At 47.0% G+C, this 48,866-nt stretch carries 39 protein-coding genes and 1 pseudogene; 29 read left to right on the top strand and 11 right to left on the bottom strand.

The annotated features are described in order from the left end of the window. The 4 genes from CRG49_RS02365 to CRG49_RS02350 all read right to left on the bottom strand — a co-directional run. Window positions 1-1,805, bottom strand: a 1,805-nt coding sequence (locus CRG49_RS02365) for a CRISPR-associated endonuclease Cas3'' (RefSeq protein ID WP_198515136.1), incomplete at its 3' end; no start/stop codon positions are given. Between the two features lie 169 nt (window positions 1,806-1,974). After that, window positions 1,975-3,492: a sodium/proline symporter PutP gene (putP, locus tag CRG49_RS02360; protein ID WP_095502236.1), complete on the bottom strand. Its 1,518-nt coding sequence runs from the start codon at window positions 3,490-3,492 to the stop codon at window positions 1,975-1,977. Between the two features lie 472 nt (window positions 3,493-3,964). Continuing rightward, entirely contained in the window at window positions 3,965-5,377 is a 1,413-nt protein-coding gene (dacB, locus tag CRG49_RS02355) for a D-alanyl-D-alanine carboxypeptidase/D-alanyl-D-alanine-endopeptidase (RefSeq protein ID WP_095502237.1), read from the bottom strand. A 339-nt stretch (window positions 5,378-5,716) separates the two neighbouring features. Beyond that, a complete protein-coding gene (locus CRG49_RS02350; protein WP_198511394.1) occupies window positions 5,717-6,592 on the bottom strand; it encodes an MBL fold metallo-hydrolase in 876 nt (291 codons plus the stop codon). Between the two features lie 93 nt (window positions 6,593-6,685). Between CRG49_RS02350 and CRG49_RS02345 the strand changes: the two genes are divergently transcribed. Further along, complete coding sequence (locus tag CRG49_RS02345) at window positions 6,686-8,419, top strand: SulP family inorganic anion transporter (RefSeq protein WP_095502238.1); 1,734 nt, start codon at window positions 6,686-6,688, stop codon at window positions 8,417-8,419. Window positions 8,420-8,687: 268 nt separating this feature from the next. Here CRG49_RS02345 and CRG49_RS02340 read toward each other — a convergent pair whose 3' ends face one another. Then, window positions 8,688-10,856, bottom strand: coding sequence for a primosomal protein N' (locus tag CRG49_RS02340; protein WP_095502390.1), 2,169 nt, complete (start codon window positions 10,854-10,856; stop codon window positions 8,688-8,690). A gap of 153 nt (window positions 10,857-11,009) precedes the next feature. On the opposite strand from CRG49_RS02340, the gene CRG49_RS02335 reads away from it, so the two are divergent. Further along, window positions 11,010-11,816 (top strand): DsbC family protein, encoded by an 807-nt coding sequence (locus CRG49_RS02335; RefSeq protein ID WP_095502389.1) that lies wholly within the window; start codon window positions 11,010-11,012, stop codon window positions 11,814-11,816. Window positions 11,817-11,892: 76 nt separating this feature from the next. Here the strand turns inward: CRG49_RS02335 and tsaD are convergent, their stop codons facing one another. Next, on the bottom strand, window positions 11,893-12,960 hold the full coding sequence (gene tsaD, locus CRG49_RS02330; RefSeq protein ID WP_095502388.1) for a tRNA (adenosine(37)-N6)-threonylcarbamoyltransferase complex transferase subunit TsaD: 1,068 nt from the start codon (window positions 12,958-12,960) through the stop codon (window positions 11,893-11,895). 277 nt (window positions 12,961-13,237) lie between these two features. Here tsaD and CRG49_RS02325 point away from each other — a divergent pair, with 277 nt between their 5' ends. After that, window positions 13,238-13,609: a hypothetical protein gene (locus CRG49_RS02325; protein WP_095502387.1), complete on the top strand. Its 372-nt coding sequence runs from the start codon at window positions 13,238-13,240 to the stop codon at window positions 13,607-13,609. Between the two features lie 75 nt (window positions 13,610-13,684). Here CRG49_RS02325 and ccsB read toward each other — a convergent pair whose 3' ends face one another. From ccsB to CRG49_RS02310, 3 genes are all read right to left on the bottom strand, one after another. Continuing rightward, the gene (gene ccsB, locus CRG49_RS02320; protein WP_095502386.1) at window positions 13,685-14,872 is read right to left on the bottom strand and encodes a c-type cytochrome biogenesis protein CcsB; all 1,188 of its coding nucleotides are present in this window, start codon (window positions 14,870-14,872) and stop codon (window positions 13,685-13,687) included. Further along, on the bottom strand, window positions 14,856-16,820 hold the full coding sequence (locus CRG49_RS02315) for a cytochrome c biogenesis protein ResB (RefSeq protein ID WP_229437012.1): 1,965 nt from the start codon (window positions 16,818-16,820) through the stop codon (window positions 14,856-14,858). Before CRG49_RS02315 ends, ccsB begins: the two co-directional genes overlap by 17 nt. A 233-nt stretch (window positions 16,821-17,053) precedes the next feature. Then, on the bottom strand, window positions 17,054-17,677 hold the full coding sequence (locus CRG49_RS02310) for a cytochrome c (RefSeq protein ID WP_095502384.1): 624 nt from the start codon (window positions 17,675-17,677) through the stop codon (window positions 17,054-17,056). A gap of 138 nt (window positions 17,678-17,815) precedes the next feature. Here CRG49_RS02310 and yihA point away from each other — a divergent pair, with 138 nt between their 5' ends. After that, window positions 17,816-18,448 carry a ribosome biogenesis GTP-binding protein YihA/YsxC gene (yihA, locus tag CRG49_RS02305; RefSeq protein WP_095502383.1) on the top strand — a complete coding sequence of 211 codons (633 nt, stop codon included), beginning with the start codon at window positions 17,816-17,818 and terminating at the stop codon, window positions 18,446-18,448. A 105-nt stretch (window positions 18,449-18,553) separates the two neighbouring features. Here the strand turns inward: yihA and CRG49_RS02300 are convergent, their stop codons facing one another. Further along, window positions 18,554-20,947 (bottom strand): penicillin-binding protein 1A, encoded by a 2,394-nt coding sequence (locus CRG49_RS02300; protein WP_095502382.1) that lies wholly within the window; start codon window positions 20,945-20,947, stop codon window positions 18,554-18,556. A 150-nt stretch (window positions 20,948-21,097) separates the two neighbouring features. Between CRG49_RS02300 and pilM the strand changes: the two genes are divergently transcribed. From pilM to CRG49_RS02195, 21 genes and pseudogenes are all read left to right on the top strand, one after another. Beyond that, on the top strand, window positions 21,098-22,204 hold the full coding sequence (pilM, locus tag CRG49_RS02295) for a type IV pilus assembly protein PilM (RefSeq protein WP_195714682.1): 1,107 nt from the start codon (window positions 21,098-21,100) through the stop codon (window positions 22,202-22,204). A gap of 1 nt (window position 22,205) precedes the next feature. Then, entirely contained in the window at window positions 22,206-22,817 is a 612-nt protein-coding gene (locus tag CRG49_RS02290) for a PilN domain-containing protein (RefSeq protein WP_095502380.1), read from the top strand. Further along, on the top strand, window positions 22,818-23,492 hold the full coding sequence (locus CRG49_RS02285; RefSeq protein WP_095502379.1) for a type 4a pilus biogenesis protein PilO: 675 nt from the start codon (window positions 22,818-22,820) through the stop codon (window positions 23,490-23,492). It abuts the gene before it with no gap. A 21-nt stretch (window positions 23,493-23,513) separates the two neighbouring features. Beyond that, window positions 23,514-24,107: a pilus assembly protein PilP gene (locus tag CRG49_RS02280; protein WP_095502378.1), complete on the top strand. Its 594-nt coding sequence runs from the start codon at window positions 23,514-23,516 to the stop codon at window positions 24,105-24,107. Window positions 24,108-24,124: 17 nt separating this feature from the next. Then, window positions 24,125-26,310 (top strand): annotated as a pseudogene (gene pilQ, locus CRG49_RS02275) (type IV pilus secretin PilQ). A 122-nt stretch (window positions 26,311-26,432) separates the two neighbouring features. Further along, window positions 26,433-26,948: a shikimate kinase gene (locus CRG49_RS02270; protein ID WP_095502376.1), complete on the top strand. Its 516-nt coding sequence runs from the start codon at window positions 26,433-26,435 to the stop codon at window positions 26,946-26,948. A gap of 202 nt (window positions 26,949-27,150) precedes the next feature. Then, a complete protein-coding gene (aroB, locus tag CRG49_RS02265) occupies window positions 27,151-28,230 on the top strand; it encodes a 3-dehydroquinate synthase (RefSeq protein ID WP_095502375.1) in 1,080 nt (359 codons plus the stop codon). A 174-nt stretch (window positions 28,231-28,404) separates the two neighbouring features. Continuing rightward, on the top strand, window positions 28,405-29,247 hold the full coding sequence (locus tag CRG49_RS02260) for a class II glutamine amidotransferase (RefSeq protein ID WP_095502374.1): 843 nt from the start codon (window positions 28,405-28,407) through the stop codon (window positions 29,245-29,247). A gap of 122 nt (window positions 29,248-29,369) precedes the next feature. After that, window positions 29,370-29,834, top strand: coding sequence for a transcriptional regulator NrdR (nrdR, locus tag CRG49_RS02255; RefSeq protein ID WP_095502373.1), 465 nt, complete (start codon window positions 29,370-29,372; stop codon window positions 29,832-29,834). A 46-nt stretch (window positions 29,835-29,880) separates the two neighbouring features. Next, complete coding sequence (locus CRG49_RS02250; protein WP_095502372.1) at window positions 29,881-30,480, top strand: cytochrome C; 600 nt, start codon at window positions 29,881-29,883, stop codon at window positions 30,478-30,480. 12 nt (window positions 30,481-30,492) lie between these two features. After that, the gene (gene ribD / locus CRG49_RS02245) at window positions 30,493-31,602 is read left to right on the top strand and encodes a bifunctional diaminohydroxyphosphoribosylaminopyrimidine deaminase/5-amino-6-(5-phosphoribosylamino)uracil reductase RibD (RefSeq protein WP_095502371.1); all 1,110 of its coding nucleotides are present in this window, start codon (window positions 30,493-30,495) and stop codon (window positions 31,600-31,602) included. Between the two features lie 515 nt (window positions 31,603-32,117). After that, complete coding sequence (locus CRG49_RS02240; RefSeq protein WP_095502370.1) at window positions 32,118-33,425, top strand: nucleotide sugar dehydrogenase; 1,308 nt, start codon at window positions 32,118-32,120, stop codon at window positions 33,423-33,425. Window positions 33,426-33,593: 168 nt separating this feature from the next. Next, window positions 33,594-35,015: a lipopolysaccharide biosynthesis protein gene (locus CRG49_RS02235; RefSeq protein WP_095502369.1), complete on the top strand. Its 1,422-nt coding sequence runs from the start codon at window positions 33,594-33,596 to the stop codon at window positions 35,013-35,015. Window positions 35,016-35,081: 66 nt separating this feature from the next. Next, entirely contained in the window at window positions 35,082-36,347 is a 1,266-nt protein-coding gene (locus CRG49_RS02230) for an O-antigen ligase (protein WP_095502368.1), read from the top strand. A 30-nt stretch (window positions 36,348-36,377) separates the two neighbouring features. Further along, a complete protein-coding gene (locus tag CRG49_RS02225) occupies window positions 36,378-37,451 on the top strand; it encodes a glycosyltransferase family 4 protein (RefSeq protein ID WP_095502367.1) in 1,074 nt (357 codons plus the stop codon). A gap of 13 nt (window positions 37,452-37,464) precedes the next feature. Continuing rightward, window positions 37,465-38,637, top strand: coding sequence for a glycosyltransferase (locus CRG49_RS02220; RefSeq protein WP_095502366.1), 1,173 nt, complete (start codon window positions 37,465-37,467; stop codon window positions 38,635-38,637). Then, entirely contained in the window at window positions 38,630-39,247 is a 618-nt protein-coding gene (locus CRG49_RS02215) for a sugar transferase (RefSeq protein WP_095502365.1), read from the top strand. Before CRG49_RS02220 ends, CRG49_RS02215 begins: the two co-directional genes overlap by 8 nt. After that, window positions 39,234-40,208, top strand: a complete 975-nt coding sequence (locus CRG49_RS02210) for an ATP-grasp domain-containing protein (protein ID WP_095502364.1) — start codon at window positions 39,234-39,236, stop codon at window positions 40,206-40,208. The genes CRG49_RS02215 and CRG49_RS02210 overlap by 14 nt, the downstream gene beginning before the upstream one ends. Then, window positions 40,195-40,872, top strand: a complete 678-nt coding sequence (locus CRG49_RS02205) for an HAD family hydrolase (protein ID WP_095502363.1) — start codon at window positions 40,195-40,197, stop codon at window positions 40,870-40,872. Before CRG49_RS02210 ends, CRG49_RS02205 begins: the two co-directional genes overlap by 14 nt. Before the next feature lie 52 nt (window positions 40,873-40,924). Beyond that, window positions 40,925-42,100, top strand: coding sequence for a DegT/DnrJ/EryC1/StrS aminotransferase family protein (locus CRG49_RS02200; protein WP_095502362.1), 1,176 nt, complete (start codon window positions 40,925-40,927; stop codon window positions 42,098-42,100). A gap of 54 nt (window positions 42,101-42,154) precedes the next feature. Next, the gene (locus CRG49_RS02195; protein ID WP_097784574.1) at window positions 42,155-44,047 is read left to right on the top strand and encodes a nucleoside-diphosphate sugar epimerase/dehydratase; all 1,893 of its coding nucleotides are present in this window, start codon (window positions 42,155-42,157) and stop codon (window positions 44,045-44,047) included. A gap of 154 nt (window positions 44,048-44,201) precedes the next feature. Here CRG49_RS02195 and queA read toward each other — a convergent pair whose 3' ends face one another. Further along, window positions 44,202-45,239, bottom strand: coding sequence for a tRNA preQ1(34) S-adenosylmethionine ribosyltransferase-isomerase QueA (gene queA / locus CRG49_RS02190; protein WP_095503252.1), 1,038 nt, complete (start codon window positions 45,237-45,239; stop codon window positions 44,202-44,204). A gap of 354 nt (window positions 45,240-45,593) precedes the next feature. Here queA and accB point away from each other — a divergent pair, with 354 nt between their 5' ends. The 4 genes from accB to CRG49_RS13820 all read left to right on the top strand — a co-directional run. Further along, window positions 45,594-46,046, top strand: a complete 453-nt coding sequence (accB, locus tag CRG49_RS02185; RefSeq protein ID WP_095503251.1) for an acetyl-CoA carboxylase biotin carboxyl carrier protein — start codon at window positions 45,594-45,596, stop codon at window positions 46,044-46,046. 123 nt (window positions 46,047-46,169) lie between these two features. Next, the gene (gene accC, locus CRG49_RS02180; protein WP_095503250.1) at window positions 46,170-47,534 is read left to right on the top strand and encodes an acetyl-CoA carboxylase biotin carboxylase subunit; all 1,365 of its coding nucleotides are present in this window, start codon (window positions 46,170-46,172) and stop codon (window positions 47,532-47,534) included. Window positions 47,535-47,697: 163 nt separating this feature from the next. Next, window positions 47,698-48,585, top strand: coding sequence for a 50S ribosomal protein L11 methyltransferase (prmA, locus tag CRG49_RS02175; RefSeq protein ID WP_095503249.1), 888 nt, complete (start codon window positions 47,698-47,700; stop codon window positions 48,583-48,585). Between the two features lie 110 nt (window positions 48,586-48,695). After that, a partial coding sequence (locus CRG49_RS13820) for a helix-turn-helix domain-containing protein (protein WP_157807888.1) occupies window positions 48,696-48,866 on the top strand: 171 nt, incomplete at its 3' end.

Genomic DNA, 48,866 nt, shown 5'->3' with positions numbered 1-48,866 from the left:
CCGCCGACCGAGAAAGACATTGGACTATGAGACACCGGGTGATCTGTTTTCAGCAGCCCTTGCCAATGGCATTTGAGCGTTGCACTTGAAATGCGAATGTAAGGGCCTTTGATTTCATCAAAGATGGCTTTGCGGTGTACCGAACATTGATTGGTGCTGAGGTGAAATAAGGCTTCCGGCGGTACATCCTGCCGCTGGCAATATTGATACAGCTCCTGCGCCCATTTTTTGGTATTGACGATAAACAGGCAGCTTGAGGCCGTCTGAAACTGTTCCAGCAAGAATGCGCCGGCTTCACCCACCGGCCAGCCGCCCGCCTTTGGCTTATAGTGAATTTCCACGCGCGATAAATCATCAAATAATTGATTCAGCGTTTTGTTCCGTCCCATAATTTCCGCATTTTCCGCCAGCTTTAACGCCCCCAAATCGGATTTGTGCAATTTATCCAGCAACGGCTGGGTTGCCGTGCACAATACCGCACTAGATTTGCCGAATTGCGTCAGCCAGTTCAGCACATTGCAAAACAGATGTACGCACTTCACCGGCAAGGTTTGGATTTCGTCAAAAATCAGTACACTTTTTGTCATTGCATGCACATGCCGCACACCACGCGTACCGCCGCCGAACCAGGCATCTAGAAACTGCACCATGGTGGTGAAAACAATCGGCTTGTCCCAGTTTTCCGAAAGCAGTTTGTCTTGCCAGTTTTGCTGTTCGGGCTCAAGGTTGGAATGGTGTTCCAGCACCCATTTTTGACATTCGGAACATACACGGCATGAATCGCCGTTATCTTTTGGATTTAAACAATATACTTTACGTACTGCTTCGGCATTTTGGTCAATGATAGAAGTATAAGGAATAATATAAATAATACGGTCAAGCTTGTGCTGTTTGGCGTGATGCAAAGCATATCTCAAACTAGCTAATGTTTTACCGCCGCCGGTCGGCACGGTTAAAGTGTAAATGCCTTGAGGATCATTTGCACGCTTCAGGCAGGTAGCAGAAATCTCACTGCGGACTTCATCAATCGGATAACGGATTTCAAAATTTGCCAAATGCATTTCCAATTTATCAATGGCTTGCTGCCAATCAGGGGATTGATCCAGACGGCGTAAATCTTTCTGCTCCTCCCGTTCAAAATCGGCACTGTTGATGCGGTCGGCATCAATCAGACAACTGAACAGGAAACGGGTTAAACAGCCGATATAGAATTCTTTGATTTTGTCGTTACTGTCAGGATTCTTAAAAATGGCGGCAAGCGGCTTTAATAGCGATTTCACTAAATTTTCGCCCGCCAACTCTTCCGCCCGTATTTTCACCGCCTTATCAGCACGTTGTTCACATTCGCTTAAATGGGTCAGCTCGTCTTCTTTATCAAAGCGTTTTTGCCACACCGCTTCGCCGTTCATACTTAAACAGTCGATCAAGCCTTCGCCGTGATGCGAAGCAATACACAAGCCCAATATTTGCCCGACCAACTCGCCGATGCCGTTTTGTGCCCCGAACTTTTTCAAACGGCGGTAAACCCACTGTGCCCCAGCGGTAGAATGGTCGATTTTCTGACCGTTCGGGAGAACATAGTCATTATCCGCATCGGGATCTTGGCCAGTTACCGCCCTGATATATTCCTGAAACGCCGTAGAATACTTGCCAAAATCATGCATGAGTCCCAGTAATTCACCTGCTTCGGACAATTCCAGCTTTTTTGCCAAAGCCTGAGCAATCGCTGCAGTTTCAATTAAATGAGTTTCAACCGATTGCTCGGCTTTATCAAACGCCCGCACATGCGCAATAGCTTGTTTCACTTCTCTTCCCCTTTCAGCTGATATTGAAATAATCCCATATAGTCATACCAAATCATTGTAACTGCTTACTCTTTGATTTTCACCATAAACAACAAATCAATAAAATTTAAAACACATGAAAAAGCCGTCTGAAAATCTCTTTTCAGACGGCCTCATTTACTTATTCCAATCAGCTTGCTGCGCGATAATCCGCGTCAGCTTTTTCGAATTTTTCAATCACTTCACGGCTGGGCTCTTTGCCTATCAGTGACACAATATAAGTCACCAACCAGCAGGCGATGAAGCCCGGTACGATTTCGTACATGGTGGCCATGCCGGCGTTTTTGAGTGCCGGATTGGCGAATTCTGCCCACAATACCACCACGACGGCACCGGTAATCATGCCCCATAATGCGCCGTTGGCGGTCATGCGTTTCCAGAATACGGATAAGATTACCACCGGGCCAAACGCGGCGCCGAAGCCTGCCCATGCGTAAGATACCAAGCCCAAGACTTTGCTGTCGGGATTACCGGCAATCAGAATGGCAATCACGGCCACGGCCAATACCATGATGCGGCCGACCCATACCAATTCTTTTTGAGCTGCATCTGGGCGCAGGAAGCCTTTGTAGAAGTCTTCAGTGATCGCGCTTGAGCACACCAGCAATTGGCAAGACAAGGTGGACATTACCGCCGCCAAAATCGCGCTCAAAATCACACCGGCGATCCATGGGTTGAACAATAAGGTGGCCAAGGCGATGAACACGCGTTCGTTGTTGCCTTCCATCGCAGACACTTGTTCAGGATGGCCACCAAAATAGGCGATACCGAAATAACCTACGGCTACGGCACCAGATAAGCAGACAATCATCCATGTCATACCGATGCAGCGTGCGCTTTTCAGCGATTGCACGTTTTCAGCAGCCATAAAGCGCGCCAAGATGTGTGGTTGGCCGAAATAGCCCAAGCCCCATGCGGCGGTGGAAATAATGCCCAAGAAGGTGGTTCCGGCAAACAAGCTGCCGTATTCTTGGCCGGTGGTTGCAGCCACGGCTTGTACTGCCGCGCTCATTTCTTCTGCGCCACCCAAGCTCAAGTACACCATTACAGGCGTCAGAATCAGGGCGAACAGCATCAGTGTTGCTTGTACAGTATCCGTCCAGCTCACTGCTAAGAAACCGCCGATAAAGGTATAGGCAATGGTTGCACCCGCACCCAGCCAAATGGCGGTTTCGTAGCTCATGCCTTCAAACAAGCTTTGGAACAAACGCGCACCGGCTACCACGCCTGAAGCGCAGTAAATGGTGAAGAAAAACAGAATAATAATTGCGGAAATCACTTTCATCGCTTGGCCTTTGGCGCCAAAGCGGTGGAAGAAATAATCCGGCAGGGTCAAGGCGTTGTTGGCGTATTCGGTGTGCACGCGTAAACGGCCTGACACAAACAACCAGTTCAGCCACGCGCCGATGGTCAGGCCGATGGCAATCCAAGCCTCGCTCAAGCCCACCGCGTAAATGGCACCCGGCAAGCCCATCAACAACCAGCCCGACATATCGGATGCACCGGCCGACATCGCCGTTACATAAGGGCCTAAGCTACGGCCGCCGAGAATATAGTCGTCAAAGTTGCGGGTAGAAAAATAAGCGGCCAAGCCAATCAGCAACACCGCCACAAGGTATAAACCAAACGTGATATACATGGGATTCATGTTATCGCTCCTCATTTTTAATAAACTTACTTTTGATAAGCAGATTCAGATCTGAGCTTTTTTCTTCTGTTAAGAAAACAACAACTTGGCTTTTATGCGTTTTTCATGCGCATTCAAGACAAATTTATTTCATTTACAATTAGATATGTTTAAATTACATCAAGATTTGTAAATATTTGGTTTCAGCATACCGCAATTCCCGCGCCTTGCAAAGCGACCGGCCATGATTTTTTTGATAATCGAATAAAATCTATTCAATTTTATAAATAAAACAAATATTTACTACATAATTAACCTGCTTTATTTTTGCACCCAACATGAAACTATCTTCCTAGTTTTCAGCTAATCATTTGAAATAAAAAGTAATTGAACAACAGAAGCAATCTGAAATCTTTGTGAAGCTTTTAAATTAACAAACAGGCCGTCTGAAACCCCATGGTTTCAGACGGCTTGTTATATAAATTCAACCTAATCAAACATCTTGCCGCACTTCGCAAGTGTTACCTAATGCCACCCAGCTTTTGCCGCCGGGCAAAACAATTTCCGACACCAGCCTATCCATATCTTTTAAATAAGCATCCGAATTCGGGCTGTTGATCACCACCACCACCACTTTCGGCTGCTCGCCCAGCCAATAGCCGGCCAGCGCACGCACATTTTTAAGTGTGCCGGTTTTCAATCGCAGGTTGTCTCCGGCTTGTTTCAAACGCGTTTTCAGCGTGCCGTCCACACCAGCAATTGGTAAGGTATTGATAAACTCATCTTTATAGCGGCTGAAATAGGCTTGTTCCAATAATTGCCCCATCATTTTCGCGGTGACGCGTTCTTTGCGCGACAAGCCCGAGCCGTTTTCCAGCACCAAATGGGTGGTATCCACACCCGCCATGCCCAATTCCAGCTTCACCGCCGAATCAGCTCGATGCAAGGCTTCATGTAAATCCTTGTCTTGCCCCAGTTTTAAAAACACCGAACGCGCAATCAGATTATTGGAAAACTTGTTCATATCCGCCAAAATCTCACTCAAAGGCTTGGATTGCAAGCTGGCTAAGGTCTTGGCTTCAGACGGCGTGGCGGCGACTTTTAGACCGTCTGAAATCGTGCCCCCGGCAGCGCGCCATTGGTTGATGAAACTGCGGCGGGCAAAATCTTGCGACGTGAGCATGTTCACATACAAAGTCTCGCTCAAGCAGGTTTCCGGCACATTGCCGCTGATAATCAATGCGCCGCCGCTGTATCGTCCGCTCATGTAGTGGCTGATGGATTTGCATTCGGCAGCAGATGGGACAATGGTGGTTTGATTGTCGAGCTTGATATTAGGGAGCGGCGGATTGGTCGTCCACACAATATCACCCAAAGGACTGCGTTCGCCCTTCACCGCCACCACTTTATACGCCAAGCGGTTGGGGTCGGGCGGCGTCATGTAGGTCTCGGCTTCGTCGGCGGCAAATTCCTTGCTGTTTCTGATGTCGCCCCACAGGCTGCGGTCGAGCACCAGTTGTCCGGCAATATTACGGATACCGCGGTCGCGCAATTGCTGCTGCAAAGCAATCAGACCATCTTGATCGAGCACCGGATCGCCGCTGCCTTCCCAATAAATATCGCCGTTAAGCGTGTCACCAACAATAGGCGCCGCACTTTTGAAGTGGGTCGTCCAGCGATAATCCTTGCCCAAGGCTTGAAACGCGGCAAACGCGGTCACCAGTTTCATGGTGGAAGCCGGATTCACCGACACGCCCGAACGGTGGTCAATCTGCACTTTGCCCGTGTCCAAATCCTGCACATACACCGAAATTTCATCGGCAGGGATTTTTCCGAAGTTTAAGGCCATAGCGGGTAACGAGAAGGCGGTGAGCATGAAAAGAGTAAGGCTTTCGCGTAATTTCATTGTGATTTCAAGAGATTGTTTTGGGTAAAACGGCAATATTATAAGCCATTCAGACGGCCTGAGTCTTGGTTTACATAAAAAGGTTGAGACCTTTGCAAAATCCCCATCTTTGGCACATTTCTTCGTTGTGCGCTGCTCGAAAGCTTGCCTATCTTCATGATATGTCTGCGCTTTCTGCGCTGCTACAACTTTGAACTGTACTCAAATCTAGGGTTTTGCAAAGGTCTCAAGGCCGTCTGAAACACATAAAGCATTTCAGACGGCATCCCCAGCAAAGCCGCATGTTCTACACTGCGGCTTTGCGTTTCAGACGGCCATCCCAAACGCCGTCTGAACAAGCTACAACTGATTCAGCGGAATTTTCAGATAGCGCACGCCGTTGTCTTCCGGTTGCGGTAATTGGCCGGCATTAATATTGGTCTGCACCGACGGTAAAATCAGGCGCGGCATGGCCAATGTGGCATCGCGCTCGTCGCGCATTTTGACAAATGCGGCTTTGTCCGTTCCTTGTTTGACATGAATATTACTGCGTTTTTGTTCGCCCACGGTAATTTTGGCAATGTGTGTCGTTCGTTCTTCCGGCGGATAATCATGGCACAAATACAGCTCGGTTTCATCGGGCAACGCCAGCAAACGCTGTATGGAATCATATAAATCGCTGCTGCTGCCTTTGGGAAAATCGCAACGCGCGGTGCCGACATCGGGTGCGAACAAAGTATCGCCGACAAACATCGCCGTTTTCAGGCCGTCTGAAACCAGATACGCCATGTCGGCAGGGGTATGTCCCGGCACATGGATCGCCTTGATGCGCAAGCTGCCTAAACACAGTTCGCTGCCCTCTTCGGTTAGAATATCGAATTGACGTGCATCGGTTTTGAAATCATCGCCTAAATTAAACAAGGGCTTGAATACTTTCTGCACTTTTTCGATGTGTTTGCCGATGACCAAACGCCCGCCCAACTCGCGCTTTAGATAAGGCGCAGCCGATAAATGGTCAGCATGGGCGTGGGTTTCGATGATATATTCAAGCTGCAGCTGGTTTTGCCGCACAAAATCAATCAGTTTATCGGCATTATTATAAGAAACACGGCCGGCTTTAGGGTCAAAATCCAATACCGGATCGATAACGGCACACAGCTTGCTGCCTTCGTCAGTCAAAATATGGCTGAAGGTTTCGGTGTCGGGATCCAAAAACGATTTTATCTGCATGGTCATGTTTTTCTCCTGATTGATTTCATCACGAAACCATTATATTATATTTTTATTATATATAAAATAAAAAATTCTTAGATTTTGTTGAGATTCACTATGCCTTTATCTTTTCTACCTGATTGGCTGCGCCGCTACGACCGCCGCTGTCTGAGCCAAGATATTATGGCCGGGCTGATTGTCGGCATCATCGTGATTCCGCAAAGCTTGGGTTATGCCGCGCTGGCGGGCTTGCCGCCGGTGTATGGTTTATACAGCGCGATTGTGCCGGTATTGGTGTATGCGTGGATTGGTGCGAGCAATGTCAATGCGGTGGGGCCTGTCGCCGTGACCGCCATCATGACCGCCCATGCGCTGCAAAACTACCAACATCTGCCGCCGGAGCAATATGCGCTCTTGGCCGGATTTTTGGCTTTGCTGATGGGTGCATTATTGTGGTTGGCTTCGCTGTTTCGCTTGGGTTGGATTACCCGCTTTATCAGCCAAGGGGTCACGGCCGGTTTTGTCACCGGCGCATCGGTTCTGGTTTTTATCAGCCAAATCAAATTTTTAGTCGGTATTAACCTTTCCGGCAGCACCATCATCGATTACGCCTTGGCGTTTATCCACCGCATTCACACGCTGCATTTGCCGACGCTGATGGTCGGTGCGCTGGCGTTTGGCCTGTTTTTTATCAACCGCTATTATCTCAACCGCTGGTTATCACATTGGCTCGCGCCGAAAACCGCCCAATTTATCGTGCGCCTGCTGCCTTTAATCATCATGATTGCGGCGGTGGTGTTTAGCTTATTGCTGGATTTCCAACACCGCGGTATCGCTGTGATTGAGCATGTGCCGACCAAGCTGCCGCATTTTGTGCTGCCATTTTCAGGCGGCCTGCATGATGTGTTGAACCAAGTCATCCAGCTGCTGCCCACTGCCGCCTTGATTGCGCTGATTACCTTCGTTTCCAGCAATTCCGTGGCCGCCAGTTGCGCGCGCAAACGGCAGGAAGCCTTCGACACCAATCAGGAATTAAAAGGCTTGGGCTGGGCAAACATGTTCGGCGCGTTTTTCCAAAGTTTTCCTGTAGTTGGGGGCTTCTCGCGCACGGCGGTGAATGTCGATGCCGGTGCGCAAACGCCTTTGGCCGGCATCATTTCGGTCGGCGTGATGGCAGCTTTTTTATTACTGCTGACCGATTATCTCGAGCCTTTGCCGTATGCCGTGCTGGCGGCCAACATCATGGTGGCGATTCTCAGCATGATGGACTGGGACACGCTCAAACGCGCCGCCCGCAGCGACAAAACCGATGTCGCCGCGTTTCTGACGGCCTGCTTCGTCGTGTTGCTGTTTGGTTTGAATATTGGTTTGGTGTTAGGGATTTTGGTGTCGTTTGCCGGTTTGATTTGGCAATCAAGCCATCCGCATTTAACCGTTGTCGGCCAAACGGCAGACGGCCACTTCCGCAGCATCAAGCGCTACGCGACCACGCAATACAGCAGCCTGCTGATTGTGCGCATCGATGAAAGCATGTTTTACGGCAATGCCCAGCCCATCCGCCATTATTTGGAACGCACTCTAGCCACGCAACCCGACTACAAGCATTTGATTTTAATGCTTTCCGCTGTGAATAACATCGACTTAACCGCACAAGAAATGTTGCTCGCGCTTAATTACGATTTGCAAAAACAGCAAATTTCGCTGCACTTTGCCGACATCAAAGGCCCGTTGGCAGACAAGCTGCAGCATTCGGTGATGATCAAAAGTCTCTCCGGCAGCGTTTTTGTCAGCACCGCCGAAGCAGTCGATGCCCTGTTAAAAGAAGAAAGCGTGTGGTCGCCGATGATTTGAATGACATGGAACCAAGCAAACAAAGCTGAGACCTTTGCAAAACCCTAGATTTGAGTACAGTTCAAAGTTGTAGCAGCACAGAAAGCGCAGACATATCACTTAGATAGGCAAGCTTTCGAGCAGCGCACAACGAAGAAATGTGCCAAAGATAGGGATTTTGCAAAGGTATCAGGCCGTCTGAATCTTCAGACGGCCTCGTTTTATCTAAAAATATAGTCGTTTAAAGGTGCCGGCAAGGCCGTATTATTCTGATTTATAAAGACTATTTCTACATATCCTGCACATCTACATCCACACTCCAGCGGATTTTGTGGTCGCGGTTTTGCTGCAACACCTGCACCCACAAACTTACCGCATGATGCAAATCCTTGCGTGAAGTCGATTCCAGAAAAAGCTGCGCCCGTTCGCGCTCGGCCAGCCGCACCATCAGCATGGGCGCAGGGCCGAACTGGGTCACGCTCTCTTGCAGCAAGGGCTGAACTAGGGCTTTCATCTCGTTCAAAAAATCCATCGCCTGCGCCACATTCGGCGCATCGGCGCGGATGGCCGTCTGAAAACCGAATGGCGGCATGGCAAACATTTCGCGCTCGCTCAATTCGTTGGCAGCAAAATGGCGGTAATCCTGCGCCTTCACAGCGGCAAATACGGCATGGTCGGGCAATTGCGTCTGTATCAGCACCTGCCCTGCTTTGTCGGCACGTCCCGCTCGACCGGATACTTGCATCAGCTCGGCAAACAAACGCTCGGGGGCGCGGAAATCGGAGCTGTATAAGCTGCCGTCGGCATTCAGCACAATCACCAGATTCAGCCGCGCGAAATCGTGCCCTTTCGCCAGCATTTGCGTGCCGACCAAAATATCCACGTCATCGGCAGCAATGCGTTGGTACAAATCCGCCCAATCGTCTTTGTGTGAGGTGCTGTCGCGATCCACGCGCACCACTTTGGCTTGCGGCAAGAAATTTCGCAGCGTTTCTTCCACGCGCTGCGTGCCGTGGCCGACGGCGGTCAAATCCTGATTGCCGCAATCGGGGCATTTATAAGGCACCGGCTCGCAGTGGTCGCAATGGTGGCAGCGCAATTGCCGCGCGCGTTGGTGCAACACCATCTTGGCCGAACAATTCGGGCAGCCGAAGGTATGGCCGCAATCGCCGCAAAACAAGGCCGGTGAAAAGCCGCGGCGGTTGAGATACACCAGCGACATGCCACCCGCTTCAAAATTTTGCTGAAGCAATTTCAAGGCTTGCGGCGAAAAGCCGTTGTCGAGTTTCAGACGGCCTACATTTAAAACCTCCACTTGCGGCAGCTGCGCGGCAGTGTGGGCCCGTTCGGTCAATTCAAGCAACTGATAAGCGCCGCTTTGGGCTTTGTGCCAGCTTTCCAGACTCGGCGTCGCGCTGCCCAACACAATCGGACAATCCGCCTGCTTCGCCCGCCACACCGCCAAATCACGGGCATGGTAGCGCAGTTCGTTGTCTTGTTTAAACGATGAATCATGTTCTTCATCCACCACAATCAGGCCAAGTTCACTCATCGGAGTAAACACCGCCAGCCGTGTGCCGATCACCAACTTTGCCTGTCTCGACATCGCGCGCAAATAATCCTGCGTGCGTTTTCCTGCGGCGGTTTGGCTGTGTAGCACGGCGGTCAGCACATCTGCAAAACGGTTTTGCACGCGCTTCAACAGCTGCGGCGTCAAATTGATTTCGGGCAGTAAAAACAACACCTGTTTGCCCTGCGCCAACACTTGGGCAATCGCATCGAAATACACTTCGGTTTTGCCGCTGCCGGTGATGCCGTAGAGCAAAAACGGCTGAAACTGCCCAAAGGCCGTCTGAATCTGCTGCGAAGCGTGTTGCTGCTCGGCGTTTAATATGTGTTCAGATGGCATCAATTTGGGCGCGGCGGCATGAAACGTGTCTATCCAGCCTTGTTCCGCCCATTCGTCTAACAATTTTTCTGCTTGGCTGTGGATTTTTTTTAAAACGGATAGCGTCAGGCCGTCTGAAAGCAAAGCCTCCCACACGGCGCGTTTTTTATGGAAGCGCTCGGGCGGCGGCGTTTGCGCCCTGCCGGATTCGTTTAAACGGTAAAACAGCGGCGGCTCGGGCATGGCCACAGGCTTGGTTTCCTTCAAGCCTTGCGGCAACGCGGTGAACACGGCCTGCCCCAGCGGATAATGGTAATAGCGCGCGGTAAACGCCAACAATGCGCGCCAATCCTGCGGCAGCGGCGGTTCGTCGGTAAAGGCCGTCTGAACACTTTGAATCTTGCGCACATCAATATCGGGCATGACATCGTTTGCCCACACCATGCCGACTTGCGGTTTGTTGCGAAACGGCACCACCACGCGCGTGCCAACCGGCAAGGCTTCGTGGTGCGCATAAGTCAGCAGGCCGTCTGAAAGCGGCACATTAAGGGCAATATGATGATAAATCATGATTCAAATCAATTAGTTTGGGTTTCGCGCGCCTGATGTTTCAGACGGCCTGAAAAAAGCCATTTTATCAGCAAGCGATACAGCAATAAACTTATCTGCATAGCGCGCCGAGTTTTGCTACAATGCGGTTTTTACATTCTCATTCAGAGCAACATGAAATTGAAATTAATCAACACATTACTGCCATTGGCCATACTGCCTTTGGTTGCCTGCGGCCAAACCACCGTGACCAATAAAGGTGCCGCTTCCGCTCCTGCTGCAGCCGCTTCTGCTGCCGCACCGAAAGCCGCCGATAAAAGCGTAGCCGAATCACTGAAAACCAAGCTGGAAAAAGTGTATGAAGCGCAAGAATTAAAAGTGATAAGCGTGGGCGAAACCCCGATGCAAGGCGTGTATGAAGTGGTTGTGAGCGGCAATCAGATTATCTACACCGACTCAAAAGGCGATTACATGCTGGTCGGCGATTTGATTGATGTCAACTCACGCGAGAGCCTGACCGACGAGCGCGCGGCGGAATTGAACAAGCTTGATTTCGACAGCCTGCCTTTGGACAAAGCGATTAAAGAAGTGCGTGGCAACGGCAAATTAAAAGTAGCCGTGTTCAGCGACCCGGATTGCCCATTCTGTAAACGCTTAGAGCACGAATTTGCCAAAATGACCGACATCACCATTTACAACTTCATGATGCCAATCGCCAGCCTGCACCCTGATGCACAACGCAAAGCGGAAAACATCTGGTGCCAACCAAACGCCACCAAAACATGGACAGAATGGATGCGCGAAGGCAAAACCCCGCCTGCCGCCAAAGCCTGTGACAATCCGGTTGCCGAAACCATGTCTCTGGGCGAGCAACTGGGCTTCACCGGCACACCAACCATCGTGTTCCCGAACGGCCGCACGCAAAGTGGTTACAGCCCGATGCCACAGCTGAAAGAAATTATTGAGAAAAACCAAAAATAAATTGGTTTAGATACATGAAAGGCCGTCTGAAAGAATTTGATTTCAGACGGCCTTTTTGTTCAATCAGGTGAAAGCATCATGCTTTCACAATATCCGACAGCGGCCAGCGCGGTTTCACATTAAAACCGGCAGCCTGTTGTCTGTCCTGCAAACGCATGGCGCCCGCAAAAGCAATCATCGCGCCGTTATCGGTGCAATAAGCCATCGGCGGGAAAAACACGTTTACCGCTTCTTGTTTTGGTTTCGGCTTGCCTTTTTCAGACGGCATGGTCACACTCAAGCGACTGAATTCGTCGCGCAGCTTCCAGTTTGCCCCCACACCACCGGCCACCACCAAGGTGCGGAATCCGGTATCCAGCAAGGCTTTTTTCGATTTGGCAATCAACACATCGACCACGGCATCTTGAAATGCGCGACAAATATCGTTGCGCGTTTGCTCGGGAATCTCATCGCTGCCCGTTTCCGCGCGTACTTTTTCCACCGCAGTCAACACGGCAGTTTTCAAGCCGGAAAAGCTCATTTGCAAATCGTGCGAATGCAGCATCGGGCGCGGAAAGGTAAACGCATCAGGCGTGCCTAATTTGGCCAACTCCGACAATTTTGCCCCGCCCGGATACGGCAAACCCAGCAGCTTGGCGGTTTTATCAAATGCTTCGCCCGCCGCGTCATCCACGCTTTCGCCCAGCAGCGTGTAATCGCCAATACCGCGCACCGCCATAAATTGCGTGTGGCCGCCCGACACCAACAAGGCGACAAACGGAAATTCCGGTTTTTCATCTGCCAGCAATGGCGACAATAAATGCCCTTCCAAATGGTGCACCGGAATCACCGGCTTATTGAGTGCAAAGGCCAAGGCATTCGCATAGCTGGAACCGGCCAACAGTGCCCCACCCAAGCCCGGCCCTTGGGTGAAAGCCACCGCATCAATATCGTCATAGCCGACACCGGCTTCCTGCAACGCGCCTTCGGTAAGCGGCACCACGCGGCGGATATGGTCACGGCTGGCCAATTCAGGCACCACGCCGCCATATTCGGCATGCATGGCCATTTGCGTGTGCAGATGATGCGCCAGCAAGCCGCGTTCGGTGTCATACAAGGCAACACCGGTTTCATCACAAGAAGATTCGATTCCCAATACCAACATAGCTTAAGGCCGTCTGAAAAAATAATGCTGTATTTTAGCCGATTTTAATCTTGCTTGCTGCGCACATTGATGAAGACTATGTTTAAAGCTTAGTTTTTTACTGATTTATGCGCAGCAATTTGCGTAAGTTTCCGCAGATTTTGCAAAGAGTCGTAGGCCAAATGGTAAGAAAATCCGCCAAGGTAAAAGCTGGTTTAGCCGCTTGCCGATTTTTTCAGGCCGGCGCTACAATCCGCTACATCACAAATTTAATACCCTTGAAGAAAAGGAATCTATCATGAATAAAACCAAATCTTTGATGTTGACCGGTATTTTGGCTCTGTTTTCAGCCAGCGCGTTTGCCGCACCAGTGCCGTCTGAAATCTACAAACCTGCCGGCGCGAAAACCATCAAAGCCGACCGTCAAGGCAATGGCGAATTTGAATACGAAGCCGAGCTGTCTTCACGCCATACTTCAATTCCAGCCTTGGCCAAAAAAGTGATTGCCCACGCTAAACGCAAAGGCTTCAAAGTGGTTGAGTCTGAAATCAAACGCGACGATGCCGATTTGAAATTCAAACGCGGCAACCATGAATTAGACGTATCGATTGAAGACAAAGACCATGGCCGTATCGAATACAAAGCCGATTTGGACTTGGATAAAAACTAATTGGATTGAATCCATTTAAAATGATAAAAAGGCCGTCTGAAACAATCCCGTTTCAGACGGCCTTTACGATAAGATTTACAGCGTACCGTAAGAGTGCAAACCGCTCAAGAACATGTTCACGCCGATAAAGGCAAAGGCAGTGACAAACAAGCCGATAATCGCCCACCATGCCAATACACGGCCACGCCAACCGGCTACCAAGCGCAAATGCAACCAAACTGCGTAATTCAACCACACGATAAACGCCCATGTTTCTTTCGGGTCCCAGCTCCAGTAGCGACCCCATGCATCTGCTGCCCACAAAGCGCCGAGAATCGTCGCGATGGTGAAAAACAAGAAACCGACAGCAATCGCTTTATACATCATTTCTTCAATCACTTGCGAAGCAGGCAACCATGATTTCTTGCCCTTCTCTTCGCTGCGCAACGACCACAGTTCCGCCACACCCAACATGGCGGCAATACAGAATGCGCCGTAGCCGATAAAGTTGGCCGGAACGTGAATCTTCATCCACCACGACTGCAAGGCTGGAACCAAAGGCTGAATGGTGTGCGCTTCACGCGAAATGCTGTACCACAACACAAAACACACCACCACCGCCATAAAGGTATAGACGAACCCGCCCAGCTTCTGCACGGCAAAACGGCCTTCGTAATACACATACATCAAACCGGTAATCACCAAGAACAAAATAAACACTTCATACAGGTTGGATACCGGAATATGACCGGCATCCGGACGCAGCAAATAGCTTTCATGCCAGCGAACCAACAAACCGGTAAAGCCGGCCACCGCAGAAATCCAGCCGAATACTGTGCCCATGCCGAGCAAGGTATTGGTTTCCTGATGTTGGCGGTTGGCAATAATTGCGCCGGCAATGTAGGCAAACAGCGCAAAAAACACAAACGCGCATTGCCACATAATCGCCGATTGGCTGCTTAGGAAATATTTCAGCAAGAAGCTGTCTGCATTCTTGATGTCGCCCGCGTACAAATTCACTGCTGCATAAACCAAGGCCAAACACAGCACGATATACCAACGCATCGGTTTGAAAAACCAGCCCAAGAACACGGCAATACCGGCGCTTGCCCATAAAATCACCATCTCATAAATATCCATGTGATGGCCGACGTGGGTTTGCGCAAAATAGGCAATGGCGGCAATGACTAAAGCAAAGCCCCAATCCAAGGCATTCAGGCTGCGCATGAATGATTTGTGTGTTAAGAGCTCGTGTTCAGGCACGGCTTTATTTTGTGTGGTCATGGTTTAAATCCTTCGCCAGCTGTTGCAAACGCTGGGTGTGTTGCGGAAATTCTTTTTGTAAATCGCGCTCGTTACGGCTTGATGACATGGCAAAGCGGATGCGGCCGTCTGAAAACAGCAGCCATGCGCGTTTTTCACGAATGTAGAACATGAAAATCGTGCCCAGCACCAGCAAAACCGAGCCTAAATACACCAATGATGCGCCCGGCGAACGCGTCATCTGCAAGCCTGATGAGCGCACTTCGGTATAGCCGTCAAGTTGCAGCAACATCGGCGCCGGATATTCGGTCAAACCGGTGTAGGCATCCATGCTGTGCAGCACAAAACGATTACGCGCTTCATCTTGCGGCCAAGCGGGTAAATTATATTTTTTCAGGGTTTCATCAACGGCAGCATTCATCACGCCAAACAGCATTTGATAGAAATAGCCCTGCATTTTTTCCTGCTGCTCTTTTGGAATGTTTTTCGTAACAAACTCATCCAAGGCCAAATAGCCACCTTGTGCAAAAATACTCAAGGTATTGGTCGCTGCCTGCTTAAACTGCTCACTGATTTCAGACGGCGCACCAAGCGTGGCCTGCTGCACCACTTTGTTGCGCTCAGCTTCATCTTTCAGCAACTCGCGCAAAGCCATAAAGGTATCAACTTTGCCGCTTTTATCCATCGGGATACGCAGCCAGCGGTATTGTTGCGCCAAGCCTGCACGCGTGCCGGTGATGAAGAAATAATCCTCTTCCTGCTTAATCGGCAGCATGTAGTTTTTGTATTCAACAGCCTGTCCTGCGCTGTCACGCAAGCGGTAGATAATTGATGGGCCGATGTTGGTGAATTTTTTGTTTTCCTGCGATACGGCGCGCACATCGTTAATCGTGCCCTGCAAACCGGCATCCGCTTTTTCAGACGGCTTACTCATGTCTTCAACGTTCATGGCCGTAAACTGATCAAATTCCAAACGGTATGAGGTATCGCCGATATTAAACGGAAAATCGCGCATCGACGTGGCTTTCAGCTCAATCGATTGGCGACTTGGATCGCTCAAGCTCCACGCTTTAAATTTCAAATCCGAGCCGCCATCAGCAAAGCTGGCTTGGTAAATGGTGATGCCGTGTAAGGTCAGCGGATGGTTAACGCGGATGGTTTGCTCGATTTTTTCGCCGGTAGCTTTGTCAGTCACTTCCAAATCGCTGGCAAAGTCTTTCGGCATGCCGGTATCGTAGAAATCGATGTGGAATTTTTTCAGCTTCACTTCAAACGGCAAATCCTGCACCAGCATGCCGCTATCCGCACTCACAAACACCACATCGGCGCTCTGCCCTTCGTTGATGTTGACGTTGCCGCGGAAGGACGGATTAGCGGTACTCAACACGCTTTCCGGCTTAAAATCTTTGGCGTACATGGCGTTGTTGTCCGGCACAATACGGCCGGTGAGCATACCGACTTTGAGCAACAAATTACTGTCAATCAAGCCACCGATACAAATCACAATCAGCGCAACGTGGGCAAAAATATAGCCCCATTTGTTCATCGCGCCTTTTTTAGCTGCCACCAACACCGAGCCGTCATCACGCTGCACGGTTTTGGCCGAAAAGCCCTGCACTTCCAAATAGCGCTGCGCCACGTCAGGTGAAATATTTTGCGGCAACTCTGTAGAATGGCGCATGGCTGCCAGTGATTTCTCTTTGGCATTTTCACGAAAGGATTTAATCTCACGCAAAAACGGCGGCACATTGCGAATCAGACACAAGCTGGTTGAAATCACCAAAAACAGCATGATGATGACAAACCAAAGCGAGGCATACACATCGTACAAGCCCAAGAAGCCGAAAATCTGCGACCAAAACGGACCAAATTTCACCACATAGTTCACTTGCGGCTGATTTTGCTGCAACACCGTTCCGATAATCGAAGCCACACCCAATAAGCTCAACAGGGCAACGGCAAAGCGCATGGAGCTTAAAAAAGCAAACCATGGCCGACGGATAAACGGAACGGGTTTTGAAGTAGTGCTCATAAAATGTAGATTCTATACAACAACTTTAAAAATACAGTATAATCACCTGATTCAATTAATCAGAAAATATTGATAATTATTTTAAATGATTTGTTACCGTATGTGCTTGAGGCCGTCTGAAATCAAATTCTTTCAGACGGCCTTATTATGCAATCGCGTAATCGTGCAAATTAATGCAGACCTTGAATGAAGTTACCTACTGCTTCCAATTCTTCAGCCGACATGCGTTTGGCAATATCCTGCATCATCGCGTTTTCACGCTGACCAGATTGGTAAGCCTGCATTTGTGCCACGATATAGGCTTTGTGCTGACCACCAATGCGCGGATAGGCGATAATATCGGCACCACCGCCCGGCATACCTGCACCGCTCGGGCCGTGGCATGACATACAAGCCGGTACTTTCTTATCCGCAATACCGCCACGGAAAATTTTCGCACCCAATTCCGCATTTTCTTTTGGATTGGTTTCACCCGGTTTGGCTTGTTGCTTAGCATAGAAAGCAGACACATCGCGGATGTCTTGCTCAGACAAACCCATCACCAAAGGTTTCATCGCCGCAGCAGAACCGTGGATACGTTTGCCTTCTTTAATATCCATCGTTTGTTGGAAAATATAAGCCTCGTGTTGGGCAGATACTTTCGGATACATGGCAATACCACTGTTACCGTCGGCAGCGTGACACGCCGCACAAACGTTGTTTGCAATTTCTTTGCCTTTTGCCACATCGGCTTTTGGCGCAGCCGTTACCGCACCAGCTGCCAAGGCTAAAGCCAATAAAGTGAATCGTTTCATGGAGTGCTCCTGATTACAGCATTGCGTAGCGAAACAATGCCTTTTTTATACTCAAATACCGGATATATTTTTACCGGATTAAAACCGATGATTCTATAAACATGGTATTCTATACTAAATTTACATTAAATTACTACTATGAATCTCTTCCAAAACGCAAAATTCTTCACCACCGTTAATCATTTGAAAGATTTACCCGACACACCGGCCGAAATCGCCTTTGTCGGACGCAGTAATGCGGGCAAATCCAGCGCGATTAACACACTTACCAATCATGTGCGCTTGGCTTATGTTTCCAAAACCCCCGGCCGCACGCAACACATCAATTTCTTTGAGCTGACCAACGGCAACTTCATGGTCGACCTACCCGGCTACGGCTATGCACAAGTACCAGAAGCCATCCGTGCGCACTGGGTGAAACTCTTAGGGGACTATTTACAGACCCGCCATCAGCTCATTGGTTTAGTACTGATTATGGATGCCCGCCATCCGTTAAAAGCCTTGGATATTCAGATGTTGGACTTTTTCCATATTACCGGCCGACCGGTGCATATTCTGTTGTCAAAAGCCGACAAACTTTCCAAAAACGACCAAATTAAAACGCTGGGTGTGGTAAAAAAATCGCTCAAACCTTACATGGAGCGCCAACGCATCAGCATTCAACTCTTTTCCAGCTTAAAAAAACAAGGCATTGAGGAAGTAAATCAAGTTGTTGGCGAATGGTTTGCCCATCATCATGCAGAAATAGCCGGAATGCAATCAAACGATTAAAATATTGTAACCAAGTGTAGCCCATGCGGTATTGATAAACCGCAAATCACAGGCAAATAATAAAAACAAGGCCGTCTGAAACGTTTCAGACGGCCTTTCACATCATCAAAACAACGAATCCAACTGTTTGTTGCCGCCATCATGACTACTGGTAGGTGGCAAAGGCTTTTCTACCGGCTCGGACGGTGTTGCTTCATTCGTTTGTCTCCGCGTTTCGGCAGCACTAGGACTAGCACGTCGTGGCGCAGCATTATTACGCGGTACGCTGCCTCTATTATCCAGCGACAAATCACTGCTGGTTACCTGACGCTCCCGCATGTAATATTCACCGTTTTTAGTGACCATTCCTTCCGGGGATTTCATGCCTGTTGCTTTCGTACCTTTCAGTGCAAAGCGCATGTACTCAACCCATACCGGCACAGCAATTGTACCGCCATAGCCTGCACGTCCCATGCTCTTCGGTTTGTCGAAACCGATATATACCGCCGTAACCACACTCGGATTGAAACCGATAAACCATGCATCTTTATTGTCGTTAGTCGTGCCGGTTTTGCCAGCAATATCCGAACGACCTAAAGCATTTGCACTGCGCGCCGTACCGGAACGCACCACATCCTGCATGATTTTATACATGATATACGCATTACGCGGATCAATTGCCTGCGGCGCATTTTCTCCAGCCACCAACGGCTGCATCTGCGCACGCAAGCGGCCTTGGCTGTCGTAAATCTTATCAATCACATGCGCCGATACGCGGTAACCGCCATTGGCAAATACAGCATAACCTTCTGCCATGCGCAACGGTGTGGTTTCACCCGTACCCAAAGCCATCGACAAAATCGGTGGAATTTCAGACGGCTTAAAGCCAAAACGCTGGATATACTGTTGCGCATAGTTCACACCAATCGACATCAAAATACGGATAGACACCATATTTTTTGAAGCAGTCAACGCTTGGCGCAAAGTAATATATCCTGAATAGCGACCGTCTGAGTTTTTAGGTGTCCAAGTCGTGCCATTAGGGCCTTTACCCGGCAAGGAAATCGGTGCATCGTTAATCTGAGTCGAAGCAGTCATGCCTTTGGCCAACGCAGCCGAATACACGAATGGTTTAAACGCTGAGCCCGGTTGACGCATGGCCTGAGTTGCTCGGTTAAACGTTTTACTGTGGTAATCATAACCACCCACCAACGCGCGTACTGCACCGGTTTTAGCATCCAACGACACCAGCGCACCTTGCAACAATGGCTCCTGAACCACTCGCCAGCTGTCACCACTACCTTTCACACGGATAATCGAACCACGACGAATGCGGTCGTCACCCATTTTCTTATTTTCTACTGCACGTGCAGCAAAACCTAATGCACCGCTATTTAATGTTGCTTTACGGCCGCTCGGCAATTGAATCTGAATGCTTTTCTTAGTCGTATCCAATACAACCGCCGGCACCATACCATCTACGGTATAGAGGGTTGAAAGATGTTGGCTAACCGCATCTTCCACATCATCGACTTTGGATAAATCAATAAAATTTTCTGCCCCACGATAGCTGCTACCGCGATCGAAGTTACGCAAAGTACGACGCAGCGCAGCAGTTGCCGCTTTCTGATGGTCAGTGCTGACCGTGGTATATACCTTAAAGCCTTGGGTGTAGGCGTCTTCACCATATTTCTCGTATAACTCTTGACGCACCATCTCGGCCACATAAAGCGCACTTTGATCGATTTTCTGAACAAAGTGCTCATAATGCAGCTCTTCTTTCAATGCTTTATCGCGTTGCTGCGTGGTAATCATGCCCTCTTCAAGCATATTGTTCAAAATATACGCCTGTCGGATTTTGGCACGCTCCGGATTCACAATCGGATTGTACGCCGAAGGTGCTTTAGGCAAACCAGCCAGCATAGTCGCCTCGGCCAAAGACAAATCTTTCACACTTTTGTTGAAATAGATTTGCGCTGCCGAAGTAAAACCATAGGAACGTTGACCCAAATAGATTTGGTTGAAATACAATTCCAAAATCTGATCTTTACTCAATGATTGTTCAATTTTATAGGCGAGCAATGCTTCATTGAATTTACGGGTAAAGGTACGCTCGCTGCTCAAATAGAAGTTTTTGGCAACTTGCTGAGTAATGGTACTGGCACCGGATTGAACGCCGCCTGCTACTAAGTTACCGACAACTGCACGCGCGACACCGATAACATCCACCCCCCAGTGTTCATAAAAGCGCTTATCTTCCGCCGCAACCACGGCATCTTTAAGAACCTTAGGAAAATCTTCAATTTTTGTAAACTCACGACGCTCTTCTCCATATAAACCAATCACTTCGCCGTCTGAAGAATAAACCGTAAGCGGCATTTTCGGTTGGTAGTGTTGTAAAGTATCCAGCGAAGGGAGTTTCGGATAAGTGACTAAAATTGCTATTGCAATCAATCCAATACCAAAAAGCACCAATCCAAGGAGCAACCCAATACAAGTAGTTATAATCTTTTTAATCATGACCAATTAATATTTTGCCATCAGAGGCATTAAATAAAGTAAAATAGCTAACGGTTTCTATAAAAAACAGTTACCAGTGTGCAAAGAAAAGAATCCCTCACGGATATCGAAACTGTTACTCACTTCGTAATGATACAGGGAAGTCATATTATGCGCTTATCAAAAAGCACTAAAAATACAACTACAAAAACCAATAAAACACCAAGCGGGTTGAGCAACCGTGCAGCTATCGGCATAGACATCAGCCAACATGCCATCAAGATGGTTCAGCTGTCAGGACGTAGTTTAAACCAAATTCAGTTGGAAAAATACGTTATCACCAAACTGCCTAAGAATATTGTTAAAGGTAACAAAATTCAAGACTACGAACAACTTGTTACTTATTTGCAACATAGCTACACCCAGTTACGCACCTCTTGCAAAAATTTCGTTGCCGCCATTCCGCAAAGCACTGCAACCGTAGAACAAATTATCTACAACCCGAAACACACTGATTTAGATTTGGAAGATTTTGCTGAATCCGAAGTGTCCCAAATCGGTCCGGTTGAAGAGATGAACTACGATTACCAAGTAACCGGTACTTCCGTTTCCCCTGCCGGTCAGCACATGCTGCTGGTAGCCTCTCGCAAAGACGACATCGAACCACGCATTGAGATGTTTGAAAATGCGGGCATGGATTTGTCTGCCATGGATTTGGATTTATTGGCACAGCGCAATGCTTATGCCTATTGGATCAACCACCATGCGCCTGAATTGACCAATGAAAAAATCGCCGTATTCGGCATCTATGCCACACAAATGTATGCGCTGATTATGCAAAACGGTCAAATCCTCTACAAACAAGAAACACCGGTCAGCGCCGAACAATTAAATCAATTAATCCAGCGCACTTATCAGGTTACCGAAGAAAAAGCGGCGCAAATGATGGTAGCGGCAACCCAGCCTTCAGATTACCAAACCCAAATTGCCGACCGTTTCAACGTGCAGGTTGCGCAAGAAGTGCAACGTGTCTTGCAGTTTTACTACACCACGCAAAACACGGAGACTTTCTCTAACGTCAAACACATTTTGCTCACAGGCGCACCTTCTCAGCAAAACGGTTTGGCGGAAAGCATTTTCTCGCAAACCAATACGCCGACCCAATGCGTTCATCCAGTAACCTACACTGAACGAAGCAGCAAAGTAGATTTACCACAATTACAAATAGATGCGCCATCATTAACCATGGCTTTCGGATTAGCTTTAAGGGGATTGTAATATGATTGAACTTATTAAAATCAACCTGCTTCCTTATCGGGAAGAGATTAGACAACGTAAAAAGCAACAGTTCAAAATATTAATGCTGACTGCCTTGCTGATTGGCTTGGGCTTATCGGCATTGACCTATCTGAGTATTAATAGCGCCATCGATAGCCAACAAGGTCGCAATGCATTCCTTGAGTCGGAAATCAAAAAACTGGATGACGATTTGGGCGAAATCAAAAAGCTGCAAGCAGAAAAAGAAAATTTCTTAGCTAAGAAAATCAAGGTTGAAGAATTGCAAGAAAACCGCTCGCAAGCGGCATATATTATTGATACGCTGAATGTTTTGACGCCTGACAATACCTACCTGACTGCTTTGGAAGCTGAAAATCCGACCACCTACAAAGTAACCGGCCGCGCTATCAGCGACAACAAAATCGCCGTATTTATGCGCGCATTGCCAAGCACAGGTGTATTCTCCCAGCCCGAACTGTTAAGCATTAAAAAAGTAGAAAACTATCAAGAATTTACTCTGCGTGTCTTACTGACTCAAAACAGCGCTCCTGTGGCCAACCTTACCGCTTCGGAAGCTACGCTTCAGACGACACCTGTACAGGAGGCAAACTAAATGGCCGCAAAGAAATTAAAAGACATTGATGTTCAAAACCTTTACTTGCTCAGCACACCTGCCAAGCTGTTTTTGGCGGCATTGGTGATTTTAGCCATTTTGGTGATTGGCTACTTTGCTTTATTCAAAGGTCAATTAGAAACATTGGCACAACATGAAGAAACCGAAGTTAAGCTCAAGGAGACTTACACCAAAAAAAGTATTGAGGCTGCTAGCCTGAATAATCTGCAAGCTGAATTAACATCGATTCGCTCAGCATTCAATGTATTGCTCAAACAATTGCCGACTGATGCCGAGATTCCAACGCTGATTCAAGAATTGCATCAGGCCGGCTCAACCAACGGTTTGCGCTTAGACAGCGTGTTGCCACAACCATCAGTACCTGATGGCCCTATTGAAAAGCTGCCTTATGAAATTGCGATTACCGGCAAATACAACCAAATCAGCCAGTTTACCCGTGATGTCGGCGAGCTTTCACGCATTATTACTTTGGAATCCTTGAAAATCACACAATCAACGGAAGACAAAAACAGCAAAGATGGTAAAGGTGACTTACTCACTCTGAGCGCAACAGCGACCACCTATAAAGCACGCCCTGCCGAAGAAGTTGCCGCCGAACAACAAGCAGCCGAAGAAGCCAAACAAAACGGCGATTCCGGTAAGCCACAGGAATAGAAAAAGTAACATAGGGAAATCATGAAAAATACTATCTTACTCCTAGGCGTTTTCAGCCTTGCGGCATGCACCCCGACTTATGATGATTTAAGTCAATGGATGACGCAAACCCGCGCTGATGCCAAGAAACACATTATTCCGTTTGAAGAACCGACTGTGACGCCGCCTAAAGCGTATATTCCGCCAAGCTACTCCGGTCCGAACGCATTCGATTCTCGACGCTTGCAAAATTTGACTGTACGAACCGGCAGCAATGCACCTAACCTGCGCCGCACCAAAGAGACTTTGGAGGCCTTCAGCTTAGAAAATCTTCGCTATGTGGGCAGCTTGCGCAGCGGCAACCGTATTTCCGGCTTCATCCAAGCTGAAAATCACGTTTACACCGTTGTACCGGGTAATTACATTGGACAAAATTACGGTAAAATCCAACGGATTACTGAAGATAAAATCATCATTACCGAAATGGTTGAAGACAGCTACGGCAACTGGATTTACCGCACAGCCGAATTACCTTTAAGCAGCCAATCGGACAGCAGCAACCTGCCACAAACCGCTACACCTACAGCACAACAATCTGCACCTGTCGGCGAAAATGCTGCGCTTGTTACAAATTAATTAAGGGGTCTCACTTTATGAAAATCAACCGCATGACAAAACTCTTTGCTGCTCTGAGTATGGCAATGGCTGTTCAGACGGCCTTTGCCGGCAATATTACCGATATCAACGTATCGACTTTGCCTGATAATCAAAAAATTATCAAAATCCGTTTTGATCGCGACATTACCAGCCCCACCGGCTTTGTGACTTCTACACCTGCACGCATCGCCTTGGATTTTGCCAATACCAATATTCAATTATCGCAACCGGTATTGGAATATTCAGACCCTTTATTAACCCAAATTACCGCGGCTCAGAATAACGATCGCGCCCGCATTTTGTTAGGCTTGAACAAAACTGGTCAATACAACACCGAAATCCGTGGTGACGAAGTATGGGTTTATGTCAGCGAAGCCTCTGATCAAAATGTAGCTGCACCAGCAGCCTCTTATTCGGCTCCCGCACCTGCCCCTACTCCTGCCGCAGCACGTGCTACTCAAGCCAGCCAAGTCGCCACCAGTGCCAATGTTGATTTCCGCAAAGGTTCGCGTAACTCTGGTGTTGTAGAATTATCCGCCCCTACCTTCTCCGGCAGCCCTGATGTGAAGCAAGAGCGTGACCGTGTGGTAATTACCTTAAAAATCACCCCCTGCCCACTCAAGCGCAACGCAATTTAGATGTAGGCGATTTCAATACACCGGTGCAAAACGTAACGTTAAAACGCATTGGTAATGCAACACAATTGATTATCCGCACCAAAGGCAACTGGGACATCAGCACCCAATCTGCTGCTGGTCGTCATACTTTTGAAATTGTGCCAAAAGCTGCTACGACTGAAAGCCGTGGCTTACGCAATAATGCCAACAAATCTTTCAACGGCCGCAAAATCTCTTTAGATTTCCAAGATGTAGAAGTTCGCACTATTTTGCAGATTTTGTCTAAAGAATCAGGCATGAATATCGTGGCCAGCGATACGGTTAACGGCAAAATGACTTTGTCGTTAAAAGACGTGCCTTGGGATCAAGCATTGGATTTGGTGATGCAGGCGCGTAATTTAGACATGCGTCGCCAAGGTAATATCATCAATATCGCTCCGCGCGATGAATTGTTGGCTAAAGATAAAGCATTCTTGCAAGCGGAAAAAGAGATTGCCGAATTAGGCCCATTGTTGTCACAAACCTTCCAATTGAAATACAAAAACGTTGAAGAATTCCGCAAAATTCTGCGTATTGAAGAAAACGGCAGCACAAATAATAGCAACAATAACCGTAACACCTTATTGAGCAACCGCGGCAGCGCCTTGATTGACCCTGCCACCAATACCTTGATTATTACGGATAATCACAGCGTGATTGAGAAATTCCGCAAGCTGATTAACGAGCTGGATGTACCGACACGCCAAGTTATGGTTGAAGCACGAATTGTAGAAGCAGATGAAGGCTTCTCACGCGATTTGGGTGTGAAATTTGGCTATACCGGCGTGAAAGGCCGTAATACTTGGGGCTCAAGCTGGTCAAATGCTGTGAAGAATACGGGGACTGCTTACAATAACAATGTCGCTGCTGCCAATGCGATTTTAAGCGGCTCTACCACTATTCCAACCTTAACCGCTTTGGAAATGAGCCCAAATATCAGCCTACCAACCACCAATGCAGCAACTACTTCAATTGCCCTGGTTCGCTCATTTGCTTCCGGCGCATTGGGCTTGGAATTGGCCGCTGCTGAAGGTCAAAACAAGAGCAAAACTATTTCCAATCCGCGCGTACTGACACAAGACCGCAAAGAAGCGACCATCGAATCGGGTACAGAAATTCCTTACCAAGAAGCGACTTCGAGCGGCGCTACTTCGGTATCGTTCAAAAAAGCGGTATTGGGCTTGACGGTAACGCCGAATATTACGCCTGATGGCCAAATCATCATGACGGTGAAAATCAATAAAGATACACCGCAAAACTGTACTGTAGATTCATTGAGCACCATGTGTATCAGCACCAAGAGTCTGAACACACAAGCCATGGTGGAAGATGGAGGTACCTTGATTGTGGGCGGTATTTACGAGGAAGAAAATTCCAATACGGTCAACAAAGTACCTTTATTGGGTGACATTCCGGTAGTGGGCAATTTGTTCAAATCTCGCAGCCGCAATGAAGCGCGCCGTGAATTGCTGGTTTTCATCACGCCGCGCATCATGGATAGCGTAGGCAACAACTTGCGCTACTAATCCTGCCAAACGGGCATACATATTCTCAAATGTATGCCCGTTTTAATATTTCCTTGCGTAAAAAATGAGAAACATTCAGGATAAAACATTTTCCTGCCAATTTCGTATAGAATGCCGCTATTATGGAAAAAATCAACGGCAACTTAATTTTTATCGGGCTGATGGGCGCCGGCAAAACCACTTTGGGCAAACACATCGCTCAAATGCTCGACCGCCCTTTTTACGACAGCGACCATGAAATCTGCGTGGCTTCGGGCGTCTCCATTCCGACTATTTTTGAAATGGAAGGCGAACAAGGTTTTCGTGACCGTGAAAGCAATATGCTCCAAAAGCTGTGCGCCTTAGAAAATATCGTTTTATCTACCGGCGGCGGCGCACCCTTGCGTGAAGAAAACCGCAAATGCTTAAGAGAACACGGCACTGTTATTTATCTGCACACCCGCCCGGAAATTCTGTTGGAACGTACCCGCTACGATACCAACCGCCCCTTGTTACAAGTTGAAGACCCGTTGGCCAAGCTGCAAGAACTATATGATATTCGCGACAGTATCTACCGCGAAACCGCCCATCTGGTCATTGAATCAGAAAATTATCAAAAAACCGTCAACCGCCTGCTCAACGCCCTACAAGCCGGTTAACACAGATGGCAATTCTAGTCGTTTTAAAATAGAAATTCAGACAAAGCAACAACGACCGCTGTGTACAGCTCAATACATAAGCGCGAATAACGCTGTATCATTTTTATTTTAAACATATATTTCGGCAAAGGCCGTCTGAAAACAGGTTTCCTCATGCTTTCAGACGGCCTTTTTCGCCAACCGACACACCGTAGGAATTATCATGCATACCCTAAGCGTTCAAACCCCTTCACATCAATATCCGATTTTCATCGGCCAAAACCTACTAGCGCAAGCCGATGAATTGTTGCAGCCTTATTTGACCAAAAAAGCCGCCATCATCACCAATGAAACCATTGCTCCGCTGTATTTGAAAAGCTTTCAGACGGCCTTAGACAAACTTGGCATCGCCCATTTCAGCATTATTCTTCCCGATGGCGAAGAACATAAAAACTGGCAAACCTTAAACCTGATTTTCGATGGTTTGATGCAAAACCGTGCGGAACGCAAAACCACCTTAATCGCATTGGGTGGCGGCGTGATTGGCGATATGGTCGGTTTCGCTGCAGCCACTTACCAACGCGGTGCACCGTTTATCCAAGTGCCGACTACCTTGTTAAGCCAAGTGGATTCTTCCGTCGGCGGCAAAACGGCCATCAATCATCCCTTGGGTAAAAACATGATTGGCGCGTTTTACCAGCCACAAGCCGTACTCGCCGATTTGAGCACACTGCAAACCTTATCGCAGCGCGAATTGTCTGCCGGCATGGCCGAAGTGGTGAAATACGGTGCGCTGGGCGATGCCGATTTCTTCGCTTGGTTAGAGCAAAATATGCCCGATTTAATGGCGCAACATCCAGAAAAACTGGCACAAGCAGTTTATCATTGCTGCAAAATGAAAGCCGACATCGTGGCACAAGACGAAACCGAACAAGGCATCCGTGCATGGCTCAATCTAGGCCACACTTTCGGCCATGCGATTGAAGCCGAAATGGGCTACGGCGTTTGGTTACACGGTGAAGCCGTCGCCGCCGGCACCGTCTTAGCCGCCCGCTTATCAGAACAGCTGGGCAAAACCACCACTGCCGATACCCAGCGCATCGCTGCTTTACTGGAAGCTGCCAAGCTGCCTGCCGCTCCGCCGCAGTTTGCCTTTGAAAAATGGATTGAGCACATGAGCCACGACAAAAAAGTCAGCAGCGGCGTGATGCGTTTTATCGGTTTAAACCGGCTAGGCGAAGCCAATATTACCGAAATCACCGATATGGCCATTCTTGAGCGCACATTACAGCCTTATTTGTAAGCGAGATTGAATGATGAAAAAGGCCGTCTGAAAGATTGAACTGTTCAACCCTTTCAGACGGCCTCAAGCCATATTCCGATTCACGCTAACCATAGCACCACAAAGCTATTGAAATCCCTGGTCTGATATACCATAATCTAATGTCTCGCTCTCACATTCATAAAGGCTTTGCCCATGTGCCAACTGCTCGGCATGAACTGCAACACCCCTACCGACATCACGTTTTCGTTTGAAGGTTTCAGACGGCGTGGCGGCCTCACCGACCACCACGCAGATGGTTTTGGCATCGGCTTTTTCGAAGGCAAAGGCATCCGCCTGTTTCATGACGACAAACCGAGTGCCAATTCCCCTGTGGCTGATTTGGTGCGCGATTATCCCATCAAATCAGAAAACGTCATCGCGCACATCCGCAAAGCGTCCCAAGGCCAAACTTCGCTCGTCAATACGCATCCGTTTGTGCGTGAAATGTGGGGCGAATATTGGCTGTTTGCCCACAACGGCCATCTGATTGATTTTGCACCAGAACAAGGCGATTTTTACCGCGCTGTCGGCTGCACCGATTCAGAACGTGCCTTTTGCTATATTCTCAACCGCTTACGTCAGCAATTTAGCGAAAAACCTGATGAAGCCACTTTGTTTGCCGCCATCAGCGAGTTAACCCACGAGATTCGCACCTATGGCTTGTTTAATTTTGTGATGTCTAACGGCGATTACCTGTTTGCCCATGCCAGCACTTTGTTGCACTACATCGTGCGCAAAGCACCGTTTGGTCAAGCCCGTTTATTAGATGATGATGTGATGGTCGATTTTGCCGAAGTGACCACGCCCAACGATAAAGTTGCCGTTATCGCTACGCTACCGTTGACCCGCGACGAAACTTGGCACCAATTGGCGGTGAATGAATTGGTGATGTTCCACCAAGGCGATATTGTCCACTCCGACAAACCGCATACCGCTATTTACATGAGCGTTGAAGAAGGTTTGGCGCTGGCGCGTGCTGTCGGCGTGTCTTGCTAAAATTGTTTGATTGACAAAGGCCGTCTGAAACGTTTCAGACGGCCTCTGCTATTCTTTTCCGCTATACGGATATGCGGCTATCAGTTACAATATCTATTTACAAACAAACGATTTAGCTGCATATGAAATGTCCGTTTTGCCAACACGCCAACACACAGGTTACCGACTCGCGCCTGCTGGAAGAAACCAACAGCATCCGCCGCCGTCGCCGCTGCGTGTCTTGCGGACAACGCTTCAGCACCTTTGAAACGGTTGAAATGCGTATGCCACAAGTGTTGAAAACCAATGGCAGCCGCGTCAACTTCAACCCGCACAAGCTTCACACCAGCCTTTCCCGCGCCCTGCACAAACGCCCTGTTACTCCAGAAAAAATCGACGAAACCGTTGCCCTAATTGAGCAGCGCCTGTATCAACTGGGCAAAAAAGAAGTGCCATCACAACTGGTCGGAGAAATGGCGATGGAAGAATTGGCCAAAATCGACCAAGTGGCCTATGTTCGCTTCGCTTCGGTTTATAAAAGTTTTAATGATGTTTCGGAATTTACCCAAGCAATTGCTACCTTGCCACAATCCCAGCAAGCTGAATAAGGCCATCTGAAACCATTTGACCATGAGAAGACAATGAGTCATCAACATGAATACAAAATTTTTACTGTCTATCCTTGTTTTACTATTGCTGAGTGCGTGCAATAAAGTCAGCGAAACGCCTGCCCCAGCCGCTGCTTCCGAACCAATCGCTTCGGCGGCCTCAGCAGCTTCCGCCGCGTCTGCGCCGATAGTAAAAGAAAACACCGTGCAAGAGCTGAACAGCAAAGACAGTAAAATTCGCATCATGATTGAAAATACTCAATTTACCGATGTGATTGACGATCAGAATTTACATCCCGAAGGCATTTCGGCTGATGAGCTGACCTTGCTACAACGCGACAATGCTTCCGGCATCACGCTCTATACCGCCAACTTGGGCAAAGCCAAAACCGATGCCAAAGCTTATTTCACCCATTTAAAAGAAACCCTTCAATCTGCTAAGGGCATGGATAATATGCGCGTGGGCATTGCGACTGACAACCGCATGAACTACCGTTTCAGCCAACCCACTGAAGACGGCAACACGCTCTCTGAAAACTGCATTGCCATTCACGAAACCAACATTTATACCGTATGCGCCAGTTCGACTACCGCTTCTACCGAGCAACTGGCTTTCGTCTTAAAAGACGTCAATTTAATCAAATAAAGGCCGTCTGAAATGTTCAGCAACACCGATATCCAGATGATGCAAAACGCCCTTGCCCTTGCCCGGCTGGGGCGTTTTTCCACTTCCCCCAATCCCCGCGTCGGCTGCGTCATTGCACACGGCGGGCAGATTGTCGGCCAAGGCTACCATGTCAAAGCAGGCGAACCGCATGCCGAAGTACATGCCTTACGGCAGGCCGGTGCCATGGCACAAGGAGCAACCGCCTATGTAACGCTTGAGCCCTGCAGCCATTACGGCCGCACGCCCCCTTGCGCCAAAGCCTTAATCGAAAGCGGTGTGACACGTGTGGTCGCTGCCATGACCGACCCCAATCCTTTGGTGGCCGGAAAAGGTTTGGCCATGCTGACCGCGGCAGGCATTCAAACCGAAAGCGGCTTGCTGGAACGTGAAGCACGCGAATTAAACCGCGGTTTTTTGTCGCGCATCGAGCGCAACCGACCTTATGTACGGCTCAAATGCGCCGCCAGTCTTGATGGTAAAACCGCGCTCTCAGACGGCCAAAGCCAATGGATTACCAGCGAGGCTGCAAGAAACGACGTGCAGCAAGTGCGTGCTGAAAGCTGCGCTATACTCACCGGCATCGGCACGGTACTGGCAGACAATCCGCGCTTAAATGTGCGTGCATTCCCTACCCTGCGCCAACCCGTCCGCGTGGTGTTAGACAGCCAATTGCGCACACCTTTAGACAGCCATCTGGTTTCAGACGGCCAAAGCCCTACCCTGATTATCACTTTGATTGAGGATGAAACACGTTGGCAGCCTTATTTGGCCTACCCACATATCGATATTGTCAGGCCGTCTGAAAGCATTGGCGAGCGCCTCGATTTAAAGCAGGTTTTGAACATCTTGGCCGAAAAAGGCATTGGCGAATTGATGATTGAAGCCGGCACCACACTCAATACCAGTTTTTTACAAGCTGACTTAGTGGATGAAATCGTGTTGTACCAATCGCCTAAAATCTTAGGCAATCCGAGTAAAATGCTGTTTAATTTTGATGAGCAGCCTGATATTTTGCAGCAGAAGCCACACTGGCAAAGCCAGTCGGTTGAAATATTGGATGGTGATATTAAATGGACACTAGTTCGCTCTGACACGATTTAGTGCAAACCATAACAAGCATACTTTTAATGAGTGTGCTTTTATTTTGCTTCTACTTATCGTTAATCAAAATAAAATTGAAACAATTTATTTTTAAAGTAAATAGATTAATAAATATATTTGTTAAATAATGTAAATATATTCGTATTTATCTTACGTAAATAGACGATAGCACTTCTCATTTTTATATTATTCCTTTTTCATTTTTAAATTAAATCTTTATTTTTTCATATACTTATTTCTTATTTCTATATTTTCTTCATCACTATGCTATTAGTATTTTTTAACCGTAATAAAACTACCGTATAACCGTATTTTCTCACGGTAAAACTTTTTTGTTTGAGACGACTCTTACAAACGCTTATGATTGCCTTCATTACTCACCTAAAGACAAAAAAGCTGTCTGTCATTCGGCTTTACAGTCAGCCGTGATGATGCCGCAATCACACAGACATGATTGAACAGCCTGTTCAAATGCCATGCAAGATGAGTTTCCTATCAATCACATGAGAAAAGTCATGAAAAATATTACTATTCAAAAGTTTGCCGACAAAACCGCCAAAATCGGTATTGTCGGTTTGGGTTATGTTGGTCTGCCACTGATGCTGCGTTATGTTGATATCGGTTACCAAGTATTGGGCTTCGATATTGATGAAACCAAAGTCAACAAATTGAACAAAGGCGAAAGCTACATCGAGCACATCCCTTCTGAAAAAATTGCAGCCGCCAGCCAATCTTTGTTTGAAGCGACTACAGATTTCTCACGCATTGGTGAAGTAGAAGCCGTGATCTTGTGTGTACCGACACCATTGAACAAATACCGTGAACCGGACATGAGTTACGTAATCGACACCACCAACGCGGTTAAACCTTACTTACGCGAAGGCCAAGTATTGTCTTTGGAATCAACCACCTACCCTGGCACCACCGAAGAGGAACTGTTGCCACGCGTGGAAGAAGGCGGCCTGAAAGTCGGCGAAAACGTATTCTTGGTTTACTCTCCAGAACGTGAAGACCCGGGTAACCCTAACTTCGAAACCCGCACGATTCCTAAAGTAATCGGCGGCCATACTCCAGCTTGTTTGGAAGTTGGTAAAGCCTTGTATGAGCCAGCTATTGATAAAGTTGTGCCTGTAAGCTCAACCAAAGCTGCTGAATTGACTAAACTTTTGGAAAACATCCACCGTGCCGTTAACATCGGTTTGGTAAACGAAATGAAAATTGTCGCCGATAAAATGGACATCGACATTCATGAAGTTATTGCAGCTGCGGCGACCAAACCTTTTGGTTTCGTTGCCTACTATCCTGGCCCAGGTTTGGGTGGTCACTGTATCCCAATTGACCCATTCTACCTGACTTGGAAAGCACGCGAATACGGTGTAAACACCCGCTTTATCGAGCTGGCCGGCGAAGTAAACTCATATATGCCTGACTATGTTATCGAAAAAGTAAGCTTGGGCTTGAACGAGCACAACCGCTCAATCAAAGACAGCAAAATCCTGATTTTGGGTATTGCCTATAAGAAAAACGTGGACGACATGCGCGAAAGCCCATCAGTAGAAGTGATGGACCGCTTGGCCAAGCTGGGCGCCAATGTTGCTTACTCTGACCCACACGTACCTGAGTTCCCACATATTCCAGGCCATCACTACTTCGATTTGAAGAGCGAGACTTTAACCCCTGAGAATATTGCTCAATTCGATTGCGTGGTATTGACAACTGATCACGATAAATTTGATTACGCCATGATTACCGAGCATGCCAAATTAATCGTAGATACTCGCGGTAAATTCTCAGTTAAGAACCCTAAAGTAATCAAAGCATAATTGCAACAAGCTGACTGGCTACTCAAGCCAGTCGGTTTTCTTGGCGCATTTGATCTTTCAGATACGCCAAGAAAACCTTTCTAAACAATATCAATAAATGGTCGATTGATCTCAACATTGCCCAAACGCCCACTTGTAACCACCCTATAGGCCGTCTGAAACAAATATATGAATGCACGTAAAATTTTAGGTTATGCACTCGGCCCTATCGGCAGCGCGGCTTTTGGCTTGATTTCCTTGCCGCTGATTTCTTGGTATTTCCCAGCAGAAGACATTGGCCGTATTGTATTCCTGCAAACGGTATCCAGTCTCATTATTTTGGTATTGGGATTAGGCTTGGATCACGCCTATATTCGCAATTATTACGAAGTTGAAAACAAAGCCAGCTTATTTAAATCGTTGGCGACTTTGCCATTTTTATTGGTCACGCTTGCTTCCATTGCCATTGCCTTATGGAACCCGACTTGGCCTTCTGACTTAGTATTTGATTTAAGCGATGGTGTATTAGGTGGTCTATTTTTGCTCTTTCTGACTACTGCTTTATTTTCTCGCTTCTTATCTTTGATCTTGAGAATGCAGGAAAAAGCTTTTGCCTTTTCCGTCAGCCAACTGATACCGAAATTTTTTATTCTTGCTTTTGTTTTGATACTGGTTGCATTCGGTTTACCTAAAAACACATTAAGCTTGATCTTTTCTTATACCGCAGCACAAATCGTGACCGTAATGATATTGGCTTATCAAACGAAAGGTGAACTGAAATCAGCGATTACATCTTCTTTCTCAAAAGATTTGTCCAACCAAGCTTTGCAATATGGCTTACCTTTAGCATTCGGCAACTTAGCCTATTGGGGATTCACATCTGTAGACCGTTTTGTACTGAAAGAAATGGCCAGCTTAGAGCAACTGGGTATTTATTCGATGGCGGTAAATTTTGGTGCCATCGCGCTCATTTTCCAAAGCATTTTTTCCACAATTTGGGCACCCATGGTATTTAAATGGGTCAAAGAAAATGAGAATCTAGATAAAATCAGTCAAGTAGCGGTATCAATGACGGCTTTAATCAGCGCCATCATCTGCATGGTGGGGATTTTCTCACCTATTGTGACATGGATTTTGCCGCCAAAATATGAGCCTGTTCAATTTATTTTACTTTCAAGTTTATTGTTTCCACTCTTCTACACATTAACTGAAGTCAGCGGAATCGGCTTGAACGTCGTTAAAAAAACATGGCTGATTACCGTGATTAATTTTGTGTGCTTGGGGGTAAATTTATCGCTCTTGAAATTCCTTGTGCCTTCACTTGGCGCAAGAGGTGCGGCCATTGCAAGTGCCACTTCATTCTGTATATTCTTTATGATTAAAACAGAGCTCTCATCAAAACTATGGCAAAAATTGCCACGTATGAAATTGTATTCCAATGCTATTTTGTGTTTGCTAATGTGTATTAGCTATACTTATTTTGGTACCAAAAGCAATTATTTTATTTTCTCATTATTGTGGTTAGGCGGTTTAATTCTATTGACAATTTATCATAAAAAACAAATTCTTGAATCTGTTAGCATAGTTAAAGCACGCCTGAGAAAACATTAAATAATATTAGGGAAAATATCCAGATAATGGCAAATCTTGTCTGAAATCTGTCTTGTAGGACTTACTGTGGAAATCAAAAAACAAAAACTTTATATCATTCTTTTTTATCTGATGATTTTCTCGTATATGTTAGGCCCCACCCTATCATATAGGGTTGGTATTCCACGCATTGATAACCCGTTAACTATTCTGATTAGTTTGGTTGTGCCATTTATTTTAGCCTTTGAACTGAAAAATATTCCTAAAAATATATTTTATGCTTTATTGGCAGTATTCGTTATGGCTTACTGGGGCGGGCTGCATTTATTGATTTCGTCGCTTTCACGAATTCAATTCATGGATACCCTGTTTTTCCTGTCGTTACCGAGTTTATTTTACCTATTATATTTAATCATCAGTCGACATGAAGAACCCCTTACCTTTATCCACAGAGTATTGATTTTTTTCGTCAGCTGTATGGTGATCCCTCCCGCAATCGAAGTTGCAACCGGTTTTCAATTTGTACAATCAAATGAAATCTTGGCAGTAGATTCCGGGATTATTAAAGGATTCTTCTTTAACCCTAACAACTTAGGCACTGCCGCATTGTGTTTTTCGCCTGCCATATTGGTATTTTTTACCACCCATGCAAGCAAAAAAGATAAAAGAATAGGTTGGTTACTTTTTTTAGCTTTAGGCGCAATTATTTTTGCCAGCGCATCGCGAACTGCAACGCTTTGTTACATCATTCTATTTTTACTTAATCTCATCTATCGTAACAATGCGTTGTTGACAACATTAATGATCTTAATTAGCGGTATCGTCTTATCGATGATTCCGAAAGAATGGATTGGTAGTTTTCTTTTATCGTTAAATGGTAATGTATTTTTAGAAAATATTTCTTCACGTTTGTATCTTTTCTTATTTGACTTGGATAGCGACAATTCAGTCGGATACAGACAAGAAATCTATAATTATTTTTGGAATAATCCGCCATTTTTACTCTACGGATACGGCCCGAAAAATTTTGGGGAATTTTTTGGTGGACACTTAAGCGGTAGCTTAGGTTTTGAAAATCCACACAGCTTTATTATTGAGCTCTATTTAGGATTTGGCATCATTTCTTTATTAGGTTTTATTGCATACGTAGTCACCTATATGCTGCAAGCTGCTTCAAACAGTAATTTTAATTCTAAGCAAAAATTTATCGCCTTAGCAGCGATGGGCTTATTTTTATTGGCAGGCTTTATTCCTTCTACTATTTTCAGGATGCCATTTATTTGGTTTCCGTGTTTTATGATTTTTATATACAGCACTTTGCCAATGTACAAAAAGCATGCCGTTACACAATAAATTTAAATTTCAAACTCAAGAATGTTTACGATGAAAAAAATTGTTTTAACTTCTAATATGGATGGCTTAGGCGGTACTGAAAATGCCACGTTCCGTTTAGGTCGTTTATTAAATGCCCGTGGCCATCAAGTGATTTTGGCATCTTCAGACGGCCCTTTAATTAAAGAGGCGCAAGAATTAGGCATCAAATGGCAGCCTATCAACTTCTATCAAGGTGGTAAAAAAGGTTATATCAAAGCCATGTTTGCTTATATGAAGATGTTAAAACGCGAACAGCCTGACGTGGTTCACTGCCAAATGGCGCGTATTGTGCCTGCTTGCGCCATTGCAGCCAAAATTGCTTCGCCTAAAACCAAAGTGTTTTACCATGCCCGTGGTTTAGATCCTCAAACCTACCCTAAAATTGCAAAATTATTTGATAAATTAGGCGTGTACATCATCGGCAACTGTAAACACGAACAAGAAAAGTTGATTCGTCATGGCTTCCCTGCTAACCGTGTAACCTACACTTATAACGCCTTGCATAAAGTGGATTATGTCCCTGAGAAAAGCAGCAAAGATTATGTCATGCTGGGTACATTATCACGCTTAGACACCGTTCGCGCGGTACATCTAATGTTGGACATCTTCAAGAAAATGTTTGACCGCGGCTTACCTGTCCGCCTAAACGTAGCCGGTATCGGTGAAGAGATGGAAAACTTAAAAGCACAAGCCAAACGTTTGAATATCGACGACAAAGTCACTTTTTTAGGCGGTGTACGTGATTTGACCAGCTACTTCAAAGAAGCCGACATCTTGGTCAACACACCGCATTGCATAGGCGATCATGGCGCCGGCGTCGGTAATAATATTTTGGAATCTGGGTTATATGATACCCCTGTCGTTACTTACGATATGGCCGGTATTTCTGAAATGGTGATTACCGGTAAAACCGGTTACTGCATTCCGTTTGGTGATGATGAACAATTTATCGAAGCGGTAACTAAATTAGTAAAAAGTCGTCAATTGCGTGACGAAATGGGTAAAGCATTACATCAACATGTGGCCCACCTGTGTTCTGATGATGAAATTTACCGCACCACTATGGCTGCATACAACATGTAAGACCGTCTGAACGATGAACATTACCATTGTTGCCCCTTATTGCTCTTTACCTAGCGAACCGCATTTCAACCGCTTTTGGTATTTGGCAGAGTTATTGTCGCAAAAGCACGATGTATTGCTGATTACCAGCAACTTTAAGCATTACGATAAATCGTTCAGACGGCCTGAAGATGCCGAATCTGCTTCACAAGGCCGTCTGAAAGTTATGCTGTTAGAAGAAAGCGGTTATCAGAAAAACGTTTCTATATCGCGCTTAAAAAGCCATCATGTTTTTGTCAAAAATTTAGAAAACTGGCTCACTCAACGACAAGCCGGTGACATAGATTTGGTGTACTCAGCTTACCCCTTAATTGCCACCAATCTGGTTTTGGGGAAATTTAAGCGAAAGCTGGGCTACAAAATGATTATTGATGTGCAGGATGTCTGGCCGGAATCCTTCTCGGCCGTCATTCCTTTTATGAAAAAAGTGCAACATCAAAAATTTCCGTTTTCATCTCGGGCAAATGAAGCTTATGCCTATGCAGACGGCTTAGTGGCAGTATCAAAGTCTTACTTGAAGCGTGCACATGAGGCCAACCCGCAAGCACCGAGGGAAGTGGTATTTATTGGTGCGGATTTTGACAAAATGGCAACGGCGCCACAAAAAGTATTCACTACACCAGCGATTCGTTTCTTTTACTTGGGCACACTCAGTTTCAGTTACGACATGGAAACTGTCTGCAAAGGGATGCAGCAATTATTAGCTGATGGTCTGAATGTGGAGCTGCATGTCATGGGTGGTGGTCCGGATTTAGAAAAGTTAAAAAAATATGCGAGCGAATCGATCAAATTTTATGGATATATTCCCTACGCTGAGATGATGTCGGTAGCCAAAGGTTGTGATATTGCCGTGAATCCGATTCATGCCCACTCGGCAGCTTCAATTACTAATAAGCTCTCAGACTACTTAGCGCTGCAAAAACCGATTTTAAACAGCCAAGTGCATCCTGAAGTTGCCGAAACTTTAAAACTGGTACCCCATACCAACTACCAATCTGGCAATGTAGAAGATTTTGTACGAGCAGCCAAAGCCATTCTCAACCATAAAAACGACCCTGTGCAATTTGAAGAAATCATTCGTCGCTTTAAACGCGATGTTTCCTATCAAAGAATTGTCCACCTTATTGAAAGATTAGGTCATGAATAAACTGATTAAACGCCTATTCGACATTGTCGCTTCGGCGGCCGGCTTAATTATTTTGTCACCGGTATTTTTGATTTTGATTTATCTCATCAAGAAAAATTTGGGCTCGCCGGTATTTTTTACTCAAGAGCGCCCAGGTGAAAACGGTAAACCGTTCAAAATGATTAAATTCCGCTCTATGCGTGATGCCATTGATGCCAACGGCAATCCACTCCCCGACAGTGAACGGTTGACCCCGTTCGGACGCAAATTGCGTGCCACCAGTCTCGATGAACTCCCCGAGCTTTGGAATGTCTTAAAAGGCGATATGAGTCTGGTAGGCCCACGTCCGCTGTTGATGAGCTATTTGCCCTTATACAATGATTTCCAAAACCGCCGCCATGAAATGAAACCGGGCGTTACCGGCTGGGCTCAGGTAAATGGCCGCAATGCATTGTCATGGGATGAGAAATTTGCCCATGATATTTGGTATATCGACAATTTCAGCCTTTGGCTGGACATTAAAATCTTATTTTTAACTGTCAAAAAAGTATTTATCAAAGAAGGCATTTCCGCTGATGGAGAAGCCACTATGCCGTTTTTCACAGGAAATGACACCAATGAAAAAAAATAATGTACTGATTTTATCTGCCGGCCGCCGTGTTGAGCTGGTTCAAGACTTTAAAACTGAAGCCGCTAAATTTGAAGGTGACATCAAAGTATTCACAACCGATATGTTCCCGCACATGTCATCGGCTTGTCATGTTTCAGACGGCTCATTTGTGGTACCTGCCATCAAAGCCGATGATTACATCGACAGCATTTACCAACTCGCAGTTGAACACAACATCGCCTTGATTATTCCGACCATCGATACAGAATTGCAGAAGCTGGCTGATGCCCGTGCTCGTTTTGAAGAAGCCGGTATTCACATCATTGTATCGGACAGCACTCTGATTACCTTATGTCGTGATAAGCGCAAAACTGCTGATTTGTTTGCCCAATACGGCATTCAATCACCCAAAATTTACGACCGAAATAACTTAACCCTGCCCTGCTTCGTCAAACCTTATGACGGCAGCCGCGCCATTGGTACCAAACGTGTTGATACTCAAGCAGATATTACTGAAGAGATGATGGCCGATCCTAAATTAATGTTCTGCCAGCTCATCGATATCGTCAATGAATTCAAAGAATTTACCGTTGACATGTATTACGACAATCAAGGCCGTCTGAAATGCGTGATTCCGCGTGAGCGCTTGGAAGTGCGTACCGGTGAAGTCAGCAAAGGCATTACCCGTCGCAATCACTTATATGATGTATTGGTTGAAAAAATGGCGGTATTGGAAGGTGCGCGCGGCTGTATCACTGCTCAATTTTTCTACAACGACCAAACCGAAGAATTTTACAGCGTCGAAATCAACCCACGCTTTGGCGGCGGTTTCCCGCTGACCTATGCGGCTGGTGGTAATTATCCCGGCTGGCTGATTCAAGAATACTTGATGGGTCAGGAAATTTCCTTTTTCGACCAATGGGAAAATAACTTAATGATGCTGCGCTACGATGCCAGGGTACTGGTTCATGAAAATCAATAATCCTCAAAACGCAGTATTGGTGTTCGATTTAGATGATACCTTATATTCAGAATACGACTATAAAGTGTCCGGCATTCAATCCGTGATTCAAACCATTGCCACACTTTATCCTGAATACGATGCACATTCTTTAGAATCTGCTATTGATTATCAGGATAATAATTGGCTGGATGTCATCTGTACTCAATGCCGTCTGAATGATTCGGAAAAACAAACTTTATTATGGCAATACCGATTACATAAACCGGTTATCAAGCCTTATATGGATTACGAATCGCTAAAGAATCTCACCCAATATTTTGCTGCGACCGCATTGATTACGGATGGCCGCAGCATTACCCAGCGCCTCAAATTAGAAGCGCTTGGCCTCATGGATTTATTTGCAGATATTCTGATTTCGGAATCTTTTCAATCAGAAAAGCCCAACCCCGAACGCTTTGCCTATCTGCAAAATAAATATGGTAAAAACCATCAATTCATTTATGTGGGTGACAATATTAAAAAAGACTTTATTACCCCTAAAAAAATGGGCTGGCTTACGATTGGGCTGAAAGGTTCTGAACACAATATTCATCAGCACAAATCTGACGATTTTGATGCCGCATACCACCCACATTTTTGGATTGAGTCTTTAACCGATTTAAAAAAGCACTTCGGCATTTAATCGGCACTGTTTATTTAAGAAATTCCACCAGCCTTTTTTTCAGGAAAAGCAAATGCTTAATACCTCTCTCTCTCCATGGCCCAGCTTCACCCAAGAAGAAGCAGATGCAGTATCACGCGTGCTGCTGTCAAACAAAGTCAATTATTGGACCGGCACCGAATGCCGCGAATTTGAAAAAGAATTTGCCCAATATATCGGAACCGAATATGCCATTGCATTATCAAATGGCACGGTGGCATTGGATGTTGCACTCAAAGCCATGGACATTGGCGCAGGCGATGATGTGATTGTGACGTCACGTACCTTCTTGGCTTCCGCCTCTTCGATCGTCACTGCGGGCGCCAATCCGGTGTTTGCCGATGTTGACTTAAACAGCCAAAACATCAGCGCTGAAACCATTAAAGCCGCACTGACACCGAATACTAAAGCCATTATCGTGGTGCATTTGGCCGGTATGCCTGCCGAAATGGACGACATCATGGCTCTGGCAGCAGAACACAAATTGTGGGTGATTGAAGATTGCGCGCAAGCACACGGCGCCAAATACAAAGGCAAATCAGTCGGCTCTATCGGCCATGTCGGTGCATGGTCGTTCTGCCAAGACAAAATCATGACCACCGGCGGCGAAGGCGGCATGGTTACCACCAATGACAAAGATTTGTGGAGCAAAATGTGGTCGTATAAAGACCACGGCAAAAGCTACGATGCTGTTTACCACCGCGAACATGCGCCAGGTTTCCGTTGGTTGCATGAGAGCTTCGGCACCAACTGGCGCATGATGGAAATGCAAGCCGTCATTGGCCGCATTCAAATCAAACGCATGCCGGATTGGACAGCTAAACGTCAAGCCAATGCCGAACAATTAACGCAATCATTCCGTAAATTCAGCAGCATCCGTTTAGTTGAAGTTGCCGATTACATCGAACATGCACAGTACAAATATTATGTTTTCGTCAAACCGGAAAACTTGAAAGAAGGTTGGACACGCGATCGCATTGTCAATGAATTGAATGCACGCAACGTGCCGGCTTATCAAGGCAGCTGCTCGGAAGTGTATTTGGAAAAAGCCTTTGAAGGCACGCCGTGGCGCCCGAAAGAACGTTTGAAAAACGCCGTTGAATTGGGCGAAACCAGCTTGATGTTCTTGGTACACCCAACTTTAACTATAGAAGAAATGGCTTTTTGCTGCCACAATATTGAACAAATCTTAGCAGAAGCGACTGCATAAATATTTATTTCATAAATATTTATTTATTGATATCTTTACTTTAGACATACCAAAATGAATTTGGAAACCCTGTTAGCTCTACCCCGCAGCATTAAAAAGGCATTCTTTGTCATTTATGACCTGTTCGTCCTATTTATTGCTTTTTGGTTTACCCAAAGCTTGAAATTCAACCATTCTGACGAATGGCTCAACATCATTAACTGGCCTGCTTTTCTCGTAACCGCGGTACTGAGCATCACCATTTTTATCCGTTTAGGCCTCTATCGTGCAGTCACCCGTTATGTCAGCACCCGTGTATTGACGACCGCAATGGCCGGCAGTACTTTTTCAGCTGTCATCTTCTTTACCAGCATCCTGTTTTTTGAGCATAGATTTACATTTGCATTGCCACTGGTTTACTTCCTGCTCGTTGTCGTACTAATCACCAGCTCACGTATTACACTGCGGGCAGTCTTATCTGAACGCCATACTAAAAAAATGAGCCCAGTTATTATTTACGGAGCAGGCAGTTCGGGACGTCAATTACTGGAGGCCATCAAACAAGTCCGTGAATACCATGCAGTTGCTTTTGTGGATAACGACAAAAGTATTCAGCATAATATGATTTATGATTTAACGGTTTATGCGCCACATGAAATCCAATCTCTAATCAGCCGTTACGGTGTCGAAAAAATCTTATTGGCCATACCGCATGCAACCCAGAAAGAACGCAAGGCCATTATCAAACATTTAGAACAATATAAATGTGAAGTTTTGACGATTCCCAGTATGAAAGATTTGGTCGACGGCAAAATCAATGTCGGCTCATTGAAAAAAATCTCAGTTGTTGATTTATTAGGTCGCGATCCTGTCGAACCGCACGCTGAATTGATGTGTGCAGATATTACCGGCAAAGTCGTCATGGTCACCGGTGCCGGCGGTTCGATTGGTTCGGAGTTATGCCGACAGATTTTACAGTGCGCCCCCACTAAATTATTGCTGCTTGAACTATCTGAGTTTTCTTTATATAACATCCATCAAGAACTCAATGAAAAACAAAAAGAAACCGGCTCTCCTGTTGAAACACTACCGCTATTGGGCTCAGTACAAAACAAAGAGCGCCTGTTAAGCATCATGCGCGCCTACCAAGTCGAAACCGTTTACCATGCTGCAGCATATAAGCATGTGCCGATGGTTGAATTCAATACCATCGAAGGCATTCAAAATAATATTTTCGGCACACTCTTCTGCGCACAAGCAGCAATTGAAGCCAAGGTCGATACTTTCGTTCTGATTTCAACCGACAAAGCCGTGCGTCCGACCAACACCATGGGGGCCAGCAAACGCATGGCCGAACTATGCCTGCAAGCTTTGGCTGCCGAACCAAACCAGCATACCCGTTTCTGTATGGTGCGTTTTGGAAACGTATTGGGTTCATCCGGCTCAGTGGTACCTGTATTTGAAAAACAAATTGCAGCCGGCGGCCCGATTACCCTCACGCACCAAGATATTACCCGCTACTTCATGACCATCCCGGAAGCAGCACAACTGGTGATTCAGGCAGGGGCAATGGGCAAAGGCGGTGATGTGTTTGTGTTGGACATGGGCGAATCAGTCAAAATCATTGACCTTGCCAAGCAAATGATTAATCTGAGCGGATTGAAGATTAAAGATACCTTACACCCTGAAGGTGACATTGCCATCAAAATTACTGGTTTACGTCCGGGTGAAAAGCTGTATGAAGAACTGCTGATCAGTGATGAAGTACAAAAAACCTCTCACCCCCGCATCATGACTGCTAATGAAATCATGTTATCTTGGGTGCAATTATCCGATATCCTGACACGCATGGAATCTGCCTGTCGGGACATGGATCACCCCTCTCTTCGTGCTCTTTTAATGGAAGCCCCAATCGGCTTTCATCCCAAAGATGATATTTGTGACCTCACTTGGTTACCGCATAAATAAACCATCTGAACATTAAAACTCAGCAATTGCCGTTTATGTTCAGACGGCTTTTCCCTCCATCTGCGGGCTTATTGAAAACTGATCAGAAACCAAGCCGATTTTAGATGAATGGCGCACAATACGAATGAACCATCAATCATACGGAGCGGCATTTTCAGTCCGTATGCTCAACGCGCCCCAAAATCATCGCATCGCCATAGCTGAAAAAACGGTATTCCTGCTCAACCGCATGTTGATACACATCACGGATATGCTGCATACCCGACAATGCACTCACCAGCATCAGCAGCGTTGATTTCGGCAAATGGAAATTGGTAATCAAGCGGTCAACCACTTTGAAGCGATAGCCCGGGGTAATAAAAATATCGGTATCGCCCTGCCCGGCTTTCAGACGGCCTGTTTCCCGCGCAGCAGATTCCAATGCCCGCATCGACGTGGTGCCGATCGACCACACCCGATTACCACGTGCTTTGGCTGCTTCAATTGCTGCAACTGTTTCAGACGGCACCTCAAACCATTCGCTGTGCATTTTATGATCGGCAATATTATCCACGCGAACAGGCTGGAACGTGCCCGCGCCCACATGCAAGGTCACTTCCGCCATTTCCACGCCTTTGGCTTTCAACGCAGCCAACAGCTCATCGGTAAAATGCAAACCGGCCGTCGGCGCGGCAACTGCGCCCTGATGCTTGGCATAAACCGTTTGATAGCGGCTGTCGTCTTTATCATCCGCCGCCCGTTCAATATAAGGCGGCAAAGGCAAATGGCCGTTTTGCTCCAATAATTCATAAACCGTTTGCGTACCGTCAAATCGCAGGCAGAACAATTCTTCCTGCCGTTCAACCATCACCGCATTAATGCCGCCTTCAAAAATCAGCTCCGTTCCTGGCTTGGGTGATTTTGACGAACGCACATGCGCTAAAGCGGTATGTTCGTCTAAAACACGTTCAATCAGTGCTTCAATTTTGCCGCCGCTGGCTTTTTGGCCAAACAAGCGTGCTTTAATCACTTTGGTGTTGTTAAACACCAGCACATCGCCGCGTCCGACATAATCAGGCAAATCGGCAAAATGCGCATCTTTGAGCGGCATATCGGGCAAAGCCACCAGCAAACGGCTGCTGCCGCGCACTTCAGGCGGGTGTTGCGCGATTAATTTTTCAGGTAATTCAAAGTCAAAATCAGCAATATCCATGATTTTTTTCACAATCCAAAACAGCCGTTATTATACGCATATTTCTTCTTTTCAGACGGCCTGTTTTCTTATGAAACCAACTGATTAGAATATATACTCTTGTTAACAAACTCATCTTGCTTCCGCTTTCGATTTTTGCCATTTAACGCCAAAATGAGCGATTTTTCGATATTTTGCTAGACATTTTGCTGTAACTTCGGGAAAATAGCTTAGTTAAATTCCGGCTACGGCTGGCACATTCCCTATTTCTTTTGTCCGTTGCCACAGACGGATAACGGGCAAACACAACCTGATTCAACATCACTATGTAACGTAACACGGCTCTGCAACAGACCGTCTCGATAAGGAACCAAAATGGATTTGCGCAAACTGAAAAAACTGATTGATTTAGTTGAAGAATCCGGTATCGCCGAAATCGAAGTAACCGAAGGCGAAGAAAAAGTCCGTATTACCCGTGCTACCGCCGCTCCGGCGCCTGTTTATGCCCCGGCTCCGGTTGCCGCACCTACCGCTGTGGCTGCTGCGCCGGCTGCCGCTGCCGCACCAGCAGCAGAAGCACCTGCACGCAATTTGGCTGATGCCCAAAAATCACCAATGGTCGGCACTTTCTACCGCGCCCCTGGCCCGAACGCCAAGCCGTTTGTCGAAGTCGGCCAAAGCGTGAAAGCCGGTGACACCCTGTGCATCATCGAAGCCATGAAGCTGATGAACGAGATCGAAGCTGAGAAATCAGGCGTAATCAAAGAAATTCTGGTGGAAAACGCCACCCCTGTGGAATTTGGCGAACCGTTGTTTATCATCGAATAATCCGCGTTCAGACGGCCTGATAAAAATAGGCCGTCTGAAACTTTTCGGAACATTTGAAGCATAAACATTTTCAGACGGCATGTTTGTTTTAAAATGCCATCTGAAAAATACAGGAAAATCATTATGTTGAACAAAGTATTAATCGCCAACCGCGGTGAAATCGCCTTGCGCGTGCTGCGTGCCTGCCGTGAAATGGGCATCGCCACCGTTGCCGTGCATTCCGAAGCCGACAAAGACAGCCTGCACGTTAAATTGGCCGACGAATCAGTGTGCATTGGCCCTGCCAACTCTGCACAAAGCTACCTGAATATCCCTGCTCTGATTGCCGCTGCCGAAGTGACCGGCGCCGACGGCATTCACCCAGGCTACGGCTTTTTGGCGGAAAATGCCAATTTTGCTGAACAAGTCGAGCAATCCGGCTTCACCTTTATCGGCCCGAAAGCCGACACCATCCGCCTGATGGGCGACAAAGTATCTGCCAAACACGCCATGATTGAAGCCGGCGTGCCTTGCGTACCGGGTTCAGACGGCGCTTTGCCTGACGATGACGAAGAAATCCTCAAAATCGCCGATAAGGTCGGTTTTCCGGTAATCATCAAAGCATCGGGCGGCGGCGGCGGTCGCGGTATGCGTGTGGTCGAGGAAAAAGAAGACCTAATTCGCTCGGTGGAAATGACCAAAACCGAAGCCGGTGCCGCATTCGGCAATCCGATGGTGTATATGGAACGCTACCTGCAACGTCCGCGCCACGTGGAAATCCAAGTATTGGCCGACGAACACGGCAATGCGATTTATTTGGCCGAGCGCGATTGTTCTTTGCAACGCCGCCACCAAAAAGTCATCGAAGAAGCGCCTGCACCGGGTATCACGCCGGAAGAGCGCGCCAAAATCGGCCAAGCTTGTGCCGATGCCTGCAAACGCATTGGTTATCGCGGCGCGGGTACGTTTGAATTCTTGTATGAAGACGGCGAATTCTTCTTTATTGAGATGAACACCCGCGTTCAGGTTGAGCACCCTGTCACCGAGCTGATTACCGGCGTGGACATCGTGCAAGAGCAAATCCGCATTGCCAGCGGCCTGCCGTTGCAATATACTCAAGACGACATCCAAATCGAAGGCCACGCCTTTGAGTGCCGTATCAATGCTGAAGACCCTTATAATTTCATCCCAAGCCCTGGCTTGATTGAAAGCTGCCACTTACCGGGCGGCTTGGGCATCCGCGTGGACAGCCACATCTACCAAGGCTACCGCATCCCGCCGTTTTACGACAGCTTGATCGGTAAAATCTGCGTGGTCGGCAAAGATCGTGCACAAGCCATGGCGAAAATGCGCGTGGCACTAGCCGAATTGGCCGTGACCGGCATCAAAACCAATACCCCGCTGCACCGCGATTTGTTCAAAGACGAAGGCTTTGCCCAAGGCGGCGTGAGCATCCACTATTTAGAAAAATGGTTGGAGCAACGCAAAGCCGAATTGGCTGATAAATAAGCGGATCATCATCAAGGCCGTCTGAAACGAAGGGAAGCTGCCCTATCTTTCAGACGGCCTTTTTCAATCCACGCGCATCCGTTACAATAAACCTATTTCATTCATTGCCGTCTGAAAATGTTTCTACCGTTTCAGACGGCCTATATTCTGATAGAGACCAATTATGTCATACCAACAAATTACCCTTGCCGTGAAAGACACCGTTGCCGAGCCATTGGCCGATGCGTTGATGGAGCACGGTGCGCTTTCCGCAGCGATTGAAGATGCCTACGCCGGCACCGAAAACGAACAGGCCATTTTCGGCGAACCGGGCATGCCGACCGAGCAAATTTGGCAGCAAAGCAAAGTGATTGCCCTGTTTGGCGAAGACGACGATGCGGCTGCGGTGATTCAAAACGCCGCACAAGAATGTGGTTTAACCGACTTACACTACACCACCGAAATCTTGGAAGACCAAGACTGGGTGCGCTTAACCCAAGCCCAGTTCGACCCGATTCAGATTTCCGAGCGCCTGTGGATTACCCCTTCTTGGCACGACGCGCCCGATGAAAACGCCGTTAATCTGCAACTCGACCCCGGCTTGGCTTTTGGTACCGGCAGCCACCCGACCACCCGCTTGTGTTTACAATGGCTGGACGCACAATTAAAAGGCGGTGAAAGCGTGTTGGATTACGGCTGCGGCTCAGGCATTTTGGCGATTGCCGCCTTGAAACTGGGTGCCGGCTCGGCAGTGGGTGTGGATATTGACGAGCAAGCCATCCGCGCCAGCAAAGCCAATGCCGACCAAAACAATGTTCAAGCCCAATTCTATCTACCAGATGCCGTGCCTGAAGGCCAGTTTGATGTGGTGGTAGCTAATATTTTGGCGAATCCTTTGCGTATGCTTGGCGAAATGCTGGCCGGCCGCACCAAATCGGGCGGGCGCATTATTTTATCGGGCTTGTTAGACGAGCAAGTAGAAGAATTAAGCGAAATCTACGGCCAATGGTTCGACATCGAGCCTGCCGAAATTGATGAAGGCTGGGCGCGCTTAAGTGGCGTGAAGCGTTAACAGATTCAATTAAAAAGGCCCTTACATTCGCCTAACAAGTGCAATTTCCAATAACAGAAAAGGCCAGTATGCGGTAGTATACTGCCTTTCCTGACAAGAAAGATTGCAATATGGCCTACACACAACTGACCTCACACCAAAGATACTACATTTCCAGACATTACCGCAACCTACCCCTAAACCAAATCGCACAGAACATCGGTTGTCATCCCGCCACCGTCAGTCGGGAAATCAGACGGCATTCCGTCAACGGAACCTACTGTTACCGAAAAGCACAACAG

The sequence above is a fragment of the Neisseria sp. N95_16 genome, assembly GCF_002551535.2.
GTDB lineage: Bacteria > Pseudomonadota > Gammaproteobacteria > Burkholderiales > Neisseriaceae > Neisseria > Neisseria brasiliensis.
The sequence above is the reverse complement of the archived record's forward strand: the minus strand, read 5'-3'. Positions and strand labels throughout refer to the sequence as shown.

Excerpts from the sequence above, each read along its gene's own strand:
- CRG49_RS02250 (WP_095502372.1), top strand. The coding sequence starts at position 29,881 with ATGAATACAAAATTTTTACTGTCTATCCTTGTTTTACTATTGCTGAGT.
- CRG49_RS02270 (WP_095502376.1), top strand. The coding sequence starts at position 26,433 with ATGGAAAAAATCAACGGCAACTTAATTTTTATCGGGCTGATGGGCGCC.
- prmA (WP_095503249.1), top strand. The coding sequence starts at position 47,698 with ATGTCATACCAACAAATTACCCTTGCCGTGAAAGACACCGTTGCCGAG.
- queA (WP_095503252.1), bottom strand. The coding sequence starts at position 45,239 with ATGGATATTGCTGATTTTGACTTTGAATTACCTGAAAAATTAATCGCG.
- CRG49_RS02205 (WP_095502363.1), top strand. The coding sequence starts at position 40,195 with ATGAAAATCAATAATCCTCAAAACGCAGTATTGGTGTTCGATTTAGAT.
- CRG49_RS02260 (WP_095502374.1), top strand. The coding sequence starts at position 28,405 with ATGTGCCAACTGCTCGGCATGAACTGCAACACCCCTACCGACATCACG.
- CRG49_RS02225 (WP_095502367.1), top strand. The coding sequence starts at position 36,378 with ATGAAAAAAATTGTTTTAACTTCTAATATGGATGGCTTAGGCGGTACT.
- CRG49_RS02345 (WP_095502238.1), top strand. The coding sequence starts at position 6,686 with ATGCCTTTATCTTTTCTACCTGATTGGCTGCGCCGCTACGACCGCCGC.
- CRG49_RS02350 (WP_198511394.1), bottom strand. The coding sequence starts at position 6,592 with ATGACCATGCAGATAAAATCGTTTTTGGATCCCGACACCGAAACCTTC.
- CRG49_RS02340 (WP_095502390.1), bottom strand. The coding sequence starts at position 10,856 with ATGATTTATCATCATATTGCCCTTAATGTGCCGCTTTCAGACGGCCTG.
- ccsB (WP_095502386.1), bottom strand. The coding sequence starts at position 14,872 with ATGACCACACAAAATAAAGCCGTGCCTGAACACGAGCTCTTAACACAC.
- CRG49_RS02315 (WP_229437012.1), bottom strand. The coding sequence starts at position 16,820 with ATGCGCTTTGCCGTTGCCCTGTTGAGCTTATTGGGTGTGGCTTCGATT.
- CRG49_RS02200 (WP_095502362.1), top strand. The coding sequence starts at position 40,925 with ATGCTTAATACCTCTCTCTCTCCATGGCCCAGCTTCACCCAAGAAGAA.
- CRG49_RS02195 (WP_097784574.1), top strand. The coding sequence starts at position 42,155 with ATGAATTTGGAAACCCTGTTAGCTCTACCCCGCAGCATTAAAAAGGCA.
- CRG49_RS02210 (WP_095502364.1), top strand. The coding sequence starts at position 39,234 with ATGAAAAAAAATAATGTACTGATTTTATCTGCCGGCCGCCGTGTTGAG.
- CRG49_RS02335 (WP_095502389.1), top strand. The coding sequence starts at position 11,010 with ATGAAATTGAAATTAATCAACACATTACTGCCATTGGCCATACTGCCT.
- yihA (WP_095502383.1), top strand. The coding sequence starts at position 17,816 with ATGAATCTCTTCCAAAACGCAAAATTCTTCACCACCGTTAATCATTTG.
- ribD (WP_095502371.1), top strand. The coding sequence starts at position 30,493 with ATGTTCAGCAACACCGATATCCAGATGATGCAAAACGCCCTTGCCCTT.
- CRG49_RS02325 (WP_095502387.1), top strand. The coding sequence starts at position 13,238 with ATGAATAAAACCAAATCTTTGATGTTGACCGGTATTTTGGCTCTGTTT.
- nrdR (WP_095502373.1), top strand. The coding sequence starts at position 29,370 with ATGAAATGTCCGTTTTGCCAACACGCCAACACACAGGTTACCGACTCG.
- CRG49_RS02280 (WP_095502378.1), top strand. The coding sequence starts at position 23,514 with ATGAAAAATACTATCTTACTCCTAGGCGTTTTCAGCCTTGCGGCATGC.
- CRG49_RS02235 (WP_095502369.1), top strand. The coding sequence starts at position 33,594 with ATGAATGCACGTAAAATTTTAGGTTATGCACTCGGCCCTATCGGCAGC.
- CRG49_RS02285 (WP_095502379.1), top strand. The coding sequence starts at position 22,818 with ATGGCCGCAAAGAAATTAAAAGACATTGATGTTCAAAACCTTTACTTG.
- pilM (WP_195714682.1), top strand. The coding sequence starts at position 21,098 with ATGCGCTTATCAAAAAGCACTAAAAATACAACTACAAAAACCAATAAA.
- CRG49_RS02215 (WP_095502365.1), top strand. The coding sequence starts at position 38,630 with ATGAATAAACTGATTAAACGCCTATTCGACATTGTCGCTTCGGCGGCC.
- accB (WP_095503251.1), top strand. The coding sequence starts at position 45,594 with ATGGATTTGCGCAAACTGAAAAAACTGATTGATTTAGTTGAAGAATCC.
- CRG49_RS02220 (WP_095502366.1), top strand. The coding sequence starts at position 37,465 with ATGAACATTACCATTGTTGCCCCTTATTGCTCTTTACCTAGCGAACCG.
- accC (WP_095503250.1), top strand. The coding sequence starts at position 46,170 with ATGTTGAACAAAGTATTAATCGCCAACCGCGGTGAAATCGCCTTGCGC.
- tsaD (WP_095502388.1), bottom strand. The coding sequence starts at position 12,960 with ATGTTGGTATTGGGAATCGAATCTTCTTGTGATGAAACCGGTGTTGCC.
- dacB (WP_095502237.1), bottom strand. The coding sequence starts at position 5,377 with ATGAAATTACGCGAAAGCCTTACTCTTTTCATGCTCACCGCCTTCTCG.
- putP (WP_095502236.1), bottom strand. The coding sequence starts at position 3,492 with ATGAATCCCATGTATATCACGTTTGGTTTATACCTTGTGGCGGTGTTG.
- aroB (WP_095502375.1), top strand. The coding sequence starts at position 27,151 with ATGCATACCCTAAGCGTTCAAACCCCTTCACATCAATATCCGATTTTC.
- CRG49_RS02290 (WP_095502380.1), top strand. The coding sequence starts at position 22,206 with ATGATTGAACTTATTAAAATCAACCTGCTTCCTTATCGGGAAGAGATT.
- CRG49_RS02240 (WP_095502370.1), top strand. The coding sequence starts at position 32,118 with ATGAAAAATATTACTATTCAAAAGTTTGCCGACAAAACCGCCAAAATC.
- CRG49_RS02310 (WP_095502384.1), bottom strand. The coding sequence starts at position 17,677 with ATGAAACGATTCACTTTATTGGCTTTAGCCTTGGCAGCTGGTGCGGTA.
- CRG49_RS02300 (WP_095502382.1), bottom strand. The coding sequence starts at position 20,947 with ATGATTAAAAAGATTATAACTACTTGTATTGGGTTGCTCCTTGGATTG.